At 58.8% G+C, this 54,842-nt stretch carries 63 protein-coding genes and 2 pseudogenes (1 of these 65 running past the window's edge); 46 read left to right on the top strand and 19 right to left on the bottom strand.

What is annotated here, in order from left to right; translation table 11 throughout:
• Both GOB93_RS15865 and GOB93_RS15860 read left to right on the top strand, forming a co-directional pair.
• Window positions 1-67, top strand: the 3' end of a protein-coding gene (locus tag GOB93_RS15865) for an antitoxin VbhA family protein (RefSeq protein WP_146222787.1). The gene continues 143 nt to the left of window position 1, outside the view; 67 of the gene's 210 nt are visible here — the last part of the coding sequence; the start codon falls outside the window, past its left edge; the stop codon is at window positions 65-67.
• Between the two features lie 12 nt (window positions 68-79).
• Window positions 80-1,120 (top strand): Fic/DOC family protein, encoded by a 1,041-nt coding sequence (locus GOB93_RS15860; protein WP_173584471.1) that lies wholly within the window; start codon window positions 80-82, stop codon window positions 1,118-1,120.
• On the opposite strand, the gene GOB93_RS22395 is transcribed toward GOB93_RS15860, so the two are convergent.
• Window positions 1,079-1,405, bottom strand: a complete 327-nt coding sequence (locus GOB93_RS22395) for a hypothetical protein (protein ID WP_242010843.1) — start codon at window positions 1,403-1,405, stop codon at window positions 1,079-1,081. The two genes, GOB93_RS15860 and GOB93_RS22395, sit on opposite strands and share 42 nt — an antisense overlap.
• Window positions 1,406-1,777: 372 nt before the next feature.
• On the opposite strand from GOB93_RS22395, the gene GOB93_RS15850 reads away from it, so the two are divergent.
• From GOB93_RS15850 to GOB93_RS15815, 8 genes are all read left to right on the top strand, one after another.
• Window positions 1,778-2,968 carry a DUF3991 and TOPRIM domain-containing protein gene (locus GOB93_RS15850; protein WP_173584470.1) on the top strand — a complete coding sequence of 397 codons (1,191 nt, stop codon included), beginning with the start codon at window positions 1,778-1,780 and terminating at the stop codon, window positions 2,966-2,968.
• Window positions 2,965-3,639 (top strand): hypothetical protein, encoded by a 675-nt coding sequence (locus GOB93_RS21650; RefSeq protein ID WP_242010842.1) that lies wholly within the window; start codon window positions 2,965-2,967, stop codon window positions 3,637-3,639. Before GOB93_RS15850 ends, GOB93_RS21650 begins: the two co-directional genes overlap by 4 nt.
• Window positions 3,636-4,499: an ATP-dependent helicase gene (locus tag GOB93_RS15840; protein WP_242010841.1), complete on the top strand. Its 864-nt coding sequence runs from the start codon at window positions 3,636-3,638 to the stop codon at window positions 4,497-4,499. Before GOB93_RS21650 ends, GOB93_RS15840 begins: the two co-directional genes overlap by 4 nt.
• A gap of 57 nt (window positions 4,500-4,556) precedes the next feature.
• Window positions 4,557-5,588 carry a tyrosine-type recombinase/integrase gene (locus GOB93_RS15835; protein ID WP_081500010.1) on the top strand — a complete coding sequence of 344 codons (1,032 nt, stop codon included), beginning with the start codon at window positions 4,557-4,559 and terminating at the stop codon, window positions 5,586-5,588.
• 4 nt (window positions 5,589-5,592) lie between these two features.
• The gene (locus GOB93_RS15830; RefSeq protein ID WP_146893019.1) at window positions 5,593-7,818 is read left to right on the top strand and encodes a site-specific integrase; all 2,226 of its coding nucleotides are present in this window, start codon (window positions 5,593-5,595) and stop codon (window positions 7,816-7,818) included.
• Complete coding sequence (recD2, locus tag GOB93_RS15825; RefSeq protein WP_146893021.1) at window positions 7,815-10,034, top strand: SF1B family DNA helicase RecD2; 2,220 nt, start codon at window positions 7,815-7,817, stop codon at window positions 10,032-10,034. The genes GOB93_RS15830 and recD2 overlap by 4 nt, the downstream gene beginning before the upstream one ends.
• Before the next feature lie 23 nt (window positions 10,035-10,057).
• Complete coding sequence (locus GOB93_RS15820) at window positions 10,058-11,269, top strand: ATP-dependent helicase (protein ID WP_338422399.1); 1,212 nt, start codon at window positions 10,058-10,060, stop codon at window positions 11,267-11,269.
• A 217-nt stretch (window positions 11,270-11,486) separates the two neighbouring features.
• A complete protein-coding gene (locus tag GOB93_RS15815; RefSeq protein ID WP_173584469.1) occupies window positions 11,487-12,359 on the top strand; it encodes a DNA/RNA non-specific endonuclease in 873 nt (290 codons plus the stop codon).
• A gap of 113 nt (window positions 12,360-12,472) precedes the next feature.
• On the opposite strand, the gene GOB93_RS15810 is transcribed toward GOB93_RS15815, so the two are convergent.
• A complete protein-coding gene (locus GOB93_RS15810; RefSeq protein WP_173584468.1) occupies window positions 12,473-13,363 on the bottom strand; it encodes an AraC family transcriptional regulator in 891 nt (296 codons plus the stop codon).
• A 218-nt stretch (window positions 13,364-13,581) separates the two neighbouring features.
• Between GOB93_RS15810 and GOB93_RS15805 the strand changes: the two genes are divergently transcribed.
• The 4 genes from GOB93_RS15805 (at window position 13,582) to GOB93_RS15790 (ending at window position 16,453) form a co-directional block, all read left to right on the top strand.
• Window positions 13,582-13,983, top strand: coding sequence for a VOC family protein (locus GOB93_RS15805; protein ID WP_173584467.1), 402 nt, complete (start codon window positions 13,582-13,584; stop codon window positions 13,981-13,983).
• Window positions 13,973-14,998 carry a saccharopine dehydrogenase family protein gene (locus tag GOB93_RS15800; protein WP_173584466.1) on the top strand — a complete coding sequence of 342 codons (1,026 nt, stop codon included), beginning with the start codon at window positions 13,973-13,975 and terminating at the stop codon, window positions 14,996-14,998. The genes GOB93_RS15805 and GOB93_RS15800 overlap by 11 nt, the downstream gene beginning before the upstream one ends.
• Window positions 14,999-15,018: 20 nt before the next feature.
• Window positions 15,019-15,606, top strand: a complete 588-nt coding sequence (locus GOB93_RS15795; RefSeq protein ID WP_173584465.1) for a DNA-3-methyladenine glycosylase I — start codon at window positions 15,019-15,021, stop codon at window positions 15,604-15,606.
• 70 nt (window positions 15,607-15,676) lie between these two features.
• Window positions 15,677-16,453 carry an SDR family oxidoreductase gene (locus GOB93_RS15790; protein ID WP_173584464.1) on the top strand — a complete coding sequence of 259 codons (777 nt, stop codon included), beginning with the start codon at window positions 15,677-15,679 and terminating at the stop codon, window positions 16,451-16,453.
• Between the two features lie 139 nt (window positions 16,454-16,592).
• On the opposite strand, the gene GOB93_RS15785 is transcribed toward GOB93_RS15790, so the two are convergent.
• From GOB93_RS15785 to GOB93_RS21645, 5 genes and pseudogenes are all read right to left on the bottom strand, one after another.
• The gene (locus GOB93_RS15785; RefSeq protein WP_173584463.1) at window positions 16,593-17,369 is read right to left on the bottom strand and encodes a hypothetical protein; all 777 of its coding nucleotides are present in this window, start codon (window positions 17,367-17,369) and stop codon (window positions 16,593-16,595) included.
• Window positions 17,370-17,698: 329 nt separating this feature from the next.
• On the bottom strand, window positions 17,699-18,040 hold the full coding sequence (locus tag GOB93_RS15780; protein ID WP_173584462.1) for a hypothetical protein: 342 nt from the start codon (window positions 18,038-18,040) through the stop codon (window positions 17,699-17,701).
• Window positions 18,041-18,101: 61 nt separating this feature from the next.
• Complete coding sequence (locus tag GOB93_RS15775) at window positions 18,102-18,599, bottom strand: hypothetical protein (protein ID WP_173584461.1); 498 nt, start codon at window positions 18,597-18,599, stop codon at window positions 18,102-18,104.
• On the bottom strand, window positions 18,599-18,799 hold the full coding sequence (locus tag GOB93_RS15770) for a hypothetical protein (protein WP_173584460.1): 201 nt from the start codon (window positions 18,797-18,799) through the stop codon (window positions 18,599-18,601). Before GOB93_RS15770 ends, GOB93_RS15775 begins: the two co-directional genes overlap by 1 nt.
• 346 nt (window positions 18,800-19,145) lie before the next feature.
• Window positions 19,146-19,412 (bottom strand): annotated as a pseudogene (locus GOB93_RS21645) (HU family DNA-binding protein); the annotation flags it as partial.
• A gap of 152 nt (window positions 19,413-19,564) precedes the next feature.
• Between GOB93_RS21645 and GOB93_RS15760 the strand changes: the two are divergent.
• The 4 genes from GOB93_RS15760 to GOB93_RS15745 all read left to right on the top strand — a co-directional run bounded on the left by GOB93_RS15760 (window position 19,565) and on the right by GOB93_RS15745 (window position 21,860).
• Window positions 19,565-20,218: a PIN domain-containing protein gene (locus GOB93_RS15760; RefSeq protein WP_173584458.1), complete on the top strand. Its 654-nt coding sequence runs from the start codon at window positions 19,565-19,567 to the stop codon at window positions 20,216-20,218.
• Window positions 20,219-20,280: 62 nt separating this feature from the next.
• Window positions 20,281-20,982: a hypothetical protein gene (locus GOB93_RS15755; RefSeq protein WP_173584457.1), complete on the top strand. Its 702-nt coding sequence runs from the start codon at window positions 20,281-20,283 to the stop codon at window positions 20,980-20,982.
• 15 nt (window positions 20,983-20,997) lie between these two features.
• Window positions 20,998-21,348 carry a hypothetical protein gene (locus GOB93_RS15750; protein ID WP_173584456.1) on the top strand — a complete coding sequence of 117 codons (351 nt, stop codon included), beginning with the start codon at window positions 20,998-21,000 and terminating at the stop codon, window positions 21,346-21,348.
• 77 nt (window positions 21,349-21,425) lie between these two features.
• Window positions 21,426-21,860, top strand: a complete 435-nt coding sequence (locus GOB93_RS15745; protein WP_173578276.1) for a hypothetical protein — start codon at window positions 21,426-21,428, stop codon at window positions 21,858-21,860.
• Here the strand turns inward: GOB93_RS15745 and GOB93_RS15740 are convergent.
• Window positions 21,833-22,468, bottom strand: a complete 636-nt coding sequence (locus GOB93_RS15740; protein ID WP_173584455.1) for a nuclease-related domain-containing protein — start codon at window positions 22,466-22,468, stop codon at window positions 21,833-21,835. The two genes, GOB93_RS15745 and GOB93_RS15740, sit on opposite strands and share 28 nt — an antisense overlap.
• A 261-nt stretch (window positions 22,469-22,729) precedes the next feature.
• Here GOB93_RS15740 and GOB93_RS15735 point away from each other — a divergent pair, with 261 nt between their 5' ends.
• The 3 genes from GOB93_RS15735 (at window position 22,730) to GOB93_RS15725 (ending at window position 23,556) form a co-directional block, all read left to right on the top strand.
• Window positions 22,730-22,921: a hypothetical protein gene (locus tag GOB93_RS15735; protein WP_173584454.1), complete on the top strand. Its 192-nt coding sequence runs from the start codon at window positions 22,730-22,732 to the stop codon at window positions 22,919-22,921.
• A gap of 148 nt (window positions 22,922-23,069) precedes the next feature.
• The gene (locus GOB93_RS15730) at window positions 23,070-23,309 is read left to right on the top strand and encodes a hypothetical protein (protein ID WP_173575370.1); all 240 of its coding nucleotides are present in this window, start codon (window positions 23,070-23,072) and stop codon (window positions 23,307-23,309) included.
• Window positions 23,310-23,364: 55 nt separating this feature from the next.
• Window positions 23,365-23,556 (top strand): hypothetical protein, encoded by a 192-nt coding sequence (locus tag GOB93_RS15725; protein ID WP_173584453.1) that lies wholly within the window; start codon window positions 23,365-23,367, stop codon window positions 23,554-23,556.
• 178 nt (window positions 23,557-23,734) lie between these two features.
• Here the strand turns inward: GOB93_RS15725 and GOB93_RS15720 are convergent, their stop codons facing one another.
• Window positions 23,735-24,715: an IS110 family RNA-guided transposase gene (locus tag GOB93_RS15720; RefSeq protein WP_173584452.1), complete on the bottom strand. Its 981-nt coding sequence runs from the start codon at window positions 24,713-24,715 to the stop codon at window positions 23,735-23,737.
• Window positions 24,716-24,970: 255 nt separating this feature from the next.
• On the opposite strand from GOB93_RS15720, the gene GOB93_RS15715 reads away from it, so the two are divergent.
• A complete protein-coding gene (locus GOB93_RS15715; protein WP_173584451.1) occupies window positions 24,971-25,420 on the top strand; it encodes a hypothetical protein in 450 nt (149 codons plus the stop codon).
• A 49-nt stretch (window positions 25,421-25,469) separates the two neighbouring features.
• Here GOB93_RS15715 and GOB93_RS15710 read toward each other — a convergent pair whose 3' ends face one another.
• On the bottom strand, window positions 25,470-26,339 hold the full coding sequence (locus tag GOB93_RS15710; RefSeq protein ID WP_173584450.1) for a hypothetical protein: 870 nt from the start codon (window positions 26,337-26,339) through the stop codon (window positions 25,470-25,472).
• A 588-nt stretch (window positions 26,340-26,927) separates the two neighbouring features.
• Between GOB93_RS15710 and GOB93_RS15705 the strand changes: the two genes are divergently transcribed.
• The 7 genes from GOB93_RS15705 (at window position 26,928) to GOB93_RS21640 (ending at window position 30,660) form a co-directional block, all read left to right on the top strand.
• A complete protein-coding gene (locus GOB93_RS15705) occupies window positions 26,928-27,587 on the top strand; it encodes a hypothetical protein (RefSeq protein WP_173584449.1) in 660 nt (219 codons plus the stop codon).
• A 112-nt stretch (window positions 27,588-27,699) separates the two neighbouring features.
• Window positions 27,700-27,969, top strand: a complete 270-nt coding sequence (locus tag GOB93_RS15700) for a hypothetical protein (RefSeq protein WP_146222780.1) — start codon at window positions 27,700-27,702, stop codon at window positions 27,967-27,969.
• 361 nt (window positions 27,970-28,330) lie between these two features.
• Entirely contained in the window at window positions 28,331-28,510 is a 180-nt protein-coding gene (locus GOB93_RS15695; RefSeq protein WP_173584448.1) for a hypothetical protein, read from the top strand.
• Window positions 28,511-29,055: 545 nt separating this feature from the next.
• Window positions 29,056-29,268: a hypothetical protein gene (locus GOB93_RS15690; protein WP_061274724.1), complete on the top strand. Its 213-nt coding sequence runs from the start codon at window positions 29,056-29,058 to the stop codon at window positions 29,266-29,268.
• Window positions 29,269-29,613: 345 nt separating this feature from the next.
• A complete protein-coding gene (locus tag GOB93_RS15685; protein WP_173584447.1) occupies window positions 29,614-29,823 on the top strand; it encodes a hypothetical protein in 210 nt (69 codons plus the stop codon).
• A gap of 115 nt (window positions 29,824-29,938) precedes the next feature.
• A complete protein-coding gene (locus GOB93_RS15680; RefSeq protein ID WP_173584446.1) occupies window positions 29,939-30,283 on the top strand; it encodes a hypothetical protein in 345 nt (114 codons plus the stop codon).
• Window positions 30,284-30,318: 35 nt separating this feature from the next.
• Complete coding sequence (locus GOB93_RS21640) at window positions 30,319-30,660, top strand: hypothetical protein (protein WP_242010840.1); 342 nt, start codon at window positions 30,319-30,321, stop codon at window positions 30,658-30,660.
• Window positions 30,661-30,731: 71 nt separating this feature from the next.
• Here the strand turns inward: GOB93_RS21640 and GOB93_RS15670 are convergent, their stop codons facing one another.
• The 5 genes from GOB93_RS15670 to GOB93_RS15650 all read right to left on the bottom strand — a co-directional run bounded on the left by GOB93_RS15670 (window position 30,732) and on the right by GOB93_RS15650 (window position 34,014).
• A complete protein-coding gene (locus GOB93_RS15670; RefSeq protein ID WP_173584445.1) occupies window positions 30,732-31,019 on the bottom strand; it encodes a hypothetical protein in 288 nt (95 codons plus the stop codon).
• 119 nt (window positions 31,020-31,138) lie between these two features.
• The gene (locus GOB93_RS15665) at window positions 31,139-31,921 is read right to left on the bottom strand and encodes a hypothetical protein (RefSeq protein ID WP_173584478.1); all 783 of its coding nucleotides are present in this window, start codon (window positions 31,919-31,921) and stop codon (window positions 31,139-31,141) included.
• A gap of 153 nt (window positions 31,922-32,074) precedes the next feature.
• Window positions 32,075-32,602 (bottom strand): hypothetical protein, encoded by a 528-nt coding sequence (locus GOB93_RS15660; protein ID WP_173584444.1) that lies wholly within the window; start codon window positions 32,600-32,602, stop codon window positions 32,075-32,077.
• The gene (locus tag GOB93_RS15655; RefSeq protein ID WP_173584443.1) at window positions 32,602-33,426 is read right to left on the bottom strand and encodes an FAD-binding oxidoreductase; all 825 of its coding nucleotides are present in this window, start codon (window positions 33,424-33,426) and stop codon (window positions 32,602-32,604) included. Before GOB93_RS15655 ends, GOB93_RS15660 begins: the two co-directional genes overlap by 1 nt.
• 12 nt (window positions 33,427-33,438) lie before the next feature.
• On the bottom strand, window positions 33,439-34,014 hold the full coding sequence (locus tag GOB93_RS15650; RefSeq protein WP_173584442.1) for a hypothetical protein: 576 nt from the start codon (window positions 34,012-34,014) through the stop codon (window positions 33,439-33,441).
• A gap of 339 nt (window positions 34,015-34,353) precedes the next feature.
• Between GOB93_RS15650 and GOB93_RS15645 the strand changes: the two genes are divergently transcribed.
• From GOB93_RS15645 to GOB93_RS15570, 16 genes and pseudogenes are all read left to right on the top strand, one after another.
• Window positions 34,354-34,602: a hypothetical protein gene (locus GOB93_RS15645; RefSeq protein ID WP_173575361.1), complete on the top strand. Its 249-nt coding sequence runs from the start codon at window positions 34,354-34,356 to the stop codon at window positions 34,600-34,602.
• A gap of 145 nt (window positions 34,603-34,747) precedes the next feature.
• Entirely contained in the window at window positions 34,748-34,999 is a 252-nt protein-coding gene (locus GOB93_RS15640) for a FitA-like ribbon-helix-helix domain-containing protein (protein WP_173584441.1), read from the top strand.
• Complete coding sequence (locus tag GOB93_RS15635) at window positions 34,996-35,418, top strand: type II toxin-antitoxin system VapC family toxin (RefSeq protein ID WP_173584440.1); 423 nt, start codon at window positions 34,996-34,998, stop codon at window positions 35,416-35,418. The genes GOB93_RS15640 and GOB93_RS15635 overlap by 4 nt, the downstream gene beginning before the upstream one ends.
• Window positions 35,418-35,696: pseudogene (locus GOB93_RS21635) on the top strand (hypothetical protein); the annotation flags it as partial. The gene GOB93_RS15635 and the pseudogene GOB93_RS21635, both read left to right, overlap by 1 nt.
• 41 nt (window positions 35,697-35,737) lie before the next feature.
• Window positions 35,738-36,763 (top strand): DMT family transporter, encoded by a 1,026-nt coding sequence (locus tag GOB93_RS15625; RefSeq protein WP_338422398.1) that lies wholly within the window; start codon window positions 35,738-35,740, stop codon window positions 36,761-36,763.
• Window positions 36,764-37,102: 339 nt separating this feature from the next.
• Window positions 37,103-37,390, top strand: coding sequence for an HU family DNA-binding protein (locus tag GOB93_RS15620; RefSeq protein ID WP_173584438.1), 288 nt, complete (start codon window positions 37,103-37,105; stop codon window positions 37,388-37,390).
• Between the two features lie 58 nt (window positions 37,391-37,448).
• Window positions 37,449-37,745, top strand: coding sequence for a hypothetical protein (locus GOB93_RS15615; RefSeq protein ID WP_173584437.1), 297 nt, complete (start codon window positions 37,449-37,451; stop codon window positions 37,743-37,745).
• Window positions 37,745-40,963 (top strand): MobF family relaxase, encoded by a 3,219-nt coding sequence (mobF, locus tag GOB93_RS15610; protein WP_173584436.1) that lies wholly within the window; start codon window positions 37,745-37,747, stop codon window positions 40,961-40,963. The genes GOB93_RS15615 and mobF overlap by 1 nt, the downstream gene beginning before the upstream one ends.
• A gap of 298 nt (window positions 40,964-41,261) precedes the next feature.
• Window positions 41,262-41,945, top strand: a complete 684-nt coding sequence (locus tag GOB93_RS15605) for a hypothetical protein (RefSeq protein WP_173584435.1) — start codon at window positions 41,262-41,264, stop codon at window positions 41,943-41,945.
• Between the two features lie 67 nt (window positions 41,946-42,012).
• On the top strand, window positions 42,013-42,390 hold the full coding sequence (locus GOB93_RS15600; protein ID WP_173584434.1) for a hypothetical protein: 378 nt from the start codon (window positions 42,013-42,015) through the stop codon (window positions 42,388-42,390).
• 121 nt (window positions 42,391-42,511) lie between these two features.
• Complete coding sequence (locus GOB93_RS15595; RefSeq protein WP_173584433.1) at window positions 42,512-42,865, top strand: ArsR/SmtB family transcription factor; 354 nt, start codon at window positions 42,512-42,514, stop codon at window positions 42,863-42,865.
• The gene (gene arsC, locus GOB93_RS15590) at window positions 42,862-43,284 is read left to right on the top strand and encodes an arsenate reductase (glutaredoxin) (protein WP_173584432.1); all 423 of its coding nucleotides are present in this window, start codon (window positions 42,862-42,864) and stop codon (window positions 43,282-43,284) included. The genes GOB93_RS15595 and arsC overlap by 4 nt, the downstream gene beginning before the upstream one ends.
• On the top strand, window positions 43,284-44,579 hold the full coding sequence (locus GOB93_RS15585; protein WP_277877308.1) for an arsenic transporter: 1,296 nt from the start codon (window positions 43,284-43,286) through the stop codon (window positions 44,577-44,579). Before arsC ends, GOB93_RS15585 begins: the two co-directional genes overlap by 1 nt.
• A gap of 23 nt (window positions 44,580-44,602) precedes the next feature.
• On the top strand, window positions 44,603-45,301 hold the full coding sequence (gene arsH, locus GOB93_RS15580) for an arsenical resistance protein ArsH (RefSeq protein ID WP_025440028.1): 699 nt from the start codon (window positions 44,603-44,605) through the stop codon (window positions 45,299-45,301).
• An 8-nt stretch (window positions 45,302-45,309) separates the two neighbouring features.
• Window positions 45,310-46,368, top strand: coding sequence for an ArsO family NAD(P)H-dependent flavin-containing monooxygenase (locus GOB93_RS15575; protein WP_173584476.1), 1,059 nt, complete (start codon window positions 45,310-45,312; stop codon window positions 46,366-46,368).
• A 346-nt stretch (window positions 46,369-46,714) separates the two neighbouring features.
• A protein-coding gene (locus GOB93_RS15570; protein ID WP_173584431.1) for an IS3 family transposase occupies window positions 46,715-47,901 on the top strand; the annotation gives its coding sequence in 2 pieces (ribosomal slippage) (window positions 46,715-46,985 and window positions 46,985-47,901; 1,188 coding nt in all).
• A 105-nt stretch (window positions 47,902-48,006) separates the two neighbouring features.
• On the opposite strand, the gene GOB93_RS15565 is transcribed toward GOB93_RS15570, so the two are convergent.
• The 3 genes from GOB93_RS15565 to GOB93_RS15555 all read right to left on the bottom strand — a co-directional run bounded on the left by GOB93_RS15565 (window position 48,007) and on the right by GOB93_RS15555 (window position 53,682).
• Complete coding sequence (locus tag GOB93_RS15565; RefSeq protein WP_242010837.1) at window positions 48,007-49,392, bottom strand: sensor histidine kinase; 1,386 nt, start codon at window positions 49,390-49,392, stop codon at window positions 48,007-48,009.
• Window positions 49,382-50,083 (bottom strand): response regulator transcription factor, encoded by a 702-nt coding sequence (locus tag GOB93_RS15560; RefSeq protein ID WP_173584474.1) that lies wholly within the window; start codon window positions 50,081-50,083, stop codon window positions 49,382-49,384. The genes GOB93_RS15565 and GOB93_RS15560 overlap by 11 nt, the downstream gene beginning before the upstream one ends.
• Before the next feature lie 329 nt (window positions 50,084-50,412).
• A complete protein-coding gene (locus GOB93_RS15555) occupies window positions 50,413-53,682 on the bottom strand; it encodes an efflux RND transporter permease subunit (protein WP_173584430.1) in 3,270 nt (1,089 codons plus the stop codon).
• A 411-nt stretch (window positions 53,683-54,093) separates the two neighbouring features.
• Here GOB93_RS15555 and GOB93_RS15550 point away from each other — a divergent pair, with 411 nt between their 5' ends.
• Window positions 54,094-54,282 carry a hypothetical protein gene (locus GOB93_RS15550; protein ID WP_173584429.1) on the top strand — a complete coding sequence of 63 codons (189 nt, stop codon included), beginning with the start codon at window positions 54,094-54,096 and terminating at the stop codon, window positions 54,280-54,282.
• A 328-nt stretch (window positions 54,283-54,610) separates the two neighbouring features.
• Here GOB93_RS15550 and GOB93_RS15545 read toward each other — a convergent pair.
• The coding region (locus GOB93_RS15545; RefSeq protein WP_173584428.1) for a DUF4070 domain-containing protein at window positions 54,611-54,842 on the bottom strand (232 nt) is incomplete at its 5' end.

Here is a 54,842-nt window from a genome sequence, read left to right as displayed (position 1 = left end):
AGCACGACGGCAGGTTATAGAGGCGATTACCGGCCGATCCGTGAAGAAAAGGTCGGAAGCCGCCTGATTTTCCTGAGACATGGGCGATCCCTATCTCCAGAGCGATGGCGAGACATTAGAGAATGTGCAAGGGATCCAGCATGATCCAGAGGCACTTGATCGGCTGGAAAAATTTCTGACTGCTTCACGGGAAGCAGAACTGCATGAACGTGGACTCCCTGCATTGCAGGGCTTTCCTCTGGTAAAAGCGATACATTACCACCTGTTCCAGGATGTATACAGCTGGGCCGGACAGCCGCGAACAACACTTCTGGTCCGGGACATGAGCGGCTTTCTCGCTCCTGAGCGGATTGAACAGGAAGGCAGGAAACTGTTTGAACGGCTGGCGGAAAAAGACAATCTGCGAGGGTTATGGCGGATGGAATTTGCGGAACAGCTTGCCGTTCCTTTCAACGAGCTGAACCATATTCATCCATTTCGTGAGGGAAACGGACGGACGCAGCGGATCGTCTGGGAGGCTTTTGCCCGCGAGGCAGGGCATACCCTGGATTTCGAGGGTATTTCGCAGGAGCGGATGGCCGTCGTCTCAATCGCCGGTATGAAGGGCGATCACATGCCGGCGATCAGGATGTTCGATGAACTTCTGGATTCAACCCGTCATAAGGCTCTGGTGAAGGCAACCCGGTTTCTCGAAAAGGCATTCCGGGATGACTCTGATTTCAGTTGGAATGAGCGTTATATCGCCACAACGACGCCCGGTCAGGCCTATGATGGGAAATTCGCCGGACGCTCGGGTGATAATTTCATGATGGGTTCAGGCGACCGCGTTTACATCGGCAATCTCGCGGATCTCGGAAGCCATGCCGACGGTCTCAGATCGGGGGATCAGGTCAGTTTCCGTGTTGCGGGAGAAACGCCTGCCAGCCGCAGTTTTTCATCCCTGGCGACCGCATTGACCGGGCGCTCCGGTTCTTATGAACCAAAGGCCACGGCACCGGACTGGCTCGATCGGGCGAAGGCTTATGGCGATCGCCAGAAGAAACCTGGCAGCGAGCCAGTCAGTGACGAAACCCCGGCATCAGTCAGGCGGCATGATCCATCGGGCGATCCCTCTCCCTGAATTGGGACGCTGACCCGAAGCCAGACCAGCAGGTAGAGGAATATAAAAATGGAAGAATGCGGGAATAATGACCAGTCGCGGCCTTCCATTACTGCGGAAGAACGCCGTCAGCGACAGGAAGCGGTCGATTACGCGCGAGGAAGTTGTCGGCTTGAAGGCGTGATACTCGATGCGGAGATCGAACGGATCAACACTCGGTTCATCCAGGGCGAACTGACCATGAATGAACATTTTGAGGAACTGCAGCGTCACCTTGACCGGTGATGCTGCAGAGCCGGGACGCATCGGGCGCTCCGTGTCTCTAAGTTCAGTTTTTTCTCGTTAGTCGCATGATGGGGGCGCACGCGGAACATTCCAGAAGGAGTGTCCCGCGTCGTGTTTATTCGTTCGTCTTTAATCCGATCGGATCCTGAACAGTCGCGTGCCGTCGTGCAGCCGGTTGCGGGCTGGGTGCGCAGGCAGGGGGCTTTGCTGCCCCCTGCACCCCCGCCGGGCAGGCGGAAAGAAAAAATCCTGTATAGATTGATAATGCAAGTAATAAATTCCGCTTCCGCGCGGCTTTTGTTGCGTTTTATTGTGTTTAATACTCGCTATTCCGTTCGAGTAGTAGTATAGTTTTACCAGAAAGCCGAAGCTATTCGCGAAAGGATTTCTTCCATGGCTTACGCAAATTCCGCAGAAGCACAACAGAAAGAACTCGAAGAACTTCGCCGTGAGGTGAGCTGCGTTCTTGTGCTCGAAAAAGCCGGCTTCAAACTGGACCGCGAAGCCACGGCGCAGCGCTCGGCCCGCAACCTGAAATTCCGCCGTGAAAACGAGGCAATCATCGTGAATCATGACGGCAAGGGCTGGTGGGATCCGAAAGGGGACGGAAAGGGCGACGTTTTCAAACTCGTGCAGCATCTCGATCCGTCGAAGAATCTCGGCCATGTCCGGCGCGAACTGCGCGACCTGATCGGTAAAAGCCCGACACTCGAAGTCGCTGAGCGGACCAAGGGCGTAAGTGACAGGCCGCGCCGCGACCCGGCTGAGTTGTGGGGCCGTCGTTCAGCGCCGCAGGAAGGCACCCCGGCATGGCGGTATCTCACCGAAGAACGCGGGCTGCCGGGCAGCATCGTGGCGGTGGCCGGACGTCAGGGTGCGCTGAAGGAAGGCCCGAACGGGACTGCCTGGTTCGGCCATCGTGACGCGGACGGCCAGTTCACCGGCATGGAGATGCGCGGACCCGAGTACAAGGGTTTTTCAACGGGCGGCGGCGGCAAGCGTCTGTTCGGATTTCGGGCGGACGAGGGAACGGAGCCCGCACGGCGGCTTGTGGTCACGGAAGCCGCCATTGATGCGCTGTCCTTTGCCGCACTGGATCGCTTCAAAAAAGGATCGCTCTACACTTCGACGGGTGGCGGAATGAGCCCGGAGAGTGAGGCCAATCTGAAACAGGTCATGGCGACCGTGGCGAAACAGCCCGATGCCCGGCTCGTCATCGCCGTCGATAATGACCATCAGGGTCACGTCTATGCCGCGAAACTGGCCGCCATGGCTCAGGAGGTCGGGCTCTGGTCGGGACGGATCTCTCCGAAGACACCGGGAGACGACTGGAACAAGGCTCTGAGGGCGCGCGGAGAAGAGGCTCAGGGCGGAGCCGCCCCTGCCGGCTCTCTGCCGCGTCTTTCCGACGCTATCACCACAAAGCCCGCAACACAGCCGGATGCCGTTTCCTCCTCGTGGCTGGATCAGGCCAGGGCGAACAGCCCGGCGCGCCATCAGGCAGCGCCAGCCCCGGAACCTGCCAGGGCGCCGTCCCCTGCCACAGCGCGCTCAGTGACCTCTTCTCCAGGAGCTTCCCTATGAGCTGGTTCGAACCTTTCGCGTCCGAGAGCTGGCGGAGACGCCTTCTGAACATCCTTCCCGGTCACGCTCAGGCCAGTGCGATCTGGAAGAAGCATCGCCCGCATGGATGTGCCGAGCCTGACTGTTTTGTCGAGATCGGTGACGGGAAAGCGGAATTCCGGGGTGTGGTGATTGGCGGCGAACGCGACACCTCCCTGCCTCAGGGCTGGGATCTGGAAGGGCGCATCGTCCTCTTCACCGACGATCACGAAGTGATCGTCATTGCCGGCTGGCGGGCCACAGACCTGTCGGCTGACCGATCCTGTTTCCAGGATCACCTGACACAGGAGACTGTCATGACCACTGTTGCCCATTACGCGGATCTCGGCGTCGCACGCCTGGCCTTCGTGACGGACCTCGCCGAGGTGTTCGCCCGATCGGCCCCGGCTGCCGGGATATGGACCCGTCACCTGCGTCGGAACGATGCACCGATCGAAGAGGATCCGCCGATCCCGCAGACCGCTGTCCGGCTTTATGAGCGTGTCGGCTGTCCGCTCGGTCTGGTCATCGACGGACGCTGGGAGCGCGGGCTTGAGACCTGGGATCTCTCCTACCCGGCGACGCTCCTGCTCTCGACCGGTGAGATCACCGAAACGCATGGTTGTCTGGCGGAAGGGATCGAAGAGCTATGACACCCGATGATCTTCCTGTTCCGTATGCCCTGGCGCCGATCCTTGACGATCTGACGGCGGAACAGCGCCGCGCAGCCATGGCTCTCGGCCATGTTCTGGTCCTGGCCGGTGCCGGCACGGGTAAGACCAAAACCCTGACAGCCGGCGTGGCGACGCGCATCGAGCTGTATGGCATGGTGCCCGGCCAGATCCTGTGCGTCACCTTCACCAACAAGGCCGCGCAGGAAATGCGGAAACGCATCGCCGGCGTTCTGGGGCCGCACTCGGTGCCCACCTGGCTCGGCACATTCCACGCGCTCGCCTCCCGCCAGCTTCGGGCAGAGCCGGAAGTGGCACATCTGCGCAGCGGCTTCGACATCCGCGATGCGGATGACAGTCTTGGGATTGTGCGCCGCCTGATCAAAGCGATCCCGAAGGAGGAGCTTCCTGTTCCGCAGGAGGGGGCTCCCGGAGATGCGAAACAGATCAAAAAGATGGCCGAGCGGATCTCGCGCCTGAAGGAGGATCTGGTGACACCGGAAGCCGCCCGGGCGCATGTCGAGAGCATGATCCGCAAGCGCCAGGCGGCCAACCGCTTTGTGGATCATGAGAGCTGGCGTTTCGTGGTCGGGCTGTACGGCCGGTATCAGGCCATTCTGCGTGAGCAGAACGCGGCCGACTTTGGCGATCTTCTGATGTGGCCGACCCTCGCCATGCTTTACGATCCGGCCTATCATCGCCGCTGGACAGGCCGCTTCACAGCCGTGATGGCGGATGAATTTCAGGATGTGAACCGCGCGCAGTATCTCTGGCTCACCCTGCTCAGCAAGAAGTCCGGAGAACTGTTCTGCGTGGGCGACGATTCGCAGAGCATCTTATAAGTTAGTTGGAATACATCGGCTTGAATCTATACCTTCGTGTTGCAAAGGGAGGGTACGATGCCTGAGCCTAAATGGTCACGATATCCGCAGGTTTCTGAGAACTCTCAAGGATGCTTATGGCTTTCGTTGCTCGACAATCTTGGCCGTTCGCCCGCTACCATAGACGCCTATGCCAGAGGTCTGGAACAGTATCTGTTTTTTTGTGAGGCAGCAGGTGTTGCTCCTGAGGCAGCAACTTTGAGTCATGTTTCACTATTTGTAAGGTATTTACGTGGAGAAGACGTTCCTTTCCTATCCACTCGCGCTGCTGTGAGCAATGCTACGCTTCATCAGCGCCTGTCCGCCGTCCGACTTTGGTATGATCATTTGGTCTTTGAAGGAATCAAACATCGAAATCCGGTGCCGCGAGGGCAGGCGGTTGTAGGGCGCGGCCCACTCTCGGAGCATGTCGGGTTCAGGTATGGTTTGGTACGTCGTTCCAAATTACTGCCATATTTGCCATCTGACGAAGAATGGGCTCGCTTGCAAGAAATAGTCGCACAGGAAACAGTCAGAAATCGCCTCATGTTCGCCTTGGCCTACTATGGCGCACTGCGCCGAGAAGAGTTAGTAGGTTTGAGGGTGTCGGATATTGACCCTGCGAGACGTCTCCTCACTATTCGGGCTGAGACGAGTAAAAGTGCACACGCTCGAGTGGTTTGTTACTCAGCAGTGATTTGTCCTGTGTTGGCAGTGTATTTACATCGTCGACGCGGTGCGACAACCCATTCAGGTGCCTTGTTTCTGTCTGAGTCAGATCGAAACTTTCGACAGCCCATAACGAAGTGGTCATGGAGCAAAACTGTCAGACGTCTTGCCCTTCAAGCCGGCATACCGGCGTTCAGTACTCATACCTTGAGACATCTGAGACTGACGCACTTGGCCCGGTCAGGCTGGCGTCTGCACGATATCGCAACGTATGCCGGACACCGCAATGTTCAAAGTACGACACTTTATATCCATCTATCTGGTGAAGATCTTCTCCGTAAAATCGCACACTCGGTCGAACAGATGGATATGAATCTTGGTAACAGGGTCTTCGGAGGATAGAACAGTGGCCGAATATCAGGTTTCTCACATCCAGCCCGAATACAAATTCCACATTAATCTCGATGAATACGACAGACGGGCGACATTGTCTGCAGACGAATTAAAAGTTGTCAGACGTTGGAAAGAAGAAAATCTTGTTATTACGAAACGGCAGGCTCCGCGTCTTCATAAGCCTCTGACGGACATCCTGTATCGCAGCAATCTCGACCGCGCTAACAGCCATCGTGCTTTGAAGTATTTGCTTCTGACGGTCGCACACCAGGAAAAACCCTACTGGGGGTGGAGTGAAGACCTGTGGGTTGAGATTATCAATAATAGTCCTGTTCTGAAAAAAACCGGAATGGTACCGCAGTTGATTGCAGTCGCTTATCTTCTGTGTGGTTTTCGAAGCGTGTACAAAATTCAACGCAATGTGGCGACGGCTGTCGTTGCCCGATTGGTTTTTGGAGCGGAGATTGTTGATACAGAATGTGAGCGTCTGTTCTCGGCCCTAACCCGTGTCGGCTTCGTCTGTCAGACCGTTCGGCCCCTCGTACCATCAGTATTTGCTGCAGTTGCATTACAAGGCGAGAATCCAAAACTTGAAAGTTTTGATAGGAAGATACTGGAACATACACGAGAGTGTTACACAGGAAATCATATCGCCAAGCGGATTGGAATATTGTCAAACGGTTTGGCCGCAATGGGGCTTACATCGAAGGTTATTCATTTCCGGGCATACCAACCTCGTCATGGAACTGAAACTGATAATATCAATCCTGAGTGGATGACATGGTGCCGACGTTGGTTGGAAACAACAACCTTGCGAGAAGGGTCGAGGCGAGCAGTTTACAACACTCTGACCCGTATCGGAATCTGGTTGGGTCGCGAGCATCCTGAGGTCACAGGACCAGAGCAATGGACGGTATCGGTATGTGCCGACTATCTCGCCGCCGTCGACAGGTTACGTATTGGCGATTGGGGCGGTTCCACCTTTGATTATCGTCTGATCCCAACAGTTGGCCAGCCTCTACAGGCTCCAACGAAAGTTGCTTATTATCAGGTTATGCGTCGGTTTTTATCTGATATTCAGAGTTGGGAATGGGCGCAGCTCCGGTGTAATCCGCGATATCATCTCTCGACACCGAAGAATATTGCGAAATATCTTGGCGTAAATCCTAGGACCATAGATGATGCTTCTTGGCTGAAACTGACCTGGGCCAGCTTCAACATTGAACCAGACGATCTTTCTCCTGACTGTTTCTATCCATTCGCCCTGTTGCAGGCAATCGCCGTGGTGTGGACACATGCAGGCCTTCGGAGCAATGAGATCGCCCGACTTCGGGTCGGCTGCACGCGCGAGCAATCAGAGGATGTGGTTGATCAGTCTGGCAACGTCGTTCCGGCAGGGCAGGTCTGCTGGCTTGATGTTCCGGAAGGTAAAACTTCGGTCGCGTACACTAAACCGGTCGGCCATGCTGTTCATAAGTACATTACGGCCTGGATGAAAAAACGAGCGTCACCCCGCAAACATCTTGATCGGCGAACCGGTGAACATGTACATTTTCTCTTTCAACTACGGAACAGGCCAATCGCGAAGGAAGTTTTAAATCAGACTGTTATCCCGCTTTTGTGCAAAAAGGCTGGTATTCCGATTGAGGACAGTAAAGGCCGTATTACAAGTCACCGTGGACGGGCTTCAGCCGTTTCTATGCTGGCCAGCGTTCCGCAAGGAATGACAATATTCGATTTGGCAAAATGGTGCGGCCATACGTCCGTTCAATCGACGATGAGCTATGTTCGGTCGAAACCTACGCAATTGGCGAGTGCGTTTGCCAAGGCGGATCAGGCGGCGCGGATGATCGAAATTGTTATTGATAAGGAGGTTATTGCGGCAGGCGCAACGAAGGATGGAGCACCTTGGAAGTATTACGATTTAGGTGATTCTTACTGTAGCAATGCGTTTTGGAGCACTTGTCCGCATCGCATGGCATGCGCACGCTGTTATTTCAATATTCCGAAGCCAAGCGCCAAGGGCGTTGTCCTGGCCGCTCAGCAAGCAGCCAATCGTTTACTGGAAGAGGTCTGGTTAAGCCCAGAGGAACGGGATGCCGTGTCCGGAGACGTTGAAGCATTGGAGGGAATGTTAAACAAGCTTCGAGATAAGCCAGCGCTGGATGGCCGAACGCCTGGCGAAATTTCGGCAACATGCGGTTCCCAAGTGTCTTCTCCGTTCACAGAATCAGAATGACCAGTGCCGTGGTTGGAGAACAATGCCAAACGGAAGCGCTGGCCGGCCTCGTGGAGCGGGTGACGTTCCACAATGCCGAGAACGGTTTCTGCGTCCTGCGGGTGAAGGTGCGGGGGCAGCGCGATCTGGTCACTGTCGTCGGCCATGCCGCCATGATCTCGGCGGGTGAGTTCGTGCAGATGTCGGGGCGCTGGTTCAACGACCACACCCACGGCTTGCAGTTCAAGGCGGAGTTCCTCAAGGCCAGTCCGCCGACCACGGTCGAAGGCATAGAGCGCTATCTCGGCTCGGGCATGATCCGGGGCATTGGTCCCGTCTATGCCAAAAAACTGGTGAAAGCGTTCGGCGAGGCCGTGTTCGACCTGATCGAGCAGGAACCGCATCGCCTGCGGGAAGTGACAGGCATTGGTCCCAAGCGGGCCGAACGGATTGTCGGTGGCTGGGCAGACCAGAAGGTGATCCGCGAGATCATGCTGTTCCTGCACAGCAACGGCGTCGGCACGTCGCGGGCGGTACGGATCTTCAAGACCTACGGGCAGGATGCGGTCAGACTGATCAGCGAGAACCCCTATCGGTTGGCGAAGGACATCCGGGGCATCGGCTTCAAAACCGCCGACCAGATCGCCCGGAAGATGGGGATCGCGCCTGATGCCATGATCCGGGTGAGGGCCGGGATCTCCTATGCCCTTGGTGAGGCGATGGATGAAGGGCATTGCGGCCTCCCGGTCGGTGAACTCCTGACCAGCACCGCCGAACTGCTGGAGGTCGCCGCCCCTCTGATCGAAACAGCCCTCGCGCTGGAGCTGGAAGCGGGAGACGTGGTCGCTGATAGCGTGGGAGAGACGAGTTGCATCTTCTTGGCTGGTCTCTATCGCGCGGAGCAGAGCATCGCCGAGCGATTGCGCGCCTGCGCCGTGGGTCGGCCGCCCTGGCCGGAGATCGATGCTGAAAAGGCCATGACCTGGGTGGAAGGCAAGACCGGACTTGCCATGGCGCCCAGCCAGCAGGAAGCGGTGCGCCTTGCACTGCGTAGCAAGGTGCTGGTGATCACGGGTGGTCCTGGCGTGGGCAAGACCACGCTGGTCAACGCCATTCTGAAGATCGTGACTGCCAAGGGCACAGACGTGCAACTTTGCGCGCCGACCGGCCGGGCGGCGAAGCGCCTGTCGGAAAGCACGGGGCTGGAAGGCAAGACCATCCATAGACTGCTGGAGACGGATCCGGGCAATGGCAGTTTCAAACGGGACGATACCAACCCGCTGACCTGCGACCTGCTGGTTGTGGACGAGGCCAGCATGGTCGACGTGCTGCTGATGCGCTCCCTGCTGCGCGCGTTACCTGACAGCGCGGCTCTGCTGATCGTCGGCGACGTGGACCAGTTGCCTTCTGTCGGACCGGGGCAGGTGCTGGCCGATATCATTGGCTCCGATGCTGTCCCTGTGGTGCGCCTGACCGAGGTGTTCCGCCAGGCGGCACAGAGCCGGATCATCACCAACGCGCACCGGATCAACGAAGGGAAGATGCCGGAGCTGAGCGCGGAAGAGGGATCGGATTTCTATTTCGTGGAGGCGGCTGAGCCCGAGGTCGGACTGCGCAAGTTGCTGGCCGTGGTTAAGGACCGCATCCCGGCGCGGTTCGGGCTGGACCCGGTCCGCGACGTGCAGGTGCTCTGCCCGATGAACCGGGGTGGGCTGGGCGCACGGTCGCTGAATATCGAGTTGCAGCAGGCGCTGAACCCGGCAGGCGACGTGAAGGTCGAGCGGTTCGGCTGGACCTACGGTCCCGGCGACAAGGTGATGCAGATCGCCAACGATTATGACCGGGACGTCTTCAACGGGGATCTCGGCGTTATCGACAAGATCGATGTGGAAGAGGGCGAACTGACGGTCTTATTCGATGGACGGGAGGTCGTTTACGGCTTCGGCGAGTTGGACGAACTGGTGCTGGCCTACGCGACGACCATTCACAAGAGCCAGGGCTCGGAATATCCGGTAGTGGTCATCCCGCTGGTGACGCAGCATTATACGATGCTGGCGCGGAACCTGCTTTATACCGGTGTTACACGGGGGCGGAAGCTCGTCGTGCTGGTCGGGCAGAAGAAGGCTCTGGCCATAGCTGTGCGAAATCAGGGCGGAAGGCTACGTTGGTCAAAACTGAGAGACTGGCTGGTGGGTACGTCAGGTACAGGTCATCTATCCCGCCTAAAGAAACCTTAAAATTGCTTTTTTGAGGTTGTGAAATTGTATTCCACATAAATTCATGGCGCGGCGCGAAAGTCGGATTTCTCCGCAATTTCTCAAGAGAATTTCCGAACGCGAAGACATTCAAGCTGGAGGAGAATTTTCGCTCCACCAGTCATATTCTCGATGCGTCGAACGCCGTGATCTCGTTTGATCCATCCCGGATCGAGAAGACGTTGTTTACCCGCCGGGGTGAGGGGCTGCCGATCGAAGTGCTGGGGTTTTCCTACGCCAGCGAGGAGGCTGAGGCGATTGCCCGCGAGATCGGCCGCCGAGCGGCTGCAGGCGCAGCCTGGCACGACATGGCGATCATTTACCGTCAGAACAGACTGTCACGGGCACTGGAGGAAGCGCTGCTGCATGCGCGCGTCCCTTATGAGATCGTCGGCGATGTCGGTTTCTATCAGCGAACAGCCGTCAAGGACGCTCTGGCGCTCCTGACCCTTTCCTCGTGCCCGGATGAGCGCCAGTCCGATGAGGCCTTTCGTCGGGTTGCCAACAAGCCTGCCCGGGGTCTCGGAGCGAAGGGGCTGGGGATGATCGAGGCTGGGGCCGCAGGTTTTGGTCTGTCGCTGTGTGCCGCCGCCACGCGAACGCGCCTGCCTCCCAGATGCGGTCTGGCGCTCGACGGCTTTATCCAGATCCTCAGGCGCGCCGGGGCGCGTGATGACGAGACGCTCGGACAACGTCTCACTTGGCTGCTTGAGGAAACGGGCTATCTGGACATGCTCCGCGCTGATGACAGTGATGAGGCCGCGACCCAGAGGGAAAACCTTGCCGAGCTGACAGAACTGGCCGACGGCTTCCGGCGTGTGGAGCATCTGATGGAGCACGCGGCCCTGGCGAGCGGGGCGCCCGGGGAGAAGGGAAAGGACCGGGTGCAGCTCATCACCATGCACAGGGCAAAAGGACTGGAATTCCGCCACGTCTTTCTGCCGGCCTGGGAGGAGGCCATCTTTCCGGGCGGCATGGCGCGCAACCTCGATGAGGAGCGCCGCCTGGCCTATGTCGCGCTCACCCGTGCCATGACACAGGCTACCATCAGCTTCTGTGATTACCGCCAGGGTGGCTCGTCCGCACCGTCGCGCTTCATCGATGAGATCCCGCTGGAAAACAGGATCCGTGGCTGGAATCACGGCCGCGACGAGCCACGCCAGTCAGGTGGACGCTGGGCGCAGGCTGACCGTGAACTTGATGCACTGGGGCTTTGACCATGAGAGACGAACCACCAATGGATTTTTTCGGAAACCAGTCACAAGCATCGCCTCGACCCCGGCCGGCAGGCCATGGATACGCGCATAGCTGCAGGGCCTGCGGAAAAGGAGCAATGTTCGGTTTCAATACGCGCTCAGGGGAGGAGTGGTATTGCCGGGAGCACCGCCATCTCGGTCGCCCGGTTCCGCCGGCTGCAATGAAACGGGGCGTCTGATGCGTAGCCTGCTTCTGGCCGCCGGTGTGGTGGTCTGCGTATCAACGCCTGCCGTCGCGCAGACGGTCTCCTGTGCGGGTCAGTTTTTCGGCGGACAACCTCCCGCCGTGGTGGACGAGACGTTGCGGATCGGCACCGTGATGCTCTGTAATCACGGGTACGCCGTCCTGGCGTCCGAGCATACGAAAGGCGCGCTCTGGGCCGCCGAGTATCTCTCGGAAGAGAACCTCGAAGTGGCGGAGCGTACCCCCCGCAGCAGCCGCTTCTATCCGGACGCCCGCCTCCCGGACACGATGAGGGCCGAACTTTATGACTTCAGATCGAGCGGATACGACAGAGGCCATCTTGTTCCGAGCGGCGATGAGGCTGGCCTTTCATGGCAGGCCGAGACGTACGCACTCTCCAATATCGTGCCTCAGACCGCCGAGCTGAACCGGGGCGCCTGGGTGGGCGTGGAAAGTGCCGTGCGCGGGCTCGCGGACAGGGATGGAGAACTTTATGTTGTCACCGGTCCCGGTTATGACCCGGACAGAACCGATACCGTCGGCCCACACCGGATTCCGGTTCCTGCTATCACATGGAAGGCGATTTACGATCCGGTGACAGAGGGAAGCGGCGCCTACGTCTGTCTCAATACGTCGTCGCCTCAATGCCGCGTCATCACGGTCGCCCTGCTGACTCAGCTCGTGCGGATCGACCCGTTCCCGGCCGTGCCGGCAGGCGGGAAGGACCACGTCATGCAGATGCCGCCGATTGAGGCCAGCCCTTACACGCTGGAGCACGAGGCCGGCGGAGAAAAGATGCTGCGCGAATGGGCTGCGCCTAAGGTTCGCCGGGCTCTTGCGGAACTGGTCAGATCGCTTGGAAGGTGAATGGGGTGTGGGGTGGCGGCTTGCGCCTCATTTATGCCACCAGGAAGGACTACGGCTTTTCCAGAAGCAGACTTCGCCTGCTTCTGCCTTTCCATAATCATCGTGAACAGCAATTAATCCCTGCCTGAAGTTATCCGCCGTAGTCGCACAACGTCCCTGGAGGGAGGCAGACCAAACTGTCGCGCATAGTCCCGGCTGAACTGGTTTGGACTTTCATATCCGACATGGAAGGCAGCTGACGTTATATTAGCTTTGCCCGCGATCAGAAGCGAGCGAGCATGGAGCAGCCTTACACGCTTCTGATACTGAACCGGGCTCAGTGCGGTCACGGCCTTGAAATGGCGATGGAAGGCGGAGATGCTGAGTGCCGCCCTCTCTGCCAGGTCGCTGACACGTAGCGGTCTGGCGAAATTCTCCCGGATCCAGTGGACTGTATTGGCAACCCGCGAAAGGGCGGTGTCAGGTGTGGCGATGTCACGCAGCATCCAGCCGAGCGGTCCCTGCAGGACACGAAACAGGATCTCGCGTTCGTAGGCGGGCGCAAGAGCAGCAATCTCATCCGGATGGTCCATCAGCCGTAGCAGACGAACCCATGCATCCAGTAGTTCCGGGGTAACAGGTGCGACCGAAAAGCCGGGATTGGAGGGATCGCTCCCGGCAGGTTCAGGCAGATCTGCCAGCAGACTGGCGATAATGGCGGGCGTCAGCGTCAGGCTCACCGCCAGGTAGGGATGGCCCTCTTCCGATGGATGCAAGGCGCCGACGGCGGGCAGATCGACCGACATCACAAAGTAGGTTGCCGGATCATAGCGGAGAGTCCGGCTGCCCACTGTCATGGTTTTCGAGCCCGTCAGGATCAGGTTGATCATGGGATCATAGACGGCCGCAAGTTGATGCTTGGGGATGTCACCCTGCACCATGGCAACCCGCGGAATGCCTGTCTCCGTCCGACGGTTTTCTGCCCGTGCGGCCAGGTGCCTGAGTTCCTGAAGCTGCGTTTCCATACCGGGCGTTGTTTCACAGCCCTTTTCCCGGAGCAACGGAAAAGCAGAAACAGGCAGGTTTCAGAGAGAAACATGAGAGCGATCATCTGCCGTCGACATTATCTCTTGTTCCTCCAGGTCGGGCGATAAGCTCCGACGAGTATTGGCATGGATATCGGCGGCAACCGAAATGCCAGACCATCGAAGTGTCTGGCCGTTATAATCTCTGAGGATTTCCCATGCTCGATCATATCTTTCTGACGGTAAGCGATATCGACCGATCGATCGCCTTTTACCAAACCGTGCTTCCACACCTCGGGATCACAAGCCGCCTCGATTATGACGGAAAGAATGCGCCAGCTGACCACCCGGATCTCAAGGGTTTCGGTGCCGGGGGCCGCATGTTCTTCTGGCTGCAACAGGGAGCGGCAGCAGCCGGGGCGGTCCATGTCGGCTTTGTCGCGGAATCTGCCGCCATGGTGGATGCGGCCTTTGAGGCTGCTCTGGCGGCCGGCGCAACCGGCATCCACCCCCCGGGGCCGCAGCTTCATTATGACCCGCGATACTATGCCGCCCAGGTCCGCGATCCGGACGGCTACAGCCTCGAATTCGTCTACAAGAGCTGGCAGCATGGCCGCTGAGGTTCTGTGTATGATTTCCACTGAAAATCCGTCGCGGATACTGATGATCTATGGGGCTTATGGTTATACCGGCCGCATGGTTGCCGAGCATGCGAAAGCAGTCGGTCTTTCCATCATTCTCGCCGGTCGCAGGGCAGACGGGCTTGAGGAACTCGCGACCCGGCTTGGGGCGGATTATCGTGTGTTCAGTCTCGAACAGAACACCGCCATCGATCTGGCCCTGTCAGATGTGACGGTGCTGCTGAACTGTGCAGGCCCTTATCGACGCACGGCTGAGCCACTGATGCGGAGTGCCATTCGCTGTGGGGTTCATTACCTTGATATCGCGGCGGAACTGGACAGCTACCGCGTTGCCGCGCAACTGGATACGATTGCCGGCGCCGCAGGCGTCATGCTGCTTCCGGGCAGCGGCGGCAGTGTTGCCATGCTGGGATGCCTCGCCGGGCATACGGCGGAACGCGTGCAGGCCCCCCAAAAAATCGCCATTGCGCTGAATGTCTCCGGCACCATGTCACGTGGCTCGGCAATCAGTGCTGCGGAAAATGTAACGCCGGAAACGCTGATCTGCAAAGACGGCCATCTTGTCGCATGTCCGGCACCTGATCAGAGGCCTTTTGATTTCGGCCATGGTGCGGTGTCATGTTTTCCGGTGACACTTCCAGATCTCATCACGATCGGACGGGCAACCCATATTCCGGATATCGAGACATTCGTGCATATCTCGGGGAATGCTTTTCCGGGCGGCGACCTCGCACTTCTTCCCGATGGCCCAGGCGCGCAGGAACGGAAAGCACACCGCTATCAGGCAGCGGCCGAGGTAACGGGAGCGAATGGCATCACGGTCCGTTCGGTTCTTGATACGGTGAACGGCTACACCTTCACGCCTCTGGCCGCAGTCGAAGCCGCGCGCCGCGTGCTTGGGGGAGAAGTCCACCCCGGCTTCCAGACGCCTGCCGGCCTGTTCGGGAACGGTTTTGCCGAGACCATAGCCGATACCCGTATCGTTGACCTGTAATGCCATACAAGAGGCGCTTCATGGATCATAAATGTCGTTGTGCCTGGGCCAGTTCGAGTCCCCTGATGCAGGATTACCATGATACCGAATGGGGCGTGCCAGAGCGTGATCCGCGCAAGCTCTGGGAAATGCTGATGCTCGAAGGCTTTCAGGCAGGACTCTCCTGGGAAATCGTGCTGCGAAAACGTGCGGCGTTCCGGGAGGCCTTTGTGGGCTTCGATCCCAGGAAAGTCGCTGCCTTCACCACAGAAGATGTCGGACGACTGATGGGGAATGCTGGTATTATCCGTGCACGTGCCAAAATCGAGGCGACCATTCGGGGCGCACAGATTTTCAATGCGATGCAGGAGGCCGGGGACGATTTCGCCGCCTTCTGCTGGTCGTTCACAGACGGCAGACCATTGGACGGGACAGGGTCCGACACGGAAACTGAGTTATCCCGGACTATCTCGAAAACACTGAAAAAGCGGGGATTCAAGTTCGTCGGCCCGACCATCGTCTATGCCTGGATGCAGGCGATTGGCATCATCAACGATCATTCCCCATCCTGCTTCCGCAGAGACGCGGCTGAGAAAATGTCTGCAGGATCTGAGCACTGCAGACAGTAAGCGCAGCCACCAGGACGACGTCGCATCGTCACTCTTCTTTCTCAGACGTAAGCTGGAGGTATCACGCAAGATGAAAAACGAGTTCGATAAGAAGAGAGTGCTGGTCACAGGCGGCACGAAGGGAATTGGCGCGGCGATTGCCTATCGATTTGCCGCATCAGGTGCACAGGTTGCAACAACGGCGCGCGCGCCTTCGGCCTCGCCGGATGCCGATATCATGTTTGTCGCGGCTGATCTCGGGACAACCGCGGGCGTTGATGCGGTTGTGAAGGAAATTGAGAACAAATGGGGCGGACTTGATATTCTCATCAATAATCTTGGAGCCACGGCTACGCCTCCCGGCGGCTTCGAGACACTGACAGATGCGTTCTGGCAGCAGGTACTTGATATCAATCTGATGGCGCCAGTCCGTCTTGACCGTGCCTTCATTCCGGGGATGCTCGAAAGAAAGCACGGCGTGGTCATTCACATAGGCTCAATCGCCCATATCATGCCGCCATCACAGTCGACACTGGCCTATGCTTCTGCAAAAGGCGCACTACGAACTTACAGTAAAGGCCTTTCGCGGGCGGTTGCAGCAGGCGGCGTAAGGGTAAACATGGTGTCGCCGGGTTTTATTGAGACGTCTGGTGCACATGGGATGATCACGGAAATCCAGCAAAACAGGGATATATCGGAGAATGTTGCACGTCAGTATGTCATGGACATGATCGGCGGGATCCCTGTTGGTCGCCCGGGCCGTCCTGACGAGGTGGCAGAACTTGTTGCGTTTCTGGCATCTGACCGCAGCGGATATATCGTTGGCGTGGATTACGTTCTGGATGGCGGCACTATTCCTACAGTATAGGGAGCCGGTCTGTCGCTTCACGTTGTCTATCGGTGGTTAGCAGACTGTCGGCTTTCCCCCCTAGCAGCCGTCTTAGAGGCGGTTCATGCTCGACCTTTTCTGCTCAATCCTGACACTTACAGCGTGAAACCTTTAGTTTCTATCTATATCGGTACCAGACCAACGAAACGGTAAGCAAAATAACAATCCATAAAACCAGATTGGCGTGTTTTCCCCAGATGACCCTGCTGGAAAACCAGATGGGGTGATCGAATGCGCGGTTCAGCTCCGCGCCGAGATCCTGAGAACGTCTGCGCTGAGCCTTCAGATTAAGCTGCGAGGCAGACAGGGTTCGTTCCTGATCGTCCAGGAAGTCCTCCAGCGTGATGACGGTGAGATTATCAGGCAGTTTTGTCCAGGGTGTCAGAGACCCGGCCTGCATCGCGCGGCCCGTGCCTTCAGCATGAGTGCTGTCCGCGTAGTCGAATCTGATTCCGAACTGCTCGTAAAACCGGTTGCGGCGTAGTTTATTTTCGCCGTGACCCTGATGGGCAAAGAGCTTTATCGGATTGACGTCGGCATCTGGCCATCTGGTGGCCCACTCAACGATCTGATTCATGAGGAACGACCCGACCCGGTTGCCGAGGAGACTATCCGGTTCAAGATCAACGGCTCCTCCAAACGGATCGGATCCTGTCAGACAGATCCTCCCGCTTTCTCCGCAGTCCCGGACGTAGCACGCCGGAAATTCGTGAGTTTGTTTTCGATGACCGTATGGAATTTCACCGATGATTCGATAGCGGACAGACAGACGGGCTTTCTCGATAACGTCACCGTTTCCATGGATGAGCGTTTCCCTGTGCTCGATCAACAGTTTTGCAACCGGCTCACCGGCCGGATCAAGTCGCGGGCGCACGAGGAGAATATAAGGTTCCATATCGGAGATTTAACAATAGTCCCGGTCTGCGAACAGATGCCGCGACCGGACTTACCGCGTTACCAGGCAGGCCGCTCCGGATAAAACGAAGCCAGCTACCGAGAGCCACATCACATTCAGGAACGTGCTCCGCGCAGAATCCCTGAAGCCGACTACAAACAGAAGGCTGAATCCAAAAACGAGGAAACAAAACTCGCAGACATAGACAAGCGCGTCCGATGTCTGGCCATGAGGTACAGTCATGATGGTCTCCATTCACCTCAATGATCGCGCTTCCCCGCGAATGGGTGGCTGTACTTGTTGTCGCAATAACGGCCTGAGAAGTGAAACTATAGAAATTGCGCCAGCATATACGGCGCCGGGATCAGGACCAGTGCACACACAACGGCGCGCAACCGTCTGTCTGCATCCGGCGTCAGGATTGCGAAGCCCGCTTCAAGATTGAACAGCATCCAGATCAGCAACAATCCGAGGCGGTACCAGCCGGGAACCGATTCATACGCCCGCGCAGCAGCCGGGACTTTGTTTAATACCGCTATGATGAGGACAGCCTGCCCAATCATAAGCGGCGTGACGATTGAGATCGCGCGGCGTGTCGCTGTTCGCGCAGGCTCAAAGACGGGTCCAACGATGTCCTGCAGTATCGGATCCGCTGTATTGGCATCAGTCATCGGATATACCTCTGTTTGCAGACACAATGGTATAGTGTCGGTCGCATTGCTGGGGGGTCATTCAGTTTTTAGTCTTTACTTGCTGATCACCATGAACGAACGTCTTGCTGCCGCAAAGGGCTGACGAAGAGGAAAGTTTTTTCTGCCCTGTGAAGCGCCAGACGAAGCGGCCGAGGCGAATAAACAGATAAGCGGCCACGGCCATGCTGAGCAGAATGCCCCATGCACCGAGGATAGTGTAAAACCGCAAAGCTGCACGAAACTGATCAGGGTGCATGGCCATCTGACACAGGTTGAACTGCTCTGTGGTCGCCTGGTCACGGTGAGGCAATGACAGGGGCACAGACGGTAAGGGAAGAGGCCTGGTCCAGGCCCGGCACGCCTCGACAAAAGCCATCGTTCCGTCTCGCATCTGCTGGCTCACTGGCCCGACAGGCGTATCGATCGTCGGCCGGTTCAGAGGCGCTGGTCCGACGGATGGGCCTGCCATGGCTGGTGCGCCGGGCAGGGGCGTCGCCACGAGGATGAGGGCTGCCGGAAAGGAAGCGCGGAGCAGCATCACATGGGGCTCCTGGGCGCAGGGTGAGTCGGCGTGAGGCCGTAACCCCATGCCGGGCTCATATCGGTCCGGCGAATGTGTCCGTGCTGTGAAAGCGTTGACCGGACGGCGGTATAGCCGGAGTGAGCCCGCCGGATGACCGCGCGTTCGCCTGGTGTGCGTCTGTGCAGCAGCGCGGTGAGGCGGTGATGCGATGTCATGAAGAAGATCTCCTGCTTGTGCGAGGAGATCAGTGTCGGCCACCATCATGCGACCAGTGATAAAAAAAACGCGCGAAAAACGCATCGGCCGGTCGCTGATTCGTCAGGCAGCAGGCCTCGCGGGAACGACCGCACGCTCGCTACCTGCTATCTTTCAGGTACCCGGTATCCTGATATTGGCGTTCGTGTGAAGCCGCCCTCAGGCCGTGCGTCGGGCGCGGGTCTTTTTCGCGGGAGCCGCTGCCGGATCCGCAGCGACGGCGCTTTTGGCCGGTGATTTCGTGGATGTTCTGACCGACGCCCTGGCCGACGCTTTCTTTGTTCTGGTCGCAGTTTTTGGTGGCGCAACACGCGCCTTCAGCACGGGGGACGCCTTGAAGCGAACGGTCCGTCCGGCCTCGACCTGGACCGTTTCCAGAGTGCGGGGATTCAATGCCGTGCGCGCCGGGGTGTCTTTCACCCGAAACGTGCCGAAGCCGGGCAGGGTAAAGCTTCCGGTTTTCTCCAGCTCGGAGACAAGCGCCTCAATCAGATCGTCGGCTGCCTTGCTGGCCGCAACGCCGGTGCTTGCCATGCTGTCCTGCAGCACCGCTGCGATGAACGCCTTGCTCATATTGGTGTCGTATCCTCTTTCGGACGGCATTGACGCTGGTGTCGGCCGACACCTCGAAATGCCACAGAAATAGTCTGCCCGTCATCAGGGCGAGGTTTGTGGTCGCATCATCGGCGTGTCCCGTCTGTGATCGATGGATTGACGAGGGTCTCATGAACCACATTGGCCAGTCGTTTTCTGAATCGAAAACAGGCACGACGCTGCATGTGCTGATCGATTATGAAAACGTGCAGCCGGACGTTCTGGCCCTGTGCGGTCGTGATGACGTCCGGGTTCACGTCTTTGTCGGTGCATTGCAGACAAAGATCAGCATCGATCTGGCGCAGGCCATACAGGGGCTGGGTTCCCGCGCCTCTTACGTGCGCATCAGCGGAAACGGTCCGAACGCTCTGGACTTCCATGTGGCGTATTCTGTCGGACATCTCTCTGCGCTGGATCCCGACGCACGCTTTCTGATCGTCTCGAAAGATACGGGTTTCGATCCGCTGATCCTGCATCTGTGCGAGAAGGGGATTGTCTGTGAAAGGGCTCCGTCTCCGCCAGAGAAACCTTTGGCACCCGAAAAAAAGAGCGTGCCGCAAAATGGCTCTGAGGAACGCGTCAAGAAACTGGTGGCGTGTCTGCGACGTCAGGGAGCAGCGAAACCGAAGCGCCGCAAGTCGCTGCAGGCAGAAATCCTTTGCCTTTTTGGAAAGCAGCTCGACACAGGGGGAGCAGGCGCGCTCATTGACGAGATGCAGAGGAGAGGAATCGTCTCGTTCAACGGAGACAAGATCGTGTACGCCCTGCCGAAGACGGCCGGGTAATGCGCCGTGGCATGATGTCTGCTCCTGCTGCCTCTGCAGATCGCGACACGAGAGCCGGGCATATGACGGATGGTTCCGATCTTTCACGTGGCAGTCGCATGATTGCCGGCCACGCAGGTAGTCCCGAACAAGGAGACATTCATGCCTGTCGCCCATGCCGTTCCATGTCGTTTCGTAAAGACCACACGATGCTGACGGTTCAGCATATCCTGATGGAAGAGGGCTTCCGCACAGCGGTCCAGCTCAGACCACCCATGACGCCGGATCGAAGTGAGGGGCTTTCCTGGATCGTCCGGGAGGGTTCCGGGCCGCTTCCCTATGAAGGGTTCTCCGGCTGGTGGGCGACGGTGGATTATCCCCGCGACGCGGATGGCCGGATCCTGCCCGGCGGAGCGGCGTTCCGACTGCATTACGGTCGGTATCGCACCATGCGACCGATCGTGGTCGGTGCAGTCGCATGGTGTGGGGCTGTCGGCGCGGAGCTGTGGCGGTCGGTGAAGACGCTTTTCGAGCAGGGAAGAGAGTCGGGACGGATCAGTCCGCCTCTCGATGCCCTGCCTCTGCCTCTCGATCTGGTGGCACCTCTCGATGCGCCATGGCTCGCCACCATTATTTCGTCATTTGTGCAGGGTATGGATTACGCGCGGCTGACCCCACTGCCGCGTATCGTGCATGAGCTTGCCGCCGTTCTGTTTGCTGAGGCCCCGGTTCTGGCGGGGCAGATGTATCCACCCGCGTCACGATTTCCGCTGCCGCTGTTCTGAAAAGGAGATGGCCCCTTGCGTTATATTCCCGGCTGCGCAGCCGTTCTGCTCATCGCAGCGTCTTTCTCCGCCGGCCCTGCCGAGGCCCAGTCCGCAACCGGCAGCCCGGTGACGCCGGCAGCCGGTCATGCGGGGGGCAGGATGTCCACGACATTTGCGCCCCTTGCGCAGTCCATGGCGCAGCTGCTCGATGATGGCTTCCAGATCGTATCGCTTGCCGGTGAAGATGGTGAAATGGTGGTTCTGCGCAAGGCGTTGCCCGGGCAGCCGGGAAGCAAATGGGTTCGATGCGAGCTGGCTGGTGGCGGTCAGTCAAAACTGATTTACAGCCGGTCGGTCTCATCGGATTGCCGTGCGCTGAACTGATGACTCTCATCCCCTCTGGTTCCGGCCGGGACTTCGGTCTTTAACTGTATCTGTTTTGTTATAAGGACGTCTGATTCATGGCGAAGAAGCCTGCGCCGGCGATTGAGCCCGAGGACTGGTCTGACGAAGAGGCAGGTTTTCTCCCGCCTCTTGAACCACCGACACCGGTGCGGGATCCGAAGGATCTGCGGCCGCACACACGCCAGCTCACTGACCTTCTGCGAGCGCGCTTCCCGAAACGATGGGTGGGCGTGGAGATTGGCACGCTGCCGCTTCGTTGCGAGGATGACCTGTTCTCGGATTTCATCAATCTTGGTGACGGCCTGGGTGTGCGTCTGGACTACGATCCCAATGAACCGGATCGGGTTCTCTGGATCAGCGCCGGCAACCGTGATTTCGGCGGCGAACCTGTCGACTTCCCCCGCGACAATGAGGCCTGCCGGGGACTGATGCTCACGGACGAGGAAACGACCGAGCTGCTCGACTACCTCGAAGAAGAAATGACCGGCTGAATATCGCGGGACTTCCTTGCATGGCGGGCGAGTTCGATGCGCCGCCATGCTTCTGCCAGCGGTCCCTGAGGATCATTGCGCCCGAGACTGCCCAGCAGGGTCTCCAGCGCCGATAGTGAGAGGGTGCGGCTTGCCAGTGCCGGCGACAGGATTGCGGATCCTGCCATTACGACGTGGTTAAAAACCTGAATCGCGGGATCCACGAGGCGGACCAGCGCGTACACAGCCCGACAATGGCCGGCGTTCTGGATCAGAGGACTGTAGATCAGGCGAGGTGGCGCGTCGGCGTCTTCCCCGGCGAAACGCTGGCGCCATCTTTCGTCTTCCGGGTGCCCGGTCAGTTCGCCGCCATAGCGCTTCGTTTCCACGACATGGATGCCGGTTGCGCTGAGAAACAGGTGGTCGATCTGGGTGGTCCGGTCATTTTGAGCGGGCAGGATGACATCGTGGATTACGGGAAGCCCGCTGCGATTGAGAACGTCAGCGACGGCGTTCTCGCCCTTGTCACCCTGAATCTCCGCGCGAAACGAACGCCAGATATGCTGCTCGTGGTCAGTCAGCCGGCTTTTTCCGGGCAGCCGGCCCCCTCGGCGTCGAAGTCTCACCATATGAATCTGTGTCCGCCTTTTGCCATCCGCTGCGATAATATTCAGTCACGCTCGCTGCCGTTAATGGGCTAAACTATCTCCCACTTTACCATCACTTTGGGGTAAAACAGGGGTGAAAAAAGGGATATGGCGTTAATTCCCGCGTGGAACGGCTTTTTTGTTTGTGGTCGCATGTTGGCCCGGCACCCTTATGATGCCCTTTTGATATGGGACAGCCTTTTGCAAGTTTGCAAAAACTGATCGTTTCGAAAAGGAATCGAGATGTATAGAATAATCTTTTCGGCGATGGCGTTGGCCGTGGTGGCCGATGCGGGGATCTCCTTTTTTCGCTCGAACATCCCGCCAGATACCTCACCGCTGATCGCCGCATTTATTTATTACGGTGCACCTGCGGCAACCTTCCTCGCTCTGATGATGGCTGGTCTGACGGCTGTTCAATTTATCAGATCCTGAAATCCCACTTTGAGGAAACCACGAAGCGTTGTTTGTTTTCAGGCTAAAAAACGCAACGTAAATTGCGATAATTCCTGTGTGGAACGGTTTTCGTTTGTAGTCGCATGTTGGCCTGGCATCCTGATGATGCACACAGGCAGGGCCTCCCATGGCATTTCAGCCAGATCTGTTCGGTTATGTCAGACCAAAGCGTGCCCGGCGTGTCCTGGCTCACGCCGTCGATGCTGGCGACCATGGATGCGTCTATGCGGCCGGCATGACCATGGTGGCACTGTTTCGCTGTGCCCGGTGTAACTGGGAATCCGGCTGGATCGAGTGCTCCACGATGACTGCCGTAAAACGTGGTATCGCCTGTGAGCCGTGTAACAAAGCGCCTGCTTCGTCATGATGCTGCTCATGCCGGACCGCCTTCCGGTCTGACGAACAACGAAAAGGATAAGCTTATGGCTGCAGCACTTCCGGATCCGGAGCACGCCGAGACCGTCAGGGACGGCATCGTGCAGGTCTTCGCCTTCATCACGAGTTATCGCTTCCTCGGAAACGTCGCTCTCAGCGTGATCGGAACAATACTGTTCGTCGTTCTGTCGATCGTGATCAGCACGCGCCTGTCTGCGCCGAAAAATGACGCGGTCTGAGAGGCGCCAATGCTGCCGATGATGCTTCTGTCCTTTGTCTCCGGCCTCATAAGCGCTGTATGGGGCGGGAATATCCTCACGACACATCCCCGACGCGGTATTGCGATGGGCATGTGTGGCTCTGTGCTGATCGGACTCAGCATGTTCGCCGCGTCGGAGCTGGGAGTATCCGTTGTGGTCAAGCGGCTTTTGGCGTCCAAAGCCGATCTTTGTGAAGCAGGGCGTTTGCGAGGACAACGAGCTTTCGCATGATTGCGGTAATGGCGATCTTGGCGTGTTTTCCCTTTGCGATAAGGCGATCGTAAACACGCTTGAGGTCTGGGTTGAACCGCATGGCGACGATGGCCGGCATGTAGAGAGCTTGCCTTACGGTGGCACGACCACCCTGGATGAAGCTGCGGCCTCGCCATGTGCCGGACTGGCGCGTGATGGGTGCCAGCCCGGCCAGTGCAGCTGCCTGACCTTCTTCCATCATGCCGAGTTCGGGCATGTCGGCCAGAAGCGCATGAGCCGTGACCGTTCCCAGTCCCGGAATACTGGCCAGCACGTCCCGGCGCCGAGACAGATGCGCATCTTCCGCCACGAGCGCGTCAGTTGCCGCATCGAGGGATGTGACCTGCGCCTCGATCTGCCGCAGGCGATGACGCGCGTGGCGCTGCAGCAAGCCGATCGTGAGGGTCTTGAGACGATTGAGCGTTGCCGTGCGGTCTCGCATCAAACTGCGGCGCGCGGCCACCAGTTCGGCCAGACGGTTCTGTAGATCCGTGCGGACTGGACGCGCCACCGGATCCAGCAGGGCACCATAGCGTGCCAGCATCAACGCATCGACGCGATCTGTCTTCGCGAGTTTGCCGGTGGCTTCGGCGAAACGCCGCGCCTGTCGTGGATTAACCTTGACCTGCGGGATACCAACGGCCGCCAGGCGTTCCTCCAGTGTGCGGTGATAGGGGCCGGTTGGCTCGAACACCACCCGGGCAACAGCTTTGATGTCGCCGATCCAGCGCAGAAGTGCGGTCTGGCCCTTGCGGGTGTTGGCGACACGGACGGTATCACCGCCGGGGTGACGGGCGGCGTCGAGATGATCCTTGGATACATCGATCCCAATTGTGATCGATGCGGGTGGCAACTCGGCCTTGGAAGCCGCAACTGGATGCGTCATCTTTTCCATGTCCTATGCTTGTCATCCGAGGCCGAACCTCGGGTATCCGTTCAGGGCACAAGGAAAAGAAGGGATGGTCATACTCTCAAGACGACCCATTACGGTCTGCCTGTTGCCGACCCGTTCCCTTCCTGATTTTTCCGGGGTGGCCACCCCGGAAAAATCAGTCCTTTGTCGCACGCAGCGACACGGAATGCATAAGACAAGCCGGTTATGATTTCTGATCTTCGCGTCATACATCAGAAAGGACGCAGAATGTCCCCGGCCCGTAAACTTCTGGCGAGTCTCCTGCTTTCGTCCTGCTGCGCCCTGGCGCCGCAGGCGCACGCGCAGATGCTCACCGCCATCAATCCGGCCAGTGACAGGACTGACAGCCGGGTGGTTGCCTACCTGCGGAGCCTTGGCGAGGCCGCGCAGAATGCGGTCGATACGCCCGTCACAAAAACAATCTGGCCACAGGATGTCGTTGTCTTCGGCAAGGCCTCCTATCTGGTTTCCGGACCCGATGCCTGCCCCGGAACCGGACATGCCGGCTGTATCGTCCTTCTCCCGGAAGCCCGGACCATAGAGGCCGATATGCACCCCATCGCCAGCGATGCCGCGCCGTTCCGGGGCCAGCTGCAGGTTCTGATCGTCAGGCCGGCCACGGTCACGCTGCGCCTGGTCAGAAACCTCGATACGGGCGAGATCCTCGCGTCCAGATGAATGATGTCGCCGCCGCCCATGCGCCGCGACATCACGGGGCCATCGTGAATCAGTCCGCCATCAGGGACGCGGCCGAGACGTAGCGCCGCCCCGGTACGCTCACGACGCGGCCTTCATCCTGCAGTTTCCTGATGAGAACGCCGATGCGGTTGCGCGATCCGCCTGTTCGTGCCGCAAGCTCCTTTGTGGTCATCGGCTGGCTCAGCAGTGACAGCAGGGCGCTTTCCGTGGTCCAGCAGCCGAGGCCGCGCAATCGTTCCCGTTCCTCCAACGGAAGCCGGTCCGCCCGGATGAACACGCCATGCCGCACTTTCACCACCACGCCGGAATGAATGTAGTCGCGCACGTAGTGCTCCGTGGATTTCTCGCTGCCGCCCGCGAAAGCCGTGAGTTCACAAAGGGTCCGTTCTGTCTCCAGACAGGCCAGAACCTTCTCCTTCTGTGTCGCAAAGGTCGGATGCGGCACCGCCTTGCACGCCGATTTTCCTGCCCGCTCGCGGGCGACGTAGCGGCCGTCGTTCAGCCGGACGATACGACCCGAGGTGCTGAGCGGCGCGACCCGCGTCCGCGAGCGGATCCCGAAACGGTCCGTGATCTCCTGTACCGTTCGCGGCGTGGCGAGATACGACACGATCTCCGGATCGAGCTGGTGCTTGTCCGGCTTCGGTCCGTCGTTCTCCGGATTGCCCGTGCCGGCCACCGCAATGTAGGTGCCCCGGCTGATCCGGCTGACATATCCCTGTCTGAGCAGGCGGTTCAGATTGCCTGTGACGTAGCAGGTCGGTTTCCCCACAATCCGGGCGACCTCACCCGCGCTGCGGGCGGTGTCCAGAGCGTTCAGGATCTGGCGAACCACCGCGCCGCGACGCGGACTCACCGCTGCGGTATCCGGTTCTGCCGTGATCTGGTGATGTTTCATGCTCGATCTCCGACGTGTCCGCCCGGTCGCCTGACAGTGCGGCCCGGCTTCCTTGTGCGACGGGTTCCTGTGTAGATCGCAAACATGCGACTTCAACGAAACGGGTTAAAATAATTCATCTGTCCGGACTGAAGGTGTTGCGGTTCCGGGCGACGCGGGATGTTCCCCCGAAAGGTCCGACGCAGAAAATGCCGCTGTTTCAGAAGAGAAAAGAAGATCATGGGCGGCCCCTTCGGGGCTCTCTCGCTCTGGTTCGCTAAGCGGCTGCGCCGCTAACCTCACTGGAGCCCCCTTCGGGGTCTCCCCGCTTACGCGCAACGGCTCGACCGCTCGCCTCTGGGATTGGTCAGGTGAATACGTGTGTATTACTTCCTGTTTGTGTAAGTAAAGAAATGGGCAGGCGGAGAAAAAAGGATATTATTTGAAAATAAATGCGGATTTATCGCCTTTTAGTGCGCTTTTTTCTTGCGTTTATTTGGTGGGAGTACTACTCTGTATTTGTGGAAAGGGAAATGGTTCCCGCCACAGACGCCCCGCCCGGTGCTCGAACACCGAACGGGGCTGACGCAAGACAGAAAGGTCCGTTTCATGTCCAACGCTGCCACCACAATGACTGCCGCTCTCGTTTCCGCGCAAGAGAAGAAAGCATCCGGCAAGGCAAAAGCCGCGCAGAAGGCACCCGCCGCCCGCCGCGCTCCGGTCATTACCATCGAAGCCGCCGAAGCCCTCATCCCCGTGCCCGACCAGATCAGCAAGATCGTTTCCCACTTTGGCCTTGACGACTTCGACGCCGACGGTCTCGCAGAGACAACCCGGCAGGCTTTCACCGCCATGGCCCGCAGCCTCTCCCCCGTCCTCGTCGTCACGACATGGAACGGAGAGGAAAACGACAAGGGCCTTGAAATGCACCTTCAGCGCATGGTCGGAGCCGCCGTCTCTTCCGCTTATGGTGCCGCCCAGTTCTATGACAACAAGCGCGCACAGGCCCGCGAGCTGTCCTCGCAGTTCAACGAATACCGCGAAGAGGACCGGCAGGGCGTTGACGGGCTGGAAAACAAGGCAGCGAACGCCCGCCGCTTCGCCGCAGAGCAGGGCATGAAAGCCGCCGCGCTGGTCGCCTCTGCCCGTGGTGCCCTTGCCGCCTATGAGGACATCATCGGCACCCCATGGAAGCCCTACGTGGCAGGCAACGCCCGCGCCCTCAATCAGCAGGCCGCCGCCGCCGAGATGGACGCCCTCGGCTTCTGATCCCACACGCCGGACCCCGACCGGGTCCGGCACCCTCTCACACCGGCAGACCCCGGAAAGGCGCAGCCCGCCGCAGTTTTTCACTTATGCACAAGCCCCGGAGAGTATGACGATGAGCCATGAATCGCTTGCCGACCGCGAATATGCCCGCAATGTGGGGCATGACAATCCGGAACGCGCCTACATCCTGTCCGACCGTGATGTGTGGTATCGAAATCCCGCTTATACCGGCCCGGAGTTGCCGCATCCCGAAGATGACAGCGCGGCCGATTTTATCGCTGAACATGGAATCGAGGCATGGCGTGCCCGTCCTCGCCGCTCACCCGTTCCGGGGGCGGGCTGGACCGCCTGGGGTGATGGCCGCGATCCCTGCCCGTTCTGATAGCTGCCCCCCATGCAGGCCGTCGGCGTCACCGGGGAGGGCGGGAACTGAGCCGCCCCGGCCCGACGACAGCCGGCGGGCCGCACCGGAAAAACGCCGGTCCCAGCGTGCCGCCGCGAGGCGTCCGCCTCAAGCCCGCTTCGCGCCGCGCTCCGCGCGATGCCGGCACGCCCCTCTCAGTGAACAGGGCCGCCCGGATCGCAGGGCTCGCGCCCCGCGCTCCGCGCAGCCCGGTTCACCTCAGGCGCATGCCGTCAGGCCTGACCCGGACGCCTCGCGGCCCTTCCGTCCGAAACATTTTCCCGGTCGCATGTTTGTCCTGCCTCATAATCCTGTTGTCTCGCGCTGAATAGGGTCTCTCATGTTCGGTAAAACCCGTGTCCAGGAAACCGTTATAACCATCGCTCTCGTGTTCGGCGTGTCTCTCCTGTATCTCGCCCTGACCGGCGGATTTACTTTGATCGGGTGTCTCGGTGCCGCCGGCACTACCGCCTGCGCCATGGCCGTGCGCGAGATGTTGGTGCCGTCCGAAAAATCCTGACGAAACCGGTCAGAAACGAAAAAAAAGCAAAATTCGGGGCGTCCCCTTCGGGGTTCTCTCACTCTGGTTCGCTAAGCGGCTGCGCCGCTAACCTCACTGGAGCCCCCTTCGGGGTCTCCACGCTTCCGCGCAACGGTTCGACCGCTGATCCGTCCGTGCAGGACCATGTTTATCAGCATATGAAATAATACTGCTTATGGTTATTTTCGGGCGTACGGATAATGATGTGAGTATTTGTATATAACCGTATTATTTCGGATTTGTCAGGTATTTGGTCTTGTCTTTATTTGGTTAGTGTACTAACTTTTATCTGTGCCGGGAAGGGTCCCGTCACGGACGCCCTGTCCGGTGCTCTAACACCGGACAAGGCTGACGTTAGACAGAAAGGTCTGGTTTCATGTCCACCGCTATTACAACAATGATTGCCGTCGACCCTGTGTGCAAGAGAGGAATGCTTCCTTTGCCGTCGGTCCTTACTGGCGGATCGTCGCGGAAATCCCATCCGTTTTCCGTAAGCCATTAACTTCGCCCGAAAGGAATTTCAGATGTCGAGAACTGTCATCGGCTGCTCACTTATCCTGATCGGGCTGGGTTTCTTCTTCATGGGGCTGTGGATACCCGAACATTACTGGCCCCAGCCTGAGGGTGCGTTCGATCCGCCGCCATCATCACCCCCTGTCGCTGCGGCGTCCCTTCTCATGCTTGTCCCGGGTGGCCTCTTCTTCGGTGCCGGAGCCCTTGTCATCCGGGGTGGCTGATTAGGGGTTCTCTCACTCTGGTTCGCCAGGCGGCTGCGCCGCTAACCTCACTGGAGCCCCCTGCCGGGGCTCCACGCTGACGCGCAAGAGTTTGATCGGTTTCTCTCTGATAATACGTGGTGGATCACTGCGAAGTACTTGCTTATCATGTAAGCAACGAAATTAAATAGCGGATTAAATGGTTTAGATGTGAATATATATTAACGTTATCGCTTTTTATGTGATTTCTAGTTGCGCTTAGTTTGTTGTTGTACTAATCTGTATTTATTGAGAGGGCGAAGACCTCATTCTTTAACTTGTAATCGCCGCAATCCCTTAACTAATCGCCTGGTGTGGAGATGTCAGATGTCCGTTGCGCATAATACGTTCGCCCCGATCGCGCCCGTTGCTCCTGTTCTCACTGAACTCTGCCCCGATTGCGGTCAGCCGCTCGATCTGCATTTCTGGGAAACAGCGGCAGACTGGGATCACGAAACCGGCGATTACTTTCCCGAGGGCGAGGTGAAGGACCGGATCTGTCAGAGCTGCGGCTTTGCTGACCAGGAACTGGTCTGAGTCATCAGCGGGGCTGGCCGAAAATTCGGCTGCCCCGACAGATCGACGGTAGAAAGTAACTTTTTCACTGAATTCGATTGCTGTAATACGATCATTCCCGAAAGGAGCCCTGCCCGTGACTGGAATCGAGCTTTCTAAAACACCGCCCACGGCAGAACGGATCAGAATTCTGTCTGCCGAATTCAGGCGCAAAAGGGCCGACGGGCCGGTGGATACAGGAACATTCCTGTCCTTGCCTCCCATCATCGATTTACTATATGCCGGATACAAGGCCGCCACCTTTGACGGTTACAGTGCCGAAAACCCATACGATTATGTCCGTGATGCTAACCCGGATGAATGGTCGGACGCCACGATCGCTGAGGCTTATGTCTCGCGTGTCAAGGCCACGGGGCGCAGGCTTGTCCGCTGCGAGGTTGCCGGTCTGCAATCCTGTGTTGATTCAGAGCGCGCCTTCTGAAATCCCGATCAGCCACATAAAGACGCCCTGGTCGCATGATGGCCCCTTATTCCGGGGGCATGACAAAGAAATCCTTCTCTTCCGCAAGTCCGGCGCCCGGCCTGTCCGGAGCGCGGCTTCTCCTTTGCATCACAACCCTCGGCTGGTCCGAGCGGCAGGCCGCTGAATACTGTCAGATGCACCGCACTGCCTTCCGTCGATGTGTCGAAGGCACATCCCGCCTGGCTCCCGATCTGGCCGAATGGCTGCTCGCCCGTGAGGCCGCCGCCCGTGCTCTCCCATGTCCGCGCCGACGTGAAAACGATCCCGTCCTGCGCGAGCTGATGGCCGCGACATTGCCCCGGCCCACATCAGGTAATCCTGTTGCCCGAGGCTGAATCAGTTGAAGAACAGGAAAATGAAAAGGGCGGCCTGGGGCCGCCCTCGCATTCCGTGTGTCCGATGCCCTTCAATGAGTGAAGATGAAGCCGAGGTGACCGTCTGCCTTCACCCCGGGTTGACATTGCGCGGTCGGATCGCTTGCTGATTTATAAGGTGCGAGTGTTTTTGCTGAGACCCAGACAGGTTTAAGACCAAAATTCAGCGCCGGGTAATATCCATTTATCGGGGTCGCATCGTCTTTGACCGCAATCACAGTGCTGGCGGGTGATATTGCGGGGGCCGCGTCGTCAGGCTTTCCCTTGAATACCACGGCCTGAGCCGGATCCCGCATCTGGTCGAGCGTCTGATTGATCATAACGCAATGATACCCCTGCAAGGGCGTCGGTCGCGGCTGAGCAACGGCTTGGGTCTGAAATGCGGCCAGGGCCACGAGGCTGGCGGAAGTGCCGCAGAGAAAATGTCGCATATTCATTCCTATGACGTGAGAACGGGTTGATACGCGGCAGAGCCCATCTTCGCCGCAACGGCTGCGCGCCACTCGCCGACTGTTTCCGTCGATGTTATCCCGTTTTTCGCAAGCGTCGATTGTGAAACGCTTGGTAAGGCATCTGACATCAGCGTCGAAGCATCCGCTTGCGCGAGCTGGGTGCCCCCGGTAGGGCCAAAGTTATAATATCCGCGTGCGTCCAGAGCGGTCGGCGTCGCAATTCCTGCGCTCTGCAGCGACGTGGCGGCGTCCTTGAGATACTGCGCTGCCGCGACCGCCTGCGTCGCGGGATCTTGCTGTCCTGCAGTCCCGGATGTGATGGTCGATGCAAGTTCCGGATTGGACGCCAGAGCCTGTTGTAAGGCTTCGTTGTATGTTCCGTCACTCATCTGGAACGCGCCGGTAATCGTGTTCCCATTCCCCGCTGTATAGAGATTGGTGCAGCCAGATTCGACCACGCACGTCGCAGCAAGAGCCGATGGATTGACCCCAAGCGCCTGTGCGTTCTGCGGCGCTTCATACCCCCACGACTGCTGATACATGGTCTGGAGCGCATCGCTGTCAGAAACGCCGGTTGTACCGGACGAAGTGACCGTGCCGCTGCCATTCATGGTCTGCGTTGTGCTGGTAGTGTCCGGGGTCCACTCACCGAGCCCCAGCTCCTGATACGTGGCATTGACGTGCGCGGGCAGGCCCGCCGGCACATTGATCGTCTGCGCGTTCACCACGGCTGGCGACATGATGCCGCACGTCAGAAGGACAATCGTCATCTTCCTCGTGCGGCGGTATGAAAGGGGAATGTGGGACACCAGAGCCTCCTGTTGTGAGGAGGTCACTATCCAGCCGCATCATGCGACCTGATTCCGTGTTCTACGGAATTTCTTAGCGGCGTGCTTACTGTGTCCATTTTGGCCACACCGGCTTTAGGGCATCCGTCCCAGCACAAAGCCCACCAGAAGAACGACGGAACTGTAACCCAGAACCCGAAAAGCGGTCTGGAGATTGAACCGTCTGGTCATGGCCGTGGCCTGATTCTCAATCGCTCCCCGAAGTCCTTTCGTAATGTCGGCGATGATCCCGAGCAGTCTTTTCTCGACCAGCTTTTCATTGATGGTTCGCAGAGTGTGGACCGCTTCAATGCCCTCCCGCAGTTGCTCCCGAATTGCTGTTGCGTCGTCCGACATAGCCTGCCGGATCGCCGCAGCGTCGTGCGCGAGTGCCTGGCGCTGTTGTTCCACGAGCAGCTTGTTTTCGGCGACCGACCGGATCGAGGCACGCCGGATCTCGATACACAGAGTGCCAACCTGATCGATCGCCACAATCAGCGCCGAGAGCACGTCGGCTTCCGGCGCGATCGGGCGTTCCACCCATTGAGCGGCGACCCGGCGCAAGGTCTCCATCCGTGCGACAAACTCCCGGTCTGCCGCCTCGATGTCTCCCTGCGCCGTCATCAGACGTTCTCCATCATCACCTCAGGCAATCCTTTGGGCATGCGGGGCAGATAATCCGGGCCGAGATCCTGCAGAAACAGGGGCACGTCTCGCTTGAGCCAGCGGTTCATTCTGAGACGATCAAACACGGAACTGGCCGGCATCCCGCTGACAGGCTTGTTCGCCGCGAAATCCATGAATGACTGCCCTCGATCTGCTATCTTCTTCAGACCGTTGACCGCCGGGAACACACCGTGTGCCGCACCACGATCGAGTGTCTTGAGGACGGTGTTATTATTCAGGATTTCCGCGACTGCCCGGGGCGTCTCGACGCCGACTGGCAACAGTCCTTCATTGATAACGATTGCTGTTTTGGGCGGGAGGAAACGATGCTTTGTCTGAAGATCCTCCAGGTAGTCGATGTCTGCGTTCTCCATTCCGATCATGAAGACCGTCACCAGAGAGATACCGATTTCGTCGAGTGCCGCGACAAGGGGAGAAGAACGGATCAGCTCGTGCATCGCAGTCCAGCCGCCACCAATGTCAAGAATAGCGTCCTGACGTGTATCGACCAGCCGCTCAATTTGTTCCTCCAGCCACGCGGCCTGTCCCGCAGCGGATGTCGAATTGGCTTCGCGCACATGAGAACCCAGCGAGGCGATTGTGTGTGAGCGGTTCATGGAATCCGTGTTCCAGATTTCCGGCTTTCCGCCCTGCTGTGTTGTGATTTCTGCCAGCGATTTGAGAAAGGTCGTCTTTCCCACTCTCTGACGTCCGATTGCGACGAGTAACGTGGGTTTGGTCGTGGTGCCCGTGCTCGTGTCCGTAGTTGCGGCCGATGGCATATCCTGCTCCCGTTAAAATCCGGGCTCCTTGCGCTTCAGTCGTTCAAGGAGGTCCCGCTTGATCACTTCGGCCCGGGCGCGCCCAACGGGGTAGAGATCTTCCCCGTTTTCTGTCGCGCCCGGATACGCAGGAACAGTTGTCTGCAAAGATGCGACCAGCGATGTATTTTTTTTGGATGAGCTATCTTCTCCGACTGGCGCGCCCCTTTGCCCTTCACCATGGACAGGCGAAGAGGCCTCACTCAGAGGAGGTCGCCAACCGGCGTCAGCTCTGCTTGGAGCATGCGAGAAGGTTCGCGCCGGCGGCGGTGGCTCATCGTCAGGTGTTGTCCGCCGCTTACGTTTGAGCTTCTGAACAACATCCCACATCCGGCGGATCGCTCTGAGACCGCGTGCCCGGTCTTCGATATACACGCCGTCTTCTATTGCCGCAGTGAGATAAGGTGCCCATGGATCGCCAGGCTGACGAACAGAAGAAATGTCCTCGTAATTGAGCATCAGCCAGCGGTAGAGCGGGCTTGCCGCCTCCTTGAGAGAACCTTCAGCCCTTAGTGCGCGAAATCGTGCTTTTCCTGCTGCCTGAGCCATTCCAGCATCGTCCCGGTTCGAACAGTGAAACGTCATGTCAACGTCTGTGTAGCGTCAAGGTAGCGCCAATGGAAGCGTCACGGTTTCGTCAGGGCATACGTCAGTCTTTCGTCATGCGAACCGTCATGGTTTCGCCGCGATGCGTCAGGGGAGAATTTAGGCTCTTCATACACCATTGCACCGTTGGTGCGGGCGGCTGAGCCGCCGTGGGTGGGCATGCGGGAAAGGGGCTCGGGTTTTCCGAGGTCCCTGGGTAGAAAGGGAGCCATTACTAATGGCTCCCTTCATGGGCAGAGAAGGCTTTGTTAAGCTGAGGTCGGCTGATCGCAGGAGGGTGATATGACCGCACCGTTGGTTCTTCAACTGGATGAGCGCCTGAAACACACCTTGGAGCGCGAAGCCACCCGACGTGGCCTGTCCCTGGGGCAGTTGGTGCCGGATCTTCTGGAAGAGGGTCTGCGGCACGCACGGCGGCGGCGCATCCGGGCCGACAGTGCGAGGGTGGGGGACTATGTCGCCTCCTCCCCGGATGCCCTCAGCCTGTTCGAAGACATAGGCGGTGCCCATATGGCCGGGACGTCCGAGTAAGGCTGTTCCGGAACAGCATATGTCCGTTTGCCGCAGGGTAGCCGGTTTGGCGCTCCGGGGCACGAGCTATGAGGATGAAGGATTTTCCTGGAAAGATATCGAATTATTTAGTATGATATCATTTCAGAAAATGAAGAGTTCCGCCATGTCCTCAGTTGTTATTCGCAACCTTCCGGAAGAGACGCATCGGGCGCTGAAGGCGCAGGCCGTGCTGCATGGGCGCAGTACGGAAGCCGAGATCCGGATCATTCTGGAGGCGGCCGTTCGGCCCTCGCGGCGGGTCCGGCTGGGTTCGCTGCTGGCGTCCATCGGTCGTGAGGCCGGTGTGACCGATCAGGATGTCGCGGCCCTGCAGGCCCGGGACCAAAGTCCGGCCGAGCCACTGTCCTTCGAATGATCCTGCTCGATACCAATGTGATCTCGGAGCCGTGGAAGCCTGCCCCGGAGCCGCGTGTTCTGGCCTGGATTGATGCACAGGCGATCGGGACGCTTTTCCTGTCGGCCATAACGGTGGCCGAACTGCGTTTCGGGATCGGGGCGATGCCCGCCGGTCGGCGGCATTCGGTGCTGCATGAGCGGCTGGAACAGGAGGTATTGCCCCTGTTCGAGGGGCGTATTCTGCCGTTCGATCTGGCGGCGTCCCGGGCCTATGCTGATCTGATGGTGCGGGCGAGGTCAGAGGGTCGGGCGATCGGCAAGGCCGATGGCTATATTGCCGCGACCGCCGCATCCCGTGACTATGTCGTGGCCAGCCGCGACGTGTCGCCGTTCGAGGCGGCTGGTGTGCGGGTTCTCAATCCGTGGGAGGATACCTGATGTCCGGGACAGATCCGGCCGCGCGTGCGTTTGAGGATCTGTGCGCCGAAATGACGGTGCTCCGGCGCAGCGTGGAAGCGCTGCCGCAAGCGTGGCGGGACAACCGGCCACCGGATTACACGGAGGATCTGGCTCGTGACGTGAGGGCCATGAACGCCATCGTGTCAGCGCTGAGGTTTTTCTGCGCCCCGACACTCTTCCGCCCCGACTTTGCACGGAGGCTGATGCGGGTGGCGCGTCCCCGCAACTTGCCCGTCGTGCTGAGCCGCAATGAGGTTAATCCCCTGTGGCCTTCTTTCATATTTGCCATCAATGAACGATGCTTCCCACGGATACCGAAAGAAATAGCGGGATGACGCCTGGCAGGCTGGGACTGGGGCTGACATATGGAATGGCGGCGGGCGCGCTATGGGGATTGGCCTTCCTGGCACCCGAACTCGCGGCCGACTTCACACCGCTGCAGCTGTCCACCGGGCGGTATCTGGCTTATGGCCTCTTTTCCGGACTGATGCTGATACCCCGTTGGAAGACGTTGGGACCGCTCATCGGGAGAAGAGAATGCCGGGCATTGATCGGGCTCGGACTGCTTGGCAACGTCCTCTATTATGTCCTGCTATCCTACGCGGTCCGGATGGGCGGCATTGCCATGACGTCGCTGATCATCGGATTGTTGCCGGGGTTGCTGACCGTGATAGGCAGCCGGGGCGTAAATGCAGTGCCGTTGCGAAAGCTGGCTCCGACGCTGATATTCGGCCTGGCAGGTATTGCATGTGCCAGCTGGGGCAGGCTGGAATACGCTGCACCGGGGGGTATAGGCATACAGGTGACCGGGTGGTTCTGCGCCCTTCTGGCTCTGGTGTCATGGACTGTTTTCGCCGTTCTAAATCAACGGTGGCTGGAACGCGTGCACCAGATATCTTCCCATGACTGGAGTCTGTTGACGGGCGGCGCAACCGGCGTGCTCACCCTGCTGTCGGCTGGCCCGGCCTTCATGCTGACGGTGCCGGGCAATCACGATGGTATCATGCACGGCATCCATGAATGGGCGGGACACAGCGCCCTTGACTGGGTGCGCTTTATTGCGGTTGCAACTGGCATCGGAATCCTTGCGTCGATCCTGGGTAATACCTTCTGGAACCGGATGAGTCGCCTGCTCCCCATGACACTGGCCGGGCATATGATTTTATTCGAGACGTTGTTCGCTCTGCTGTATGGTTTCCTGTGGGATCGTCGCGTTCCAGCTTTTCCTGAAACACTCGCGATCGTTTTTGTTAGCGTGAGTGTATTGTCAGGCGTGATAGTTCATCGGCACCAGACCGACGTTGTCCCTTTGGAACCTTCCTGACTGGTAAACTGCGTGTTGAAACGGTGGAGGTGCCCCCGCCAACGCACTTCCTGTGTGATGATGTCTTTTGCCCCGTAGATGCAAAACATGCGCGCGGTTCTGCGGAGCCCGGCCGATGGTCCATCGGTGCCACAGTTGCTTCAGGATCAAGAGGCTCGCGAAAATTTCCACGCAGAAGAGGGCAAATCGCAGCGAGGTTTGTTGCCAGCTTGATGACGCCATCCGCATCGGGGTGGATCTGTCCCGCAGCGTCTTCCTGCCCGCCCGAGAGGAATCATAAACCTGCCACGGTTATGATTCTTTCTCTTCGCGTGCCCTTAACCGAAAGAGACAGCACTGATGAAAAGCACCGATCTGATTGACCGTATCGCCGAAGCCACGGGTGGCACGAAGGCCGATGCGAAGACCGCTCTTGAGACTGTCACAGCCTCGATCATACAGGCCGCAGAGGCTGGCGATGAGGTATCGCTTCCCGGCTTTGGCAAATTCACCGTTCGTCACACCGCCGCGCGCACGGGCCGCAACCCCGCGACCGGCGCCGAGATGCAGATCCCGGCCTCGCGCAAGCTGGCTTTCGCGCCGGCGAAGGCCGTGAAGGACGCCCTGGCCGGAACTGATAAAAAGTAAGGCCTGATCGGTCGCATGATTCCGCGTCACGCTTCCCATTGTTCTGACATGGGAAGCGATGACGATGATCGAGACAACTGCACGGCCTGATACCACCGCAAGCCGGGATGACGACATCCGCGAGCGGCTGCGGGGCATTGAAGACAAACTCTCCCTGATCATCGAGATCCTGTCTCCTGAAGAGTCCGACGGTCCGACACTCGATGAAATTCTTGGCCGGCTGGTGACGCTGATCGCATCGCAGAGCCCACTGCTCAGGCGCATCGACCTTACGACCGGCAAGACGCTGGACATTCAGGAGGGGCGCTCGCCCCGATCCGCCCAGCCCGAGGAGCTGGATGAGGCTGACGTCTGATGATGACGTTCCGGAAGATTTCGGCCGAGGGCAACGGCCGCATGATCACCGCCTATTTCACGCAGGAGCTGCCGGATCCGGAGCACGATTTCCGCACTCAGCCCGGGAAGGTTCCTGACGCGGACGGTTCACGGCTGACCAGTTATTACACCGGGCGCGATGGCCGGGCCTCATGGCGGCCCGACATGAAGCCCGAGATCGCGGCAGCACTCGGGATTGATCCGACGACACCGCCGAAAAACGAGCAGCTCAATCGCCTGTTTGAGGCGAAACGGGCTGATAATGGCGAGGACTGGTCGAAGAACGCCCGCAAAATCAGCGCCTATGACCTGACCCTCGCGCCGCATAAATCGGTGACGCTGGCCGCCGAATTTGCGCCGACAGAAGCGGAGAGAGCGGCGATCTGGCTCGCCATCAATCAGGCCAACGATGCGACCATGCGCTATGTGGCGAGAGAGATCGGCTTCGCCCGGCGTGGCCATGGCGGCGAGGATGGTGCGGACCAGGGAGAGGTCGCCTGGGTCTCGTTCCGGCATACGACAGCGCGCCCCACGGTCGAGGCGTGCGATCCGGGCACAGGCCAGACCTATCTCATCGACACCCCGGCAGGTGGTGATCCTCACGCCCACATTCACAACGCCCTGTTCAATGTGGTGGCCACGGAAGACGGACACGTCGGCTCACTGGACACAAAGCGCTTGCGCAGCCGCGTTCATGAGTTCGGTGCGTATTTCCAGGCGCAGCTTGCCGATGAGCTGCGGCGGATCGGCATCGCCCAGCAATATGACGCCAATGAGCAGGCCACCGTCGTCTCGGCCGTGCCGCAGGATGTCTCGGACTTTTTCAGCAAGGGACGCCGCAACGTGATCAGGGCCGCGAAGGAGTATGCGGCGGCGGAAGGGCTGGACTGGGCGGATATGCCGATCGAGCGCAAGCGCCGTATCCTGTCCATGGCCGGGCTGGCTGCCCGGCTCGACAAGGACAAGGGGGCCAGCGACCACGAGATCTGGCTGGAGCAGGCGAAAAGCCTCGGCTGGGAGGAGAGAAGCCTCCTCGGGTCGCCGATTGGGCCAGAGGGCACGCGGGAAAAGAGATACGATACGGCTTACCGTTTCGCGGCGCGGCATCTGGTGACGGAGTTTGAGACCGCCGCCGTGCTCGATCATGACAAGCTCAGGATGTATGCCGCACGAGGGCTGATCGGCACAGGTATCGAGGGCGGCGTGAAGGACATCGATCATGTCGTCAGCCTCATTGAACAGCGGGGGCTTGAGCTGAGGGGCGAACAGGTCTCGCTGATTCAGCAGATCCGGGGCGACAGGCTGAGGGTCACGAATACGGCGCAGATCGCCATCGAGGAAAACCTTGCGATTCAGGCCGCCCGTGCATCCGGCGACCGGAGCGGGGCGCTGTCGGATCGCCAGATCACTGAAGCCATTGGTCGCTCGACACTGGATTTCTCCAGTGACCATGGCAGGGCGCAGAAGGCGGCGATTTACGCACTCGGCCGGGGTGGTGCGCTCTCGATGCTGACGGGTGTCGCAGGGTCGGGAAAGACCGCGCTGCTGTCGCCGCTGGTGGACGCCTGGAAGCATGACACCCGTTATGATGAGAACGGGCGCAGGATCATCGGGATTGCCAATGCCTGGCGTCAGGCGGACGCGCTGCGCGACGCCGGCATCCATGACACCTGCGCCATGCTGCCTTTCCTCGCCCGGCTGGAACGCGGCGACATCGACGTGGACCGGAACACGGTTCTGGTGATCGATGAGGTCGGTCAGGTCGGACCACGCCAGATGCTCCGCCTGCTGGAACTGCAGCGCGATACCGGTTGCACGATCAAGGCGCTGGGCGATCATGAGCAGGCACAGAACATCGAGGCCGGTGACTCCATCGAGATGCTGCGCAGGGTGCTGGACGTGGAAGACATGCCGGAGCTTCTGTCCAGCGTCCGGCAGACATCCGTCAGAAACCGACAGATCGCCGACCTGTTTCGTGGCGCGGAACCTGATGAAAGCGATCTCGCCTCTCTGGAAGTCAGAGGAGCGGCCGGGAACGCCAACAGTGACGAGGAGAATGACGACGACGTCCGCAATAAATTCCACATGAAGGAAGTGCGGGACGCGATCGATATGAAACGGGTGGACGGCACGATCCGTCTGGTGGGCGGAGACCACGACGAAGTGCTGCAGGAAATCGCCCGCCTGTATGTGACACGCCGCGACGCTCTCGCGGCCGAGGGCGCAACTCCGCGAACCGGGCGGACGAAGACGATCAGCATGTCTGCCCTGACCAACCAGGACGCCGCCGACCTCAGTCGGGCCGTGCGTGGCATCCTGCAGGAAAGGGGTGAGATCTCGAAGCATGAGATCACGGTGCAGGCCATCGACCAGCGCGGCGAGACATACGATCTGGCTATCGCAGCCGGCGACAGGCTCCGGCTGTATCGCCGGACCTGGGGAACAGTGGACGGCAAGGGGGCCACGGTCGGCAATAACGGCGACGTGGTCGATGTTCTCGCGCACAGCGATGCCGGGCTGCGTATCCGCACGAAGGACGGCGTTGTGGCCGACGTGGAGTGGCGTCGCTTTCAGGATGCGAAGACCGGCAAGGTGATGCTTGGCTTCGGGCACGCCATGACCATCGATGCGGCACAGGGCCTGACGTCAGACGAGCACATCAATGCCATGCCACGCGGCGCGGATCTCGCGACCGGTTTTACCTCCTATGTGGCAGAGAGCCGGGCGCGCGGGACAACATGGACGATGATCTCGGATGCCGCGACCTTCGAGGCTGTCCGGAACCAGCGGGCGCTCGGCGATGCAACGCCCATCACCAGCGACGATCTGTGGGATCACGTCGCGAAGAAGATGGCGAACAAGCCTTACAAGGCGCTCGGCATGGATCTGGTCGCCCGGACCCGGAAGGCGCGCGATGCAAGGATCCGCGAACTGATCGCGCTTGGGCGTGTGCAGGAGACGATGGCGACGGAAGGCCGCCCTTACGGAAGAGAGATCGTGCTGAAGACGCAGGCACGGCAGGCCGAACGGTCGCACAGCGCGCGCCTGGCGGAGATCGATGCAAAGCTGCAGGCCATGATCAGGAACGCGCCGGCGATCATGAGCAGGGCCGAGAGGGCGCTCAGGCGTGAACGGGCGGCGCGGGTTCTCGGTAACGCACAAACCTCCCCGTCAGCTTCACCAGGTCCCGGACAATGAACCTGTCCGGCGAGACTTTTTTCGGTATCTCTCATGGTGTGTCGATCGCTGGTGTCCGGATAGGACTCGATCAATGAAAGCACTCTTCCGTTTTCTTCTGGTTCCCTGTCTTCTTTTTCCGGTCGCCGTGTATTCGGCACTGGTCAATAATTTTCTCATGGAAGGGAGGACAGTGAAACAGGCGATTGCGACAGAGTATCTTCTGTTTCTCTTCCTGTATCTGTATTGCCGATACCTCGCCCCAAGACACCGGGCGCTGACCGAAGCCTTCATCTATGCGTTTGCGCTGCCTTTCTCTGTGCTGCTGACGCTTATGTCGGCCGTGTTCATTCTGGACGGCAGAACGACTTCACCACCCAAAGACCTTCTTGCCTTTGCACAGTGGATTATCGACTTTGTGGCAGACCCGATTTCGGAGATGTTTGCCCTGGCGGGGGTGGTTTTTTGTGTGGGTCTGCTACAGGCCGTTGTGTTTTTTATCCAGTTTCTCTTCGGTATTTGCAGAAGTCCGGCAGAGTGGCCCGCATTCGTTGTGTGGGGATTCCTGATTTTTGGAAAGTTGCCGCCATCGAGAGCACCTTTCGTCTGTCTGACAGAAGCTGCGGTGACGCTCGCCGCTAAAGGATTCGTTGCGGTATCAGGAGCGATGTCAGCGGTGGTGTTGCTCGCAGTCGTCTTTCCATCCGAAAGAATCATGCGAGGCTTCTCGAACGGGTATCTGCTGCTCGGCGCTTTTCTGGCCGCGATCTCGTTCTCCGGCATGGCTGCCTTTCTGGAACTGTGCGTTTCTATTTACAGTGCAGAGACGCAACAGGCGCTGTGGGATTGGGCTTCCGGCCCGTTTCCCAAGGTGGCCCGGTTCGCAGACGTGACGATGTCAAAATGGCTTTTCGAGAAGGCCGCCCGCATCAAGGGTTGCATCCCTCAACGTCTGCGCCGTCTGCCCGGCAATGTGAAGCACCTCGGGATACGAAATCTCTGATCGTGTGGTTCGGCACCTTATGATTCTTCAGGGAAAGGGGCCGCCACAGCCAGGCTGGAGTGCAGAAATGACCAGTAAAGCATCTGACGAATCAGCATCGCCAGGGCAGGCTCCCTGGGGAGCGTGGGAGTGGATCAAAACGGACTTTGGCCCTGCCCGGGTCCGGTCACGCCTGAAGGCAATCTATGCCGAGACGGAATTCAGAGAGTTTGAGCTGCGTCATGGCAACGAGACATGGATCGGACAGGACACCTCGGACGTCAATGGCCACCAGTCGTTCAGGGTCGGATCTGTGTTTGCTGTGGACTCACCGCATCTGGCTTTTGTCGGCGATGAGCATGCTTCCTCACTGGATGCTTTCGTTCGTTTCGCTGTCCCGTATCTGGTGAGCGGCAGCACCCTGCCGGACCTGATCGGCAAGCCCCGGCCTTACTTTAATGACTGAGATGGGGGGAGGGCGGAAGGTCTGGTCTGAGCATAAAAATTAACGAAGCCGACGGTCGTGATCTCTGTTTTCTCACATAGAATAGCTTGACTTACGACAACATATCCGTGATCGTAGATTTATGGATACAGAATCCGCCCTTGCCGCACTCGGCGCCCTGTCGCAGTCCACGCGGCTGGAAATCTTCCGCCTGCTGATGCGCCACGAACCGGACGGGCTGCCGGCCGGAGATGTCGCGCGACACCTTGATGTGCCGCAGAACACGATCTCGGCCCATCTCGCCACCCTGACCCGTGCCGGCCTGCTGACCTCGCAGCGCCACAGCCGGCTGATCGTCTATCGTGCGTGCCTTCCGCGCCTGCGCGACCTGATGCTCTTCCTCGTCACGGACTGCTGCGCTGGCAGCCCTGAACTCTGCGCGCCCCTGGTCGCGAGCCTGTCCTCCTGCTGTCCGTCCCCGGAATCCTGCTCATGACCATCATGATCTACCACAACCCGGCCTGCGGCACGTCGCGCAACGTGCTGGCACTGATCCGCAATGCCGGGATCGAGCCCACGACCATCGAATATCTGAAAACGCCTCCCGGCCGTGCGGAACTGGTCGATCTGATCGCCCGTATGGGGGTTCCGGTGCGCGCGATCCTGCGGGAAAAGGGCACGCCCTTTCACGAACTCGGCCTCGACAACCCGGCCCTGAGCGATGATACGCTGATCGACGCCATGATCGCACACCCGATCCTGATCAACCGGCCCATCGTCGCAACGCCACTCGGTGTTGCGCTCTGCCGTCCGTCCGAAACGGTGCTGGATATTCTTCCCTCCCCACAGCGCGGCGCATTCGCCAAGGAGGACGGCGAGAAGATCGTCGATGAATCCGGAAAGCGGATCTCCTGATGCTGGCTCTTCTGCTTTTCGTTGTCACGCTGGTTTTTGTCATCTGGCAGCCTCGGGGGCTGGGCATCGGCTGGAGCGCAATGGCAGGTGCCGCCGTGGCCTTGGCGGCTGGCGTGATCCACTGGCATGACATTCCTGTCGTCTGGCACATCGTCTGGGACGCGACCTTCACCTTTATCGCGCTGATCGTCATCTCGCTGTTGCTGGATGAGGCAGGGTTCTTCCATTGGGCCGCCCTGCACGTCGTACGCTGGGGCAAAGGGCGAGGCCGGACGCTATTCCCGCTGATCGTGGTGCTGGGAGCGGCCATTGCAGCGGTTTTCGCCAATGACGGCGCGGCGCTGCTGCTGACGCCCATTGTCATCGCTATCCTGACGCAACTGCGCCTGAGCCATGGCGCGGCGCTGGCCTTTATTATCGCCACTGGGTTCGTCGCGGATACCACCAGCCTGCCGCTTGTCATTTCCAACCTGGTGAACATCGTCAGCGCCAATTTCTTTGGCATTGCGTTTGATCGCTATGCCGCGATCATGGTCCCTGTCGATCTGGTGGCGCTGGGCGCGACGCTGGCTGTGCTTTGGCTGTGGTACTGGCGGCAGGTGCCTGCGACCTATCCCGTCGCCGAACTGCCAGCACCCGCTGCGGCAATTCGTGACCACCATGTATTTCGGGCGGCATTTCCGCTGCTGGTCCTCGTTCTGGCGGCCTATTTCCTGACAGCGCCGTTTCATATCCCGGTCTGTGTTGTAGCCTGTCTGGCCGCCGGAACCCTGTTGCTCGTCGCCGGATATGGCCGGGTGATCCCTGTTCGCAAGGTGCTGATGGGCGCACCATGGCAGATCGTGATCTTCTCGCTGGGCATGTATCTGGTGGTGTATGGCCTGCGCAATGCCGGGCTGACCGACTACCTTGCGGCCGCACTGGTCTGGCTTGGCCATCAGGGGCGGTTCATCGCCACCATCGGCGCCGGCTTTCTGGCGGCTGTTCTGTCGTCCATCATGAACAATATGCCGAGTGTGCTGGTCGGGGCACTGGCGATCCAGCAGGCGCACGACATCACGCCGCTGACACGCGACCTGATGGTCTATGCCAACATCATCGGCTGCGACCTCGGGCCGAAATTCACGCCGATCGGCAGTCTCGCGACACTGCTCTGGCTGCATGTGCTGGCGTCCAGGAACCATCGGGTCACGTGGGGGCAATATATGAAGGTGGGTCTGGTGATCACACCTCCCGTCCTGCTGGTCACACTCCTGGCGCTGGCCCTGTGGCTGCCTCTAATCAGCCAGCCGTAATGCATGAATGGACCGATATCACAATGACTGAACCTGACTTGCCGGCCCTTCACCCCGAATATCTTGAACAGGTCGATCTCGCGCGGCTGGAACCGCAACCGCGTGTGGACCATCCGCCGCGTATCCTTCTGCTCTATGGCTCTTTACGCCCCCGATCCTTCAGCCGGTTGCTGGTGCTTGAGGCAGAACGCATCCTGAAGGTGCTGGGGGCCGAGACACGGGTGTTCGACCCGACCGGCCTGCCGGTAGCGGATTCCGTGCCCGCAAGTCATTCGAAGGTGCGGGAACTGCGGGAACTCTCGATCTGGTCTGAAGGCCAGGTCTGGTGCAGCCCCGAACGGCACGGCAACATCACTGCCGTGTTCAAGAACCAGATCGACTGGTTGCCCCTGACGGAAGGCTCGATCCGCCCGACGCAGGGCCGCACGCTGGCGGTCATGCAGGTTTCGGGCGGATCGCAGAGCTTCAATTCCGTCAATGCCCTACGGGTGCTGGGCCGGTGGATGCGGATGTTCACCGTCCCCAATCAGTCCAGCGTGCCGATGGCCTATACCCAGTTCGGTGACGATGACCGGATGAAGCCATCCCCCCTCTATGACCGGATGGTAGATGTCATGGAGGAGCTGATGAAGTTCACATGGCTGCTGCGCGACCGGGCCGACTACCTCGTTGATCGCTACAGCGAACGCAAGGCGGAATTCCGTCTCCCGGAAAGTCTGTGAGCCGGGCAATGGCGGAACAGTTCGATGTTGTGATCGTGGGAGGCGGTCAGGCGGCCCTCGCCGCGTCGTATTTTCTACGACGGACCGGACTGCGTTACGTCATTCTTGATAACGGGACGCAGGCGGGTGGTGCATGGGTGCATGGCTGGGACTCCCTGCATCTGTTTTCACCCGCGTCCTACAGTTCGCTGCCCGGCTGGCCGATGCCAGACACGCCGGATGGCGGCTATCCGACCCGTGACGAGGTGTTGGACTATCTGCACCGCTACGAGGCGCGCTATGCGCCGCCGATCCGCCGTCCGGTCATGGTCGAGTGTGTGGAGCGCGCGAACGGAAAACTTCTGACTGTCAGAACCAGCGCGGGTGATTTTCTTGGCCGTGCGGTTATCGGGGCGACCGGTACGTGGTCAGCCCCCTTTGTTCCCGATGTCGCGGGGCGTGACCTCTTCGGCGGGACGCAACTCCATTCCAGCCATTACCGGAATGCCGCGCCCTTTGCCGGCCGACGTGTACTGGTGGTGGGTGGGGGCAACTCCGGGGCACAGATTATGGCGGAGCTGTCGCTTGTCGCTCAGGCAACATGGGTCACGCTGCATGATCCCATCTTTCTGCCCGATGACGTGGACGGACGGGTCCTGTTCGAGCGGGCGACCGCTCGCGTTCTCGGCGGCCCGTCGGCCATGCCCACCAGCGGCTTTGGCGATATCGTCATGGTCCCACCTGTGCGCGCCGCCAGGGAGCGAGGCGTGCTCCACGCGGTGCGCCCGTTTGGACGTGTGACGGCGACGGGCGTCGTCTGGCCCGACGGGCGGGAAGAAGCCATCGATAGGATCATCTGGTGTACCGGCTTCCGACCCGCGCTCGGTGTATTTGCATCACTCGACGTGATCGAGCCGGACGGCTTGATCCGTGTTAACGGGCAGCAGGCCGTCAGGGAGCCACGTCTCTGGCTGCTGGGTTATGGTTCCTGGTGCGGCCCCGCATGCGCCACCCTGCTGGGGGCAGGCCGTGTCGCGCGATCCATGGTCAGGCAACTGGCGGCCTGGCTTGTTCTGTCGAAGTCATGAGGCTTGCCGGTCAAAACCTTGAAGGCATCAGCATATCCATGCCTTGTAATGCGAAGTGCGATGCATTCCGGCACGCGAGTGCGATGCCCGGATTTCGTACATGACCAAGTTGGCAGCGAGCCGAAATTCCGGAGCCTGACGGTGATTGACACTTGCTGCTGGCAGTGCTGCCGATCAAGGGCAGACAGCGGCTGCGCCGGAAAGACGTGATCGCCGTCTCTGACCCCACTTGGTTACGATCATGTTGCTTCACGCTAACTGTTTGCGAACAATGACAATGAGAGGTGGTCCCCATTTTTCGGACAGGGCGATAAGCTATCATCTGGCCTGAACGAGGACGGGGTTTATGGGCAAGGTTACGCGGAAACGGTATGCGGCAGAGTTCAAGTCACGGGTTGCGCTGGAGGCGATCCGTGGGGAACTGACGCTGGCGGAACTGGCTTCGAAACATGGCGTGCATCAGACGATGATCGCCCAATGGAAGCGCCAGGCGATCGAAGGCATGGCAAGCCTTTTTTCTGGTAAGTCAGTAACGGAACCTTCAGTCAGCCCTGCTGATGTAGAGAAACTGCACGCCAAGATCGGCCAGTTGCTGGTGGAACGGGATTTTTTGCGGGATGCCTCTGCTCGGTTGGGCGTGATCAGAGGCGGCATATGATTGACCCGAAGAGAGCATGCCTGCCGATAATCCGGCAATGCACGCTGCTGCAACTCAACCGGTCGGGCGTCTACTATCGGCCTGTGCCACAGAGCGAAGCCAATCTGGAGCTGATGCGGCTGATCGACGCCCAGTTCCTGGAAACGCCGTATTATGGCTCACGGCAGATGACATGGCATCTGCGCCGCCAGGGACATGAAGTGGGCCGCAAGCGGGTCCGGCGGCTCATGGCGATCATGGGCCTGCGGGCGATCTACCAGAAGCCGCGCACGACCGTGCCCCATCCGGAGCATCGGAAATATCCATATCTTCTGCGGAATCTGGTCATCAATCGGCCTGACCAGGTCTGGTGTTCCGATATCACATATATTCCCATGAAACGGGGATTTCTCTATCTCGTGGCGATCATGGACTGGTTCACGCGCAAGGTCCTGTCCTGGCGTCTGTCGAACACGATGGACGTGGAGTTCTGTATCGAGGCGCTACAGGATGCCCTCATGCGCTATGGCGCCCCGGACATTTTCAATACTGACCAGGGGTCGCAATTTACGACACCCCGTTTCAGCGGGATACTGGAAGAGCGTCAGATCCGCATCAGCATGGATGGGCGCGGTCGCTGGCTGGACAACGTGTTCATCGAGCGCCTGTGGCGGTCGCTGAAATACGAATGCGTCTACCTGTACGCGTTCGAGACCGGATCAGAGCTGAGGGCCGGGCTCGGCAGATGGATCGCCCATTATAACGAAAGGCGTCCGCATACGGCGCTGGCTGGACGAACGCCCGATGAGGCGTATCATAACGTGCCGACGCCATCTGGTCCGGGGTTAACCCCGGACCAGATGGCCAACAGCAACGCCGTCAGAAGGGCGGCATAACAACAACCGGGTATAGCTTATCAAGCCCGCAAAACTGTCCGAACGGACGGGACCACCTCAATGAATTCACCGCGCGTCTGGTCAGCTGGAAAGATTGCATAACCCTCATAATCCGCTCGCGAACGGAAACTCGATGACGCAGCGGAGACCCGGTTTATTGTCGGTTAGCCTGACGGTGCCGGCATGCCGGCGAACGATGGCGCGGACCATACTCAGTCCCAGTCCGTTTCCTGTCGCTGACCGGCTGTGTTCAAGCCTTACGAAGCGATCAAACACACGTTCAAGATCAGTGTCGGGAATGCCATTACCGTTATCGGAAATCACAAGATACACATGTCGGTCAGCGACTGAGATATCGACTGTGATCGTGCTGCCGGGCGGTGTATGATGGCTTGCATTTTCCAGAAGATTGACCAGCACCTGTCGCAGAAGGACAGGCTGGCCTGCTACCATGGCTTCAGCCGGCAGATGAATCTGGAGAATCTGCTGCCGGTCGTCCAGAACAGGAAGATAAGCCTCCGTTATGTCCCGCGCCAGGGCAGCGAGGTCAACGAAGACGATTTCGTCTCTCTGTGTTCCGGCTTCGATTTGCGCCAGATTGAGGAGCGAAGTAAAAATCTCTAGTGCACAGTCAAGTTCGTCTATTGAGAGATCGATATTATCTTTCAGTGCCTCGACTGTGGTGTCACGCTCTCTTGCTCTTTCCAGCCTGTGCCGCAGGCGGGACAGAGGACTGCGCATGTCATGGGCGATATCATTCGAGACCTGCTGCAGGCTGGCGATCAGGATTTCATTCTGATCCAGCATCGCGTTGAGGCTTTGCGACAGATGGTCGAATTCGTCATCCGTTCCTCTTAATGGTATGCGGCGTGCAAAATTGCCACGCATGATGCTGCGGGCAGTCATGCTGATTGTCTCAATCCGTTTCAGCACAGCGCCACTGAGTAACATTCCGCCGATCAGGCCCAGGATCGCAAACCCAAGAGAACTCCATGCAGCTGTACGCCATAAATCGCGACGTAGTCGTTGCAACTGGGACGCATCAATTCCGACAAAATAATAGCCACCGTCAGAAAGCAGATATCCCTGACCATAAACTATGGTTGGATGCTGGGCACGGGGAAGGCGGTGAGCCCATGACAGCCATCTCGGACCAGGCACCGGTCGCAGGTGAAGCATGTTGCCCGCTACAACATCTTCATTCTTATTCTGCAAAAGGTAAAAAAAACCGGGCTCATTCCGAACAAGGGCTTTCACGATCGGCAGGAAATGACTGACGTCCGGTTGCCCGGCCGCAGCTGTCGTTTCTTCCCCTTCATTGATAACGGACTGACGAAGCTGGTCTTCGAATAGATTCTGATTATGGAAACCAGTCAGGATAGCGATGATGATGCCAGAGAACAGGAACAAGACGATAAAACCGGTGACAATCCGGAAAGAGGACGTTCCTGCAAGTCGTCTGGTGGCAGGAATCCATTGCTTATAAGTCAAGGCCTATCTCACCCATGACATAACCGGCGCCCCTGACGGTACGGATCAGGGGCCTTTCGTTTCGTCCCAGTTTTTCCCGCAATCGGGAGAGGTGGGTTTCAACGATGTTTGTGCGGACGGGAAATTCCATATGCCAGACATCCTTCAGGAGCATCTGGCGTGAAACCACCGTTCCGGGATTGCGCATGAAATATTCGAGAAGTTTCATCTCCTGCGGCTGGAGGAATATCTTTTCTCCACTGCGCGTGACCGTGCGGGTCAGCAGGTCAAGCTCGACATCCTCTACGCGCAATACTGTCGTATGCTGAAGTGGCCCGGACCGGCGAAGGAGCACCTGCACGCGCGCAACAAGCTCCCGAAGTGCAAATGGCTTGATCATATAATCATCAGCGCCGTGCCTGAGGCCATTTACGCGGCTGGGTACACCATCCATTGTCGTCAGGAAGAGCACGGGCGTCATGACATCGGCCGTACGCATGCGCGTCAGAATTGTCAGTCCGTCCAGTCCAGGTAGCATCCGGTCAATGATAACAATGTCCCATGGTTCCGAAAGAGCCCGCATCAGTCCGTCAGATCCATTCGTGACAGCGACAACATTGATGCCGTTCTCTCCCAGGCCTTCCTGCACGTAATCTGCGGTCTCAGAATCGTCTTCGACCAGAAGCAGACGAGGTCGTATCATCGGGTTCATGGTGGCAAGGCGCTCATAGAGGTTGGCGATCGGTCCGGTGCTGTGACCCTCCGGTCCGGGCGAATGGCTGAATCGGGCGGGCCGGACCGGCATCCTGGCAGAATCGCGGAAATAAAGCACGGGAGACGGGAATGAACGGGCGTTGATTGGCAATTGTTAATTTGATGAAAGAAAACCACCGGGAAAAAAGAGGTGGAAAAACAGGTTATCGTACGGAGAAACAGGCATGTATTTTTTGGCACTCCTTTTCTCGGTTGTTTTTTCTTTACTTATTTTTGCTCTTCTTGTGGTTCGTTATGGCATTATGCAGGTGTAATTTTCTTGTGCTATTAATGAATTGACTCAGTCTGATACGATAATTTTCTGACCCGACGGGCAGGCCGCAGGCAGAGTGTCAACCTGTCCAGCCAGAGATAGACGACGGGCGTGGTATAGAGCGTGAGCAACTGGCTCACAGCGAGACCGCCCACGATTGCGATGCCAAGCGGGCGTCGGAGTTCCGCACCATAACCGTGACCCAGGATGAGGGGTAAGGCACCGAGCGCGGCCGCAAATGTCGTCATCATGATGGGTCGGAAGCGCAGCAGGCAGGCGTCGCGTATGGCCTGTTCCGGGGAGAGGCCGCGTTCGCGTTCGGCTGCGAGGGCAAAATCCACCAGCATGATGGCGTTCTTTTTTACAATTCCGATCAGGAGAATCACGCCGATCATCGCCATCAGGGAAAAAACCTCCCCGAAAGCCCACAGTGCCAGGAGAGCCCCGACACCGGCGGAGGGAAGGGTTGACAGGATTGTCAGCGGATGGACGTAGCTCTCGTACAGGATGCCGAGCACCATATAGACGGTCGCCAGTGCCGCAGCGATCAGGAGGATTTCACTGCCGGAAGAGTTCTGGAGCTGGGCTGCATTCCCCACGAAAGCGCCGTGGACTGAAGGGGGCAGATGCAGTGCGAGAACCTGCTCTTCCACAACCTGCATGGCCCGACCCAGTGGTACGCCTGTCGGCAGGTTGAAGGAAATGGTCGTCGCGACAGCCTGCCCCTGATGGTTGATGGCAAGCGGTGTCAGGCCAGTCGTGGTGCGAGTGACAAATGTCAACGGCACCATCGTTTCTGTGCCTGTTGATACAGCGGACCCCGTCGAGGCGGCACGGCCACCGGCAAGTGTGTTGGCGATCTGGTTGCGGAAGGATTGAGTGCTTTGAGCTGTCGTGCGTGTCGTTGCGGCAGGCGTGCGCACACGTACGGTATTGGATTGCGTGCCGCCATGAGGACTGCCACCGGATACACTGATCCAGGCCTGCCGCAGCGAAGAAGAATCCTGCCAGAAACGGGGGGCGACTTCCATGACCACCCGATACTGGTTCAGGCGGTTGTAGATGATGGACGCCGCCCGTTGTCCATATGCGTCGAAGAGCATGTTGGAGATAAGTTGCGGTGTCAGCTGCATTCTTGCCGTTGTATTCCGGTCAATGGCGACATTCACGGATTGCCCGCCCAGAAGGACGTCGGACGATACATCCATGAGGGCCGGCTGGTGGGCGAGAGCCGTGGTCAGCCGCTGTGTCCAGTCATAGAGTTCCGTTGGATTGTCGCCCTGGAGTGTGTACTGATAGGCTGCATTGCTGGGACGCGCGCCGATGCGAATGGCGCCGCGCTGGATCGCGAAGAAGCGTGCGCCCGTCATGAATGACAGACGCCGGTTGAGATGGGCAATGGTTGTCGATGGCGGATAGGGGCGGCGGGTCTTGTCTGTCAGGCGAATGAAGATGTTTCCCTGGTTTGATGAGCCGCGCCCACCCAGAAAGCCGGCCACGGCAGCGACATCGGGGTCGGCCAGAAGGGCGGCCTGTGCCTCGTCCATCCTGCGCGTCATGGCCTGGAACGAGATGGCCTGATCTCCCATCACGCGACCAAGCAGCATACCCGTGTCTTCGTCCGGAAAGAGGCTTTGGGGCATCTGTGCATAGACGATAATTGTCAGGATGACCGTTGCAGGCAACGTGAGCAACATGATGCGTTTGTGACGCATGGCCTGATCAAGGCTGCGGGCATAAGCACGCAATGTCATGTCATGGGTTCGCTCCAGACACGCTGCGATCCAGCCCTGTGGTGTCTGTGGGCCGGCGCGCATGATCCGGGCACACAGCATTGGCGTGAGACTGAGAGATAATATGAGGGAAACGAACAGGGTTACGGAAACGGTCATTGCAAATTCGTGAAACAGGCGCCCGGCTATGCCGTCCATCAGGAGGATCGGCAGAAAGACGGCGATCAGTGAAAGCGTGATGGACAGGACGGTGAATGCCACTTCGCCAGAGCCCAGAATCGCAGCCCTGAACGGATGAATACCGTCTTCAATATGACGATTGATGTTTTCCATGACCACGATGGCGTCATCGACCACGAAACCGGTCGCGATGGTCAGAGCCATCAGCGACATGTTGTCGAGTGAGTAGCCCAGCACGCTGATCACGCCCAGCGTGCCCATGATCGACGCAGGGATGACGATCGCCGGGATGAGCGTTGCGCGTAGCGTTCCGAGAAACAACAGGACCGTCAGCACGACAAGTGCGACGGAAAGGACAAGTGTCAGGCGGGTGTCGGCAAGCGAGGCACGGATTGTCAGGGAGCGGTCCATGACCGTCTGCAGATCGATGGCCGGCGGAACAGTCGCCTGAAGATACGGGATCGTGGTGTTGATCTGATCGAGGGCTTGTACAATATTTGCTCCGGCCTGCATAAAGACCTGCACGACAATAGCGGGCTTACGATTGAAATACCCGGCATTGCGAATGTCTTCGACGCTATCTTTCACCTCTGCAACGTCTGTCAGCCTTACCGGGCGGTCATTTCGCCAGGCGACGACCAGGTCGCGATAGGCTTGCGCGGCCCGGGCCTGGTCGTTCGTTTCCAGTGTGAAGCGTCTTCCGCCCTGGTCGATGAAACCTTTGGGGGTATGGGCATTGGCGGAGGCGAGCGCTGCACGGATGTCTTCAAACCCGATGCCGAATTTATATAATGGCAATGGATTCATCTCGACGCGCACTGCAGGAAGAGCGCTGCCACTGACCTGCACCTGACCGACGCCTTTCACCTGCGCCAGGCGTGGGAGGATGAGATTGGATGCCTGGTCGTAGAGTTGCGGCAGAGTGTAGGTATCCGATGTCAGCGCGAGAATTAGGGAGGGCGGTCCGTTGGGATTGGCCTTAGAGTAGCCTGGATTCTGTCGGAGGGTGGTCGGAAGATCAGCCCGCGCCGCCTGAATCGCCGCCTGTACGTCGCGTGCGGCGCCATTGATGTCCCGTGACAGGGCAAATTGCAGGGTTATGCGCAACTGACCCTGACTGGATTGTGACGTCATTTCCGTTACGTCGGCAATGCTGCCCAGATGCCGTTCCAGTGGTTCGGCTATGGAGCTGGCGATCTGCTCTGCGGTCCCACCAGGCTGCTGTGCCTGGACCTGAATGACGGGGAAATCAATATTAGGCAGATCGGCAACGGGCAGTGTAATATATCCGGAAATACCACACAGAATGCAGGCTATGCAGAGTAATGTAGTCGCCACGGGACGACGAACGAATATAGACGTCAGAAACATCTGTTATACTCTGGAAGCAGCCACGCGGACAGCGTAATGCGGTGCATTCTGGGTCGGCAGCCGATTTCTTATGGCAAAAGTTTCTCCAAATTAATATTTTCTGTCCAGTATGATGGTTATAAAATATTCCCAATATTAATATATATTCCATGAATGTTTTTGTTTTTTATTTGTTGGGATATTTTAACATGAAAATGACAGGATATCGAGAACTATATTATATTCATTGCTTGCAATCCCGAACGCTTCGCAAAAACACCATCGTCACGACCAGGACGTTAATCCATTTTGCTCTGGGGCCTGGTTACCGGCGAGAATGGATCCGTTTTATCTGGATCATCTGCCCTGCATTGTTCCTTATGGGGAATCTTCCTCTGCTGTTCATGCGAAAGAAGCAGGAATCCGCGGCACTTGCCGAAGGGAGGCGCTTTTCCCTACTGGCAATCGGAGCAGGAGCCGGTTTCCGGTGCGGCGGAACTGGTTTTCAACCGCTCCTGTTTTCGTCCTGGCCTTCGGAAAGAAGAGATTGTTGCGACACGGGCAGCGAATGAAATCATGCTGCATATTCTGAAACCTGGTCTTTATGGTATGTTTGGATGACTGAATGTTCGTGTGCTGATGGCTGGCCCTCTCATTGCAATCGCTGCTGTAAGTTCATCGTTTGTGATGCGTATCACAGTACCTCCGGAAGGCAGGAAGAGAAATTTGCCTGTTGTGAAGACCGGATGGCCGCGGGTCAGTTTAATTTACCGCAAGGTCCACGCGACCATGATTCAATTGTCGGAACAGTCACGTTTCACCTTATGCCCGACATGTTGTGATCGCAGACTTCCGATGCCGCGCGGACCATTATCCTGAAAGGGCCTGCGGGAAGGAAGTCAGCGAATTGCCTGTAGACCGTTTCATCATGCAGCGCTGTGGCATTTGTTCAGGCGGGCAGGAGTTCAACTTCAGCGGGTTGCAAAAGGGGAGGAGCATGCCAGCGCCCGTGATCGATGTCCCCAATCTCCTTATCGATCTCGCCGATGACCTGTCGGGCGAACGGGCCGAGATGCAGATACAGTGCGCTTGTCATGACGACGTAGGGCAGTGCTTTCGGGTTATGCAGGGCGCAGTCCAGCAGCATGCGCCAGAACTGCCGGGTTGTTCCGGGGCCGGCG

This window comes from Acetobacter musti (assembly GCF_011516835.1).
In the GTDB taxonomy this organism is placed as follows: Bacteria; Pseudomonadota; Alphaproteobacteria; order Acetobacterales; family Acetobacteraceae; genus Acetobacter; species Acetobacter musti.
This window is presented reverse-complemented; position numbering and strand designations above follow the sequence as displayed.

Bases quoted from the DNA above. Each gene is read 5' to 3' on its own strand.
- GOB93_RS15860 (WP_173584471.1), top strand. From the start codon at position 80: ATGGGCGATCCCTATCTCCAGAGCGATGGCGAGACATTAGAGAATGTG.
- GOB93_RS22395 (WP_242010843.1), bottom strand. From the start codon at position 1,405: ATGCGTCCCGGCTCTGCAGCATCACCGGTCAAGGTGACGCTGCAGTTC.
- GOB93_RS15850 (WP_173584470.1), top strand. From the start codon at position 1,778: ATGGCTTACGCAAATTCCGCAGAAGCACAACAGAAAGAACTCGAAGAA.
- GOB93_RS21650 (WP_242010842.1), top strand. From the start codon at position 2,965: ATGAGCTGGTTCGAACCTTTCGCGTCCGAGAGCTGGCGGAGACGCCTT.
- GOB93_RS15840 (WP_242010841.1), top strand. From the start codon at position 3,636: ATGACACCCGATGATCTTCCTGTTCCGTATGCCCTGGCGCCGATCCTT.
- GOB93_RS15835 (WP_081500010.1), top strand. From the start codon at position 4,557: ATGCCTGAGCCTAAATGGTCACGATATCCGCAGGTTTCTGAGAACTCT.
- recD2 (WP_146893021.1), top strand. From the start codon at position 7,815: ATGACCAGTGCCGTGGTTGGAGAACAATGCCAAACGGAAGCGCTGGCC.
- GOB93_RS15815 (WP_173584469.1), top strand. From the start codon at position 11,487: ATGCGTAGCCTGCTTCTGGCCGCCGGTGTGGTGGTCTGCGTATCAACG.
- GOB93_RS15810 (WP_173584468.1), bottom strand. From the start codon at position 13,363: ATGGAAACGCAGCTTCAGGAACTCAGGCACCTGGCCGCACGGGCAGAA.
- GOB93_RS15805 (WP_173584467.1), top strand. From the start codon at position 13,582: ATGCTCGATCATATCTTTCTGACGGTAAGCGATATCGACCGATCGATC.
- GOB93_RS15800 (WP_173584466.1), top strand. From the start codon at position 13,973: ATGGCCGCTGAGGTTCTGTGTATGATTTCCACTGAAAATCCGTCGCGG.
- GOB93_RS15795 (WP_173584465.1), top strand. From the start codon at position 15,019: ATGGATCATAAATGTCGTTGTGCCTGGGCCAGTTCGAGTCCCCTGATG.
- GOB93_RS15790 (WP_173584464.1), top strand. From the start codon at position 15,677: ATGAAAAACGAGTTCGATAAGAAGAGAGTGCTGGTCACAGGCGGCACG.
- GOB93_RS15785 (WP_173584463.1), bottom strand. From the start codon at position 17,369: ATGGAACCTTATATTCTCCTCGTGCGCCCGCGACTTGATCCGGCCGGT.
- GOB93_RS15780 (WP_173584462.1), bottom strand. From the start codon at position 18,040: ATGACTGATGCCAATACAGCGGATCCGATACTGCAGGACATCGTTGGA.
- GOB93_RS15775 (WP_173584461.1), bottom strand. From the start codon at position 18,599: ATGCTGCTCCGCGCTTCCTTTCCGGCAGCCCTCATCCTCGTGGCGACG.
- GOB93_RS15770 (WP_173584460.1), bottom strand. From the start codon at position 18,799: ATGACATCGCATCACCGCCTCACCGCGCTGCTGCACAGACGCACACCA.
- GOB93_RS15760 (WP_173584458.1), top strand. From the start codon at position 19,565: ATGAACCACATTGGCCAGTCGTTTTCTGAATCGAAAACAGGCACGACG.
- GOB93_RS15755 (WP_173584457.1), top strand. From the start codon at position 20,281: ATGACGGATGGTTCCGATCTTTCACGTGGCAGTCGCATGATTGCCGGC.
- GOB93_RS15745 (WP_173578276.1), top strand. From the start codon at position 21,426: ATGGCGAAGAAGCCTGCGCCGGCGATTGAGCCCGAGGACTGGTCTGAC.
- GOB93_RS15740 (WP_173584455.1), bottom strand. From the start codon at position 22,468: ATGGTGAGACTTCGACGCCGAGGGGGCCGGCTGCCCGGAAAAAGCCGG.
- GOB93_RS15735 (WP_173584454.1), top strand. From the start codon at position 22,730: ATGTATAGAATAATCTTTTCGGCGATGGCGTTGGCCGTGGTGGCCGAT.
- GOB93_RS15730 (WP_173575370.1), top strand. From the start codon at position 23,070: ATGGCATTTCAGCCAGATCTGTTCGGTTATGTCAGACCAAAGCGTGCC.
- GOB93_RS15725 (WP_173584453.1), top strand. From the start codon at position 23,365: ATGGCTGCAGCACTTCCGGATCCGGAGCACGCCGAGACCGTCAGGGAC.
- GOB93_RS15720 (WP_173584452.1), bottom strand. From the start codon at position 24,715: ATGACGCATCCAGTTGCGGCTTCCAAGGCCGAGTTGCCACCCGCATCG.
- GOB93_RS15715 (WP_173584451.1), top strand. From the start codon at position 24,971: ATGTCCCCGGCCCGTAAACTTCTGGCGAGTCTCCTGCTTTCGTCCTGC.
- GOB93_RS15710 (WP_173584450.1), bottom strand. From the start codon at position 26,339: ATGAAACATCACCAGATCACGGCAGAACCGGATACCGCAGCGGTGAGT.
- GOB93_RS15705 (WP_173584449.1), top strand. From the start codon at position 26,928: ATGTCCAACGCTGCCACCACAATGACTGCCGCTCTCGTTTCCGCGCAA.
- GOB93_RS15700 (WP_146222780.1), top strand. From the start codon at position 27,700: ATGAGCCATGAATCGCTTGCCGACCGCGAATATGCCCGCAATGTGGGG.
- GOB93_RS15695 (WP_173584448.1), top strand. From the start codon at position 28,331: ATGTTCGGTAAAACCCGTGTCCAGGAAACCGTTATAACCATCGCTCTC.
- GOB93_RS15690 (WP_061274724.1), top strand. From the start codon at position 29,056: ATGTCGAGAACTGTCATCGGCTGCTCACTTATCCTGATCGGGCTGGGT.
- GOB93_RS15685 (WP_173584447.1), top strand. From the start codon at position 29,614: ATGTCCGTTGCGCATAATACGTTCGCCCCGATCGCGCCCGTTGCTCCT.
- GOB93_RS21640 (WP_242010840.1), top strand. From the start codon at position 30,319: ATGATGGCCCCTTATTCCGGGGGCATGACAAAGAAATCCTTCTCTTCC.
- GOB93_RS15670 (WP_173584445.1), bottom strand. From the start codon at position 31,019: ATGATCAATCAGACGCTCGACCAGATGCGGGATCCGGCTCAGGCCGTG.
- GOB93_RS15665 (WP_173584478.1), bottom strand. From the start codon at position 31,921: ATGACGATTGTCCTTCTGACGTGCGGCATCATGTCGCCAGCCGTGGTG.
- GOB93_RS15660 (WP_173584444.1), bottom strand. From the start codon at position 32,602: ATGACGGCGCAGGGAGACATCGAGGCGGCAGACCGGGAGTTTGTCGCA.
- GOB93_RS15655 (WP_173584443.1), bottom strand. From the start codon at position 33,426: ATGCCATCGGCCGCAACTACGGACACGAGCACGGGCACCACGACCAAA.
- GOB93_RS15650 (WP_173584442.1), bottom strand. From the start codon at position 34,014: ATGGCTCAGGCAGCAGGAAAAGCACGATTTCGCGCACTAAGGGCTGAA.
- GOB93_RS15645 (WP_173575361.1), top strand. From the start codon at position 34,354: ATGACCGCACCGTTGGTTCTTCAACTGGATGAGCGCCTGAAACACACC.
- GOB93_RS15640 (WP_173584441.1), top strand. From the start codon at position 34,748: ATGTCCTCAGTTGTTATTCGCAACCTTCCGGAAGAGACGCATCGGGCG.
- GOB93_RS15635 (WP_173584440.1), top strand. From the start codon at position 34,996: ATGATCCTGCTCGATACCAATGTGATCTCGGAGCCGTGGAAGCCTGCC.
- GOB93_RS15625 (WP_338422398.1), top strand. From the start codon at position 35,738: ATGCTTCCCACGGATACCGAAAGAAATAGCGGGATGACGCCTGGCAGG.
- GOB93_RS15620 (WP_173584438.1), top strand. From the start codon at position 37,103: ATGAAAAGCACCGATCTGATTGACCGTATCGCCGAAGCCACGGGTGGC.
- GOB93_RS15615 (WP_173584437.1), top strand. From the start codon at position 37,449: ATGACGATGATCGAGACAACTGCACGGCCTGATACCACCGCAAGCCGG.
- mobF (WP_173584436.1), top strand. From the start codon at position 37,745: ATGATGACGTTCCGGAAGATTTCGGCCGAGGGCAACGGCCGCATGATC.
- GOB93_RS15600 (WP_173584434.1), top strand. From the start codon at position 42,013: ATGACCAGTAAAGCATCTGACGAATCAGCATCGCCAGGGCAGGCTCCC.
- GOB93_RS15595 (WP_173584433.1), top strand. From the start codon at position 42,512: ATGGATACAGAATCCGCCCTTGCCGCACTCGGCGCCCTGTCGCAGTCC.
- arsC (WP_173584432.1), top strand. From the start codon at position 42,862: ATGACCATCATGATCTACCACAACCCGGCCTGCGGCACGTCGCGCAAC.
- GOB93_RS15585 (WP_277877308.1), top strand. From the start codon at position 43,284: ATGCTGGCTCTTCTGCTTTTCGTTGTCACGCTGGTTTTTGTCATCTGG.
- arsH (WP_025440028.1), top strand. From the start codon at position 44,603: ATGACTGAACCTGACTTGCCGGCCCTTCACCCCGAATATCTTGAACAG.
- GOB93_RS15575 (WP_173584476.1), top strand. From the start codon at position 45,310: ATGGCGGAACAGTTCGATGTTGTGATCGTGGGAGGCGGTCAGGCGGCC.
- GOB93_RS15560 (WP_173584474.1), bottom strand. From the start codon at position 50,083: ATGAACCCGATGATACGACCTCGTCTGCTTCTGGTCGAAGACGATTCT.
- GOB93_RS15555 (WP_173584430.1), bottom strand. From the start codon at position 53,682: ATGTTTCTGACGTCTATATTCGTTCGTCGTCCCGTGGCGACTACATTA.